This is a genomic window from Streptomyces sp. NPDC048419, from assembly GCF_043200415.1.
In the GTDB taxonomy this organism is placed as follows: Bacteria; Actinomycetota; Actinomycetes; order Streptomycetales; family Streptomycetaceae; genus Streptomyces.
The window spans coordinates 151089-208759 of sequence record NZ_JBICXT010000016.1 but is presented as its reverse complement, the minus strand read 5'-3'; the positions used below and the strand labels follow the sequence as shown (position 1 = coordinate 208759).

Annotated in this window: 34 protein-coding genes (2 of these 34 cut by a window edge); 21 read left to right on the top strand and 13 right to left on the bottom strand. The window is 72.6% G+C overall.

Translation table 11 applies throughout. The features are described from left to right. From ACGFYN_RS30245 to ACGFYN_RS30235, 3 genes are all read right to left on the bottom strand, one after another. Nucleotides 1-5669: the 5' portion of an SDR family NAD(P)-dependent oxidoreductase gene (locus ACGFYN_RS30245; RefSeq protein WP_393869064.1), read on the bottom strand. Its footprint begins 1267 nt before the window's first position; 5669 of the gene's 6936 nt are visible here — the first part of the coding sequence; it begins with the start codon at nt 5667-5669; its stop codon lies off the left edge, out of view. Between the two features lie 211 nt (nt 5670-5880). Then, the gene (locus tag ACGFYN_RS30240; RefSeq protein ID WP_393869063.1) at nt 5881-6147 is read right to left on the bottom strand and encodes an acyl carrier protein; all 267 of its coding nucleotides are present in this window, start codon (nt 6145-6147) and stop codon (nt 5881-5883) included. Between the two features lie 532 nt (nt 6148-6679). Next, nucleotides 6680-8224, bottom strand: coding sequence for an MFS transporter (locus ACGFYN_RS30235; protein WP_393869062.1), 1545 nt, complete (start codon nt 8222-8224; stop codon nt 6680-6682). Nucleotides 8225-8457: 233 nt separating this feature from the next. Here ACGFYN_RS30235 and ACGFYN_RS30230 point away from each other — a divergent pair, with 233 nt between their 5' ends. Continuing rightward, the gene (locus ACGFYN_RS30230) at nt 8458-9156 is read left to right on the top strand and encodes a TetR/AcrR family transcriptional regulator (protein ID WP_393869061.1); all 699 of its coding nucleotides are present in this window, start codon (nt 8458-8460) and stop codon (nt 9154-9156) included. A 191-nt stretch (nt 9157-9347) separates the two neighbouring features. Here ACGFYN_RS30230 and ACGFYN_RS30225 read toward each other — a convergent pair whose 3' ends face one another. Continuing rightward, complete coding sequence (locus tag ACGFYN_RS30225) at nt 9348-14549, bottom strand: SDR family NAD(P)-dependent oxidoreductase (RefSeq protein ID WP_393869060.1); 5202 nt, start codon at nt 14547-14549, stop codon at nt 9348-9350. A gap of 121 nt (nt 14550-14670) precedes the next feature. Next, nucleotides 14671-15981 (bottom strand): phenylacetate--CoA ligase family protein, encoded by a 1311-nt coding sequence (locus ACGFYN_RS30220; RefSeq protein ID WP_393869059.1) that lies wholly within the window; start codon nt 15979-15981, stop codon nt 14671-14673. Between the two features lie 653 nt (nt 15982-16634). Here ACGFYN_RS30220 and ACGFYN_RS30215 point away from each other — a divergent pair. The 14 genes from ACGFYN_RS30215 to ACGFYN_RS30150 all read left to right on the top strand — a co-directional run bounded on the left by ACGFYN_RS30215 (nt 16635) and on the right by ACGFYN_RS30150 (nt 38004). Beyond that, on the top strand, nt 16635-17714 hold the full coding sequence (locus ACGFYN_RS30215) for a ketoacyl-ACP synthase III family protein (RefSeq protein WP_393869058.1): 1080 nt from the start codon (nt 16635-16637) through the stop codon (nt 17712-17714). Nucleotides 17715-17725: 11 nt separating this feature from the next. Continuing rightward, nucleotides 17726-19345: a (2,3-dihydroxybenzoyl)adenylate synthase gene (locus ACGFYN_RS30210; RefSeq protein ID WP_393869057.1), complete on the top strand. Its 1620-nt coding sequence runs from the start codon at nt 17726-17728 to the stop codon at nt 19343-19345. Nucleotide 19346: 1 nt separating this feature from the next. After that, complete coding sequence (locus ACGFYN_RS30205; protein ID WP_393869056.1) at nt 19347-19610, top strand: phosphopantetheine-binding protein; 264 nt, start codon at nt 19347-19349, stop codon at nt 19608-19610. Continuing rightward, nucleotides 19610-21094 (top strand): amidohydrolase family protein, encoded by a 1485-nt coding sequence (locus ACGFYN_RS30200; RefSeq protein ID WP_393869055.1) that lies wholly within the window; start codon nt 19610-19612, stop codon nt 21092-21094. The genes ACGFYN_RS30205 and ACGFYN_RS30200 overlap by 1 nt, the downstream gene beginning before the upstream one ends. Further along, nucleotides 21091-21909, top strand: coding sequence for a 2,3-dihydro-2,3-dihydroxybenzoate dehydrogenase (locus ACGFYN_RS30195; protein WP_393869054.1), 819 nt, complete (start codon nt 21091-21093; stop codon nt 21907-21909). The genes ACGFYN_RS30200 and ACGFYN_RS30195 overlap by 4 nt, the downstream gene beginning before the upstream one ends. Nucleotides 21910-22191: 282 nt before the next feature. Then, complete coding sequence (locus ACGFYN_RS30190) at nt 22192-22860, top strand: isochorismatase family protein (RefSeq protein WP_393869053.1); 669 nt, start codon at nt 22192-22194, stop codon at nt 22858-22860. Next, nucleotides 22857-24737, top strand: coding sequence for an anthranilate synthase family protein (locus ACGFYN_RS30185; RefSeq protein WP_393869052.1), 1881 nt, complete (start codon nt 22857-22859; stop codon nt 24735-24737). The genes ACGFYN_RS30190 and ACGFYN_RS30185 overlap by 4 nt, the downstream gene beginning before the upstream one ends. Beyond that, the gene (locus tag ACGFYN_RS30180) at nt 24734-26113 is read left to right on the top strand and encodes a 3-deoxy-7-phosphoheptulonate synthase class II (protein WP_393869051.1); all 1380 of its coding nucleotides are present in this window, start codon (nt 24734-24736) and stop codon (nt 26111-26113) included. Before ACGFYN_RS30185 ends, ACGFYN_RS30180 begins: the two co-directional genes overlap by 4 nt. After that, nucleotides 26110-26838, top strand: coding sequence for a 4'-phosphopantetheinyl transferase family protein (locus tag ACGFYN_RS30175; RefSeq protein WP_393869050.1), 729 nt, complete (start codon nt 26110-26112; stop codon nt 26836-26838). The genes ACGFYN_RS30180 and ACGFYN_RS30175 overlap by 4 nt, the downstream gene beginning before the upstream one ends. Nucleotides 26839-26866: 28 nt before the next feature. Continuing rightward, a complete protein-coding gene (locus ACGFYN_RS30170) occupies nt 26867-28360 on the top strand; it encodes an acyltransferase domain-containing protein (protein WP_393869049.1) in 1494 nt (497 codons plus the stop codon). Further along, entirely contained in the window at nt 28357-31422 is a 3066-nt protein-coding gene (locus ACGFYN_RS30165) for an SDR family oxidoreductase (RefSeq protein WP_393869048.1), read from the top strand. The genes ACGFYN_RS30170 and ACGFYN_RS30165 overlap by 4 nt, the downstream gene beginning before the upstream one ends. Beyond that, on the top strand, nt 31419-34184 hold the full coding sequence (locus ACGFYN_RS30160) for an SDR family NAD(P)-dependent oxidoreductase (protein ID WP_393869047.1): 2766 nt from the start codon (nt 31419-31421) through the stop codon (nt 34182-34184). The genes ACGFYN_RS30165 and ACGFYN_RS30160 overlap by 4 nt, the downstream gene beginning before the upstream one ends. Further along, nucleotides 34181-35605: a cytochrome P450 gene (locus ACGFYN_RS30155; protein WP_393869046.1), complete on the top strand. Its 1425-nt coding sequence runs from the start codon at nt 34181-34183 to the stop codon at nt 35603-35605. Before ACGFYN_RS30160 ends, ACGFYN_RS30155 begins: the two co-directional genes overlap by 4 nt. Beyond that, complete coding sequence (locus ACGFYN_RS30150; RefSeq protein WP_393869045.1) at nt 35602-38004, top strand: SDR family NAD(P)-dependent oxidoreductase; 2403 nt, start codon at nt 35602-35604, stop codon at nt 38002-38004. The genes ACGFYN_RS30155 and ACGFYN_RS30150 overlap by 4 nt, the downstream gene beginning before the upstream one ends. Nucleotides 38005-38120: 116 nt before the next feature. Here ACGFYN_RS30150 and ACGFYN_RS30145 read toward each other — a convergent pair whose 3' ends face one another. Further along, on the bottom strand, nt 38121-38717 hold the full coding sequence (locus tag ACGFYN_RS30145) for a TetR/AcrR family transcriptional regulator (protein WP_393869044.1): 597 nt from the start codon (nt 38715-38717) through the stop codon (nt 38121-38123). Between the two features lie 263 nt (nt 38718-38980). On the opposite strand from ACGFYN_RS30145, the gene ACGFYN_RS30140 reads away from it, so the two are divergent. From ACGFYN_RS30140 to ACGFYN_RS30125, 4 genes are all read left to right on the top strand, one after another. Then, a complete protein-coding gene (locus ACGFYN_RS30140; RefSeq protein WP_393869043.1) occupies nt 38981-41149 on the top strand; it encodes an MMPL family transporter in 2169 nt (722 codons plus the stop codon). 180 nt (nt 41150-41329) lie between these two features. Next, nucleotides 41330-43114, top strand: a complete 1785-nt coding sequence (locus ACGFYN_RS30135; protein WP_393869042.1) for an ABC transporter ATP-binding protein — start codon at nt 41330-41332, stop codon at nt 43112-43114. Beyond that, nucleotides 43114-44850, top strand: coding sequence for an ABC transporter ATP-binding protein (locus ACGFYN_RS30130; protein ID WP_393869041.1), 1737 nt, complete (start codon nt 43114-43116; stop codon nt 44848-44850). The genes ACGFYN_RS30135 and ACGFYN_RS30130 overlap by 1 nt, the downstream gene beginning before the upstream one ends. Nucleotides 44851-45431: 581 nt before the next feature. Continuing rightward, nucleotides 45432-48131 (top strand): LuxR C-terminal-related transcriptional regulator, encoded by a 2700-nt coding sequence (locus tag ACGFYN_RS30125; protein WP_393869040.1) that lies wholly within the window; start codon nt 45432-45434, stop codon nt 48129-48131. Nucleotides 48132-48206: 75 nt separating this feature from the next. On the opposite strand, the gene ACGFYN_RS30120 is transcribed toward ACGFYN_RS30125, so the two are convergent. The 4 genes from ACGFYN_RS30120 to ACGFYN_RS30105 form a co-directional block, all read right to left on the bottom strand. After that, nucleotides 48207-49391, bottom strand: coding sequence for a thioester reductase domain-containing protein (locus ACGFYN_RS30120; protein ID WP_393869039.1), 1185 nt, complete (start codon nt 49389-49391; stop codon nt 48207-48209). Nucleotides 49392-49460: 69 nt separating this feature from the next. Next, complete coding sequence (locus ACGFYN_RS30115) at nt 49461-50711, bottom strand: aspartate aminotransferase family protein (RefSeq protein WP_393869038.1); 1251 nt, start codon at nt 50709-50711, stop codon at nt 49461-49463. 20 nt (nt 50712-50731) lie between these two features. Beyond that, nucleotides 50732-51151, bottom strand: a complete 420-nt coding sequence (locus ACGFYN_RS30110) for a type II toxin-antitoxin system RatA family toxin (protein WP_393869037.1) — start codon at nt 51149-51151, stop codon at nt 50732-50734. A 52-nt stretch (nt 51152-51203) separates the two neighbouring features. Continuing rightward, on the bottom strand, nt 51204-52175 hold the full coding sequence (locus tag ACGFYN_RS30105) for a BTAD domain-containing putative transcriptional regulator (protein WP_393869036.1): 972 nt from the start codon (nt 52173-52175) through the stop codon (nt 51204-51206). A 248-nt stretch (nt 52176-52423) separates the two neighbouring features. Here ACGFYN_RS30105 and solA point away from each other — a divergent pair, with 248 nt between their 5' ends. Continuing rightward, nucleotides 52424-53584 (top strand): N-methyl-L-tryptophan oxidase, encoded by a 1161-nt coding sequence (gene solA, locus ACGFYN_RS30100; RefSeq protein ID WP_393869035.1) that lies wholly within the window; start codon nt 52424-52426, stop codon nt 53582-53584. 69 nt (nt 53585-53653) lie between these two features. Then, complete coding sequence (locus tag ACGFYN_RS30095) at nt 53654-54718, top strand: DUF2332 domain-containing protein (protein WP_393869034.1); 1065 nt, start codon at nt 53654-53656, stop codon at nt 54716-54718. Between the two features lie 357 nt (nt 54719-55075). On the opposite strand, the gene ACGFYN_RS30090 is transcribed toward ACGFYN_RS30095, so the two are convergent. From ACGFYN_RS30090 to ACGFYN_RS30080, 3 genes are all read right to left on the bottom strand, one after another. Then, nucleotides 55076-56662, bottom strand: coding sequence for a carboxylesterase/lipase family protein (locus tag ACGFYN_RS30090; protein ID WP_393869033.1), 1587 nt, complete (start codon nt 56660-56662; stop codon nt 55076-55078). A gap of 20 nt (nt 56663-56682) precedes the next feature. Beyond that, nucleotides 56683-57321, bottom strand: coding sequence for a GPP34 family phosphoprotein (locus ACGFYN_RS30085; RefSeq protein ID WP_393869032.1), 639 nt, complete (start codon nt 57319-57321; stop codon nt 56683-56685). A gap of 117 nt (nt 57322-57438) precedes the next feature. Then, nucleotides 57439-57671: the 3' end of a response regulator gene (locus ACGFYN_RS30080; protein WP_393869031.1), read on the bottom strand. It continues 427 nt past the right edge of the window; 233 of the gene's 660 nt are visible here — the last part of the coding sequence; its start codon lies beyond the right edge, outside the window; the stop codon is at nt 57439-57441.

Sequence of the window (57671 nt, the reverse complement as noted above, 5' to 3'; positions counted from 1 at the left end):
ACACCGGCGCCGTGCACCAGGCCGGTGACGCGCTCCTTGTACGGGGCGAGCGCGGCGGCCGTGGCGGCGGGGTCGGTGATGTCCACGGCGAGGTACTCGACGGTGCTGCCGGCGGCGGCGACCTCGGTGAGCGTGGCCCGGATCTCGCGGGCGCCGGTCACCGCGCGGAAGAGCTGCTCGACCCGCTTCGGGGTGGGCTTCTCGCCGGACGCCTTCAACCGGGCGGCGGCCGCGGCCTTCAGACCGGAGTCCTCGACGCCCTGCGCCCAGGCCGGCTCGTCCTCCAGCGGGGTGCGGCCGAGCAGGAGCAGGCCGGCCCTGTGGCGCCTGGCGAGTTCGGTGACGCAGTCGGCGGTGATGCCGCGTCCGCCTCCCGTGACGACGATCAGGTCCTCGGAGGTGAGGGCCGGGACGTCTCCCGTCGCCGGGTGCAGCGGCTGCTCGGCGAGGCCGAGTCCGAGGCGGCGGGTGCCGTCGTGGCCGGCCTGCGTGGCGTCGGTGGCCGCGTCCTGCGCCTCGGCCAGCACCAGGGCGGCGCCGGTCTCGGCGGTGAGCTCGGGGGCCAGGTCGACGGATCGGCAGAACAGCCGCGGCGCCTCCACGGCCAGCGTCTTGACCAGGCCCGCCACGCCCGCGGCCGGCGTCAGGTGCTCGGCGACGCCGGTGAGGCCGAAGGCGCCGTCGAGGCGGGTGACGGTGACGAAGGCGGCGCGGCCCGCGTCGGCCGCGGTGTTCAGCGCCTCGACCGCGTGCTTGGCCACCAGCAGCGTGTGCGCGAGGCGGCGCGTGCCCGCGGTGAAGTCGTCCTGGTGGGCGGCGGAGAGGTCGAGGACCAGGCTGATCCGGTCGGCGAGGACGAGTTCCATCTGCTCGGCGAGCTCGGTCACGCCCCAGCCGGACAGCGCGTGGTCCTTGACGCCGCTGATGCGCTGCGCGACACCGGGCAGCCGCAGCACGTGCACCCGCGTGCCGGTCTCGGTCAGCTGGGCCGCGAGCGCGGTCGCCAGTTCCGAGCCGTCGTCGACGATCAGCGTGCCGGAGCCGTTCGGGTAGGCGTCCACCAGCCGGTCGGGCGTGGGCAGTTCGACGAGCGCGGCCTGCGCGCGGCCGATGCCGCCACCGGGCTGCTCGTCCGGGCTCGGCGCGTCGGCCGCGACGGTGGCGGGGGTCGTGGTCTGCGTGCCGGTGGCGGCCGAGGTGCCGGCCATGAAGTCGACGATGTGGCGCAGGGTGCGTAGTTCGGCGAGCTGCTCGGGACCGGCGGCGGTGCCGGAGCCGAACTTCTCCTGCATCACACCCATGATCTCGACCCGCTTGATCGAGTCGATACCCAGATCCGCCTCGACATCCATGTCCAGATCGAGCATGTCCGCCGGGTAACCGGTCTTCGCTCCTACGACCTCCAGCAGAGCCGCCTCAACGCTCGCGGCGTCGACTGCGGGAGCGGCAGTCCCCGCGGGGGCGGCGGAAACGGCTGTGGGAGCCGAGGAGTTGGCCATGAAGCCGACGATGTCGCGCAACGTACGCAGTTCGGCCAGCTGCTCCGGACCGGCGGCGGTGCCACCACCGAACCGCTCCTGCATCACACCCATGATCTCGACCCGCTTGATCGAGTCGATACCCAGATCCGCCTCGACATCCATGTCCAGATCGAGCATGTCCGCCGGGTAGCCCGTCTTCGCTCCTACGACCTCCAGCAGAGCCGCCTCAACGCTCGCGGCGTCGACTGCGGGAGCGGCAGTCGCCGCGGGGGCGGCGGAAACGGACGTAGGGGCCGAGGAGTTGGCCATGAAGCCGACGATGTCGCGCAACGTGCGCAGCTCGGCCAGCTGCTCCGGACCGGCGGCGGCGCCGCCACCGAACCGCTCCTGCATCACACCCATGATCTCGACCCGCTTGATCGAGTCGATACCCAGATCCGCCTCGACGTCCATGTCGAGTTCGAGCATGTCCGTCGGATAACCGGTCTTGGCGCCGACGACCTCCAGCAGGGCCGCCTCCACACCGGCCGCGTCCACGCCGGGCGTGGTCGGCTCGGCGGCCGGTGCGGGCGGCTGTGCGGCGGTGGTCGGGGCGGTGATGGTCACCGGCTGCGGGGCGGGAGCCGGGGCCGGTGCGGTGGCCAGGGCCTGCGGGGCGGGGGCGAGGGCCGGGGCCAGGGCGGCCGGAGCCGCGGCGGGCAGGGCCGGCTGAGCCTCTGTGCGGGGCGCGGGCTGCACGGGAGCGGGGGCGGGCGCCGCGGTCGGGACCGCCGTGCCCAGCTCCAGGCCGGCGAGGTCGCGCAGGACCTCGTTGGCGCGCAGGTGGCTGCGTCCGATGTCCAGCCCGTGCTCCTTCACGGCGTTGACGCCGGGCAGGATCTGGCCCAGGTGGCCCTGCTCGGCGGCGCGTTCCAGCAGACCGGTCAGTCGCTGGGCGCTCTGGAGCTGGCTGTTCATGTAGTCGTCGTGCAGGGCGAGATGGTCGGCCACGAGATCGGCCAGGCGGTCACTGTCCACGTGAGGGGTCTCCATGACGGTGGAAGCAGGAGCGGGGGTCGGGTCGGCCGGGGCCGCCACCGGGCCGGGCTCGTGTACGGCCACGGCGGTGGACGACGACTGGGCGACGGGCGCCGTCGCGGGCTTCGAACTCGCGGCGGGGCGGGCTCCGTTGGAGATCGCCACCCGGGCGCTCGCCGGGGCGGGAGCCGATGCGGCGACGGTGCGCGGGGCGGCAGCGGGAGCAGGTGCCGGCTCGGGCGCGGGCGGGGGCGCGGGCGCGGCAGCCCCGCCGCCCGTCCCGGCCGAAGTCGCCGTCGGCGCCGACCCGTTGGTGCCGGGCAGGGTCGGTACGGCGATCGTGTAACCGTTGTCGATCGCGTCCCGGTACTTCGCCTTCCGCTCGGGAGAGACGTAGTTGATGCCGTTGAGGAGGATCGCCATGCCCTTGGCGGGCACCTCCTCCGCCACGGGCTCGACGTAGCGGTCGCCGGTGGCCAGTGGCAGTCCCTGGACGGCCAGTTGGGCCACGGCCTGCTTCAGGGCGACGTCCGCGTCGCGACCGGGGCCGGCGTCCAGGGAGATCGCCGTGTGCTCGCGGTCACCGAGGATGCGCCGGACGAGCTGGGTGAGCACGCTCCTGGGACCGAACTCCACGAACACCCGGTGCCCGGCCGCGTACATGTCCTCCACGCGCGTGGCGAAGTCGACGGGGTTGATGAGCTGTTCGGCGAGGACCGTGCGGTTGGCGGCGATGTCGTCGCCGTACGCGGCGCCCCTGGTGTTGGCGTAGACCGTGCCGGTGGGCGCGCTCACCTCGTGGCGCTCCACGTCGGCGCGGAAGGCGTCCAGGGCGTGGCCGACGAAGGAGGTGTGGAAGGCGGCGGAGACCGGCAGCCGCTTGGCGCGCAGTCCGGCCGCGGTGGCGTCGGCGACCAGGCGCTCGATCTCCTCGGTGGGACCGCCGACGACGATCTGGTCCGGGGCGTTGCGGTTGCAGACGACCAGGTCGGTGCGCTGCGCAAGCAGTTCGGCGACGCGCTCCTCGGTGGCGGGGACCGCGGCCATGGCGCCGGCGTCGAAGCCGGGGTCCTGCGGCGGCGCCATCGCCTTGCCGCGGGCCCGTGCGAGCGCGTGGAAGGCGTCGTCGGTGAGGGCGCCGGCGGCCCACAGGGCGGTGAGCTCGCCGAAGCTGTGGCCGAGGAAGCCCTCGGCGCGGAAGCCGAGTTCGGTCAGGTACGTGAACTGGCCGGCCGACAGCGCGCCGATGGCGGGCTGGGCGTAGGCGGTGGCGCGCAGCGCAGTCTCCTGCCCGGCGCGCTCCGCGTCGTCGAACACGGGCGGCGGGAAGGCGATGCGGGACAGCGGCTCGACGCCGTCGAAGTGACCGTTGGCGGCGTCGAAGGCGGCGCGCAGCGGAGGCAGCGCCATGACGGCGGAGCGGCCGGGGTTGACGTACTGGCTGCCCTGCCCGGCGAACAGCGCGGCGACCTTGCCGGAGGCCGCGGCGGTGCGGCGGAAGTACACGCCCTTGGGGTGCGCCCAGTCGTCGGCGTCGGGGCGGGCGCGCAGTTCGCCGAGGGCGAGGGTGCGCAGGTCGTCCAGCTCCTGCGCACTGCGCGCGACGAAGGCGATGCGCGCGTGGCCGGCGGGAGCCGGACCGCCGGTCGCGGGCGTGCCCGCGGCGAGGGCCGCGGTGAGCTGCGCGGTGTCGGGCGCGTGCCACAGGTGCACGGTCGCCACGGGGTGGGTGACGCGCAGGTCGTCACCGTCGCCGTACTCCTCCAGCACCACGTGGAAGTTGGTGCCGCCGAAGCCGAACGAGGACAGTGCGGCACGGCGCTTGGGCCGCTCCGGGGTGCGGATCCATGGCCGGGTCTCGGAGTTGACGTAGACGGGACCGCCCGTGAAGTCGATGGCGGGATTGGGCTCGTCCACGTTGATGGTGGGCGGGAGCACCTTGTGGTGCAGTGCGAGCGACAGCTTGATCATGCCGGCCGCGCCGGCTGCCGCCTTGGTGTGCCCGATCTGCGACTTGATGCTGCCCAGGGCGGCGAAGCGGTGCTCGTCGCTCGCGTCGGAGACCACGGCGGACAGGGCGCTGAGTTCGGTGGCGTCCCCGACGGCGGTGCCGGTGCCGTGCGCCTCGAACAGCTCGATGCTCGCCGGGGAGCAGTCGGCGTCCTCGTACGCGCGGCGCAGGGCGACCATCTGGCCCTCCTTGCGCGGGGCGTAGATGGACTTGAAGCGGCCGTCGCTGGAGGTGCCGATGCCGCGCAGCACGGCGTAGATCTTGTTGCCGTCGCGTTCGGCGTCCGAGAGGCGGCGCAGCGCGAGCATGCCGATGCCCTCGCCGATCAGGGTGCCGTCGGCGTCCTTGTCGAAGGGGCGGATGTGCCCGGACTTCGACAGCGCCGGCGTCTTGCTGAAGCACAGGTACATGAAGATCGTGTTCTCGGCGTCGCAGCCGCCGACCAGCATGGTGTCGGCGCGCCGCTCGACCAGCTCGCTGACCGCGGCGCGGACGGCGCCGAGGGAGCTGGCGCAGGCGGCGTCGATGGTCATGTTGATGCCGCCGAGGTCGAACCGGTTGGCGACGCGGCCAGCGACGACGTTGCCGAGCATGCCGGGGAAGGAGTTCTCCTCCCAAGGGGCGTACGCCAGGCGGAACTTGTTGACGATCTCCTCGGCGTCCCGCTGCGACAGACCGCAGCTCTGGACGACTTCCTTGAGCACGCCGCTCTGCAGTCGCGCGGTGAGCGGCTGGGTGAGCTGGTTGGCTCCGGTGATGCCGAGGACGACACCGGTGCGCGCCTTGTCGTACCAGGCCTGGTCGGCGCCGGCGTCCTTGAGCAGGTCGCGGGTGACGACGAGGCTGAGGAGCTGGAGGACGTCGGTGACCTCCAGGGTGTTGGGCGGCAGCCCGAACTCCAGCGGGTTGAACGGGGTGTCGGGGATGAAGCCGCCGCGCTTGGCGTACGTCTTGTCCGGCACGGTGGGGTCCGGGTCGTAGTGCTCGTCGACGTCCCAGTGGCCGGCGGGCACGTCGTCGATGCAGTCGGCGGCCGAGACGACGTTCGACCAGAACTCCCGCAGATTGCTGGACTTGGGGAAGAGCGCGGAGAGGCCGACGATGGCGATGGGATCCCGGGCGAGCCGACGGTCGAGGTCGGATTCCTGCGAAGAGTTCACGGCGAATCTCTCTGGATCTGGAGCGAACAGGGAGGTCGTGGGCGGCGGCCGGGCGGACCGGGCGAGCGGCCCGCGTCCGGCGGTGGCCGGTGCGGCTGGGGGGCCGGGGGCGGGCCGGCGGCGGTCCTGACGGGTGCGCTCTCGGGGAGGCGCCTGGTGGCGGGCCCCGGGTGGGCGGTGGGGGGATGAACCGGCCCGGTGCCCCCCGGGGTCACGCCGCGGCGGCGCGCTGCTCGGACTCCTCGGCGATGTGCGCGGCGAGGGCCTCGATGGTCGGGTGGTACCAGAGGGCGGTGGTACCGAGCTCGAAGCCCAGCCACTTCTCCATCTCGCCCGCGATGATCAGGGCGGCGGTGCTGTCGAGGTCGAGCTCGTCGAAGTACTGGTCCGGCGGGACCTCGGACGGGTCGACGCCCAGACGCGTCGCAATCTCGTCGATCAGCCACTTCTGGGCCTCGTCGGCCGTGATCTTCACCATTTCCGATCCTCTCCGAACGGCTTGTCGCACGTTTTCCGGGGGTTGGGTGGATTCCAGGAGCACGCCACGCAGCAAGAGGTACGGGGTGCTTGAGCAAGGGGAGCCACAACGGGCCGGGCGGAGCAATTGGTCCGCGTGCGTGAACCTACGGGGATGGCCGTCGACCGGCAACCGGCAAGGTGCTCTGCAAACCCTTTCGGTCTCTGCGGAAAGGGGCGCGTCGGCGGGACGACGCTCATGATACGCGCCCTGAACAGGGGCTTCTCAGCCGGGTAGTTCGGATCCTGAAGCGGTGTCAGGCTGCGGCAAAGATGTCAGCGCCCGTGTCAGCTCTCGCCGCGGCAATATGTTTTCCGTAGGCGCCGTGTATGACAGAAGCATTGCGCTGGCCGGGGCGCGCGTAAAGGTGCCGGACACCAAAAGGAGGGACTCGTCACCCGGAAGTCGACTCCTCGGCGGAAGGTTAATTCCGAGGAGTTCGGTTCCGGGGTCGAGTCCCTCCGTCAGGTCACGCGGAAGGCCGGTTCCACGGCTATATCGCGGGAATTCCGCCCTCCGTCGTCTTGGTGAGGTCCGGGGTGGCGGGCGCGGGGTCCGTCGCCGTCTGCGTTCCGCGTACGACGAGCAGGACGAGGATGCCCGCGACGACGGCCACCAGGCCGCCGGCGAGGAACACCCGGTCGAGGCCTGCGGCGTAGGCGTCCTCGATCACGCGCTGGGCGGCGGCCCGGGACTCCGCCGGGACGGAGGCGAGGACGGCCGTGGACTGTCCGCCGGTGACGAGGTCGGCCAGGGTGTCGGTGTGGGTGAAGCGGCCGCCGTCGGCCAGCTTGTCCGCGATGACGCCGGACAGGATGGTGCCGACGGCCGGGATGCCGAGGGCGAAGCCGAGTTGGCGGAAGGTGTTGGCGGCGCCGCCGGCCATGCCCATGCGGTCGGGCGGGGCCGCGGCGAGTGCGGCGGAGGCGAGGACCGGTGAGGCGATGCCGACGCCGGCGCCGGCCACCAGGAAGCCGGCCAGCAGGGCCGTCCAGCCGGAGGTGCCGGTCACGGACATCTCCAGGAACGAGCCGGTGCCGATCAGCAGCAGGCCGCCGCCGATGGGGTACTGCGGCGGGACGTTGGCGAGGAAGCGGCCGGCGAGCCCCGCGGCGAGGAAGGACATACCGCTGAACGGCATCAGGATCAGTCCGGCCTTGACCGGGCTCAACCCGAGCACCGACTGCGCCCACACGGAGACGAACACCAGGTTGGCGAAGGCGGCGGCGCTGAACACGACGGCCCCGGCCATCAGGGTGGCGAAGGAGGGCGTACGCATCAGGCGCAGGTCCAGCATCGGATCGCGCCGGCCGCGCTCGACGAGGACGAACAGCACCAGGGAGAGGGCCGATCCGCCGAACAGCGCCAGGGTGCCGCTGTCGCCCCAGCCGTCCTCGCCCGCGTGCAGCAGGCCGAAGATGAGCAGGGTGGCGACGAGGGTGAAGCCGATCGTGCCGGGCAGGTCGAGACGGCGGTCGGTGCGGGTGGCCGAGGCGGCCAGGTACCGGGTGCCGATGTAGAGGGCGACGGCGGCGACGGGCAGGTTGACCAGGAAGATCCAGCGCCAGTTCAGGTGCTCGGTGAGCAGGCCGCCCAGGATCGGGCCGGCGGCCGCGGCGGCGCCGTTGACCGCGCCCCACATGCCGAACGCCACACCGCGGTCGCGGCCCTGGTAATTGCTCGCCAGGAGTGCGGTGTTGGTGGCGAACATGGCGGCCGCGCCGAGGCCCTGCACACCGCGTGCGGCGATCAGCATCTGGCTGTCGGTGGCCAGGCCGCAGGCGAGGGAGGACAGGGCGAAGACGGCAAGACCGGCGAGGTAGACGCGCCGTGCGCCGAGCAGGTCCGACAGCGAGCCGATCGCCATCAGCAGGGCGGCGAGGACGAGGACGTAGATGTCCACGACCCATTGCAGGGCCGAGAACGAGGCGTCGAGCGAGTCGGTCATCTGGGGCAGTGCGACGCTCACGATGGTCACGTCGATGAGCAGCATGAAGGTGCCCAGGCACACGGCCAGCAGCGGCATCCATTTGCGCATGGCGTGGAGCCTCTCGGGGTGGTTCGGTGCAGGCGGGGAAGGTGGCCGCACCGGGCGGAAGGGGCGGCGGGAAAGGGTTTTCCCGCGGAGGTCCGACGACCTCTGTTAGTCACTGTCTAAGAGACTACATCATGCTGTTAGACAGTGGCTAATAAGTTAGAGTTGATCGTGCCTTGCGAGCCGCCGGGCATCACGCGCTGCAGCAACAGCGCCTCAGTGTGAGGTCGTTCGCCATGCCTGACTCAGCACCCCGCCGCCGGTCACGGGCCGCCGCGGGCAAGCCGCCGATCACGGCGGACAAGATCATCGACGCCGCGGTCGAGGTGACCGGGGAACTGGGACTCGACGGCCTGTCCATCCGGCAGATCTCCACCAGACTGGACGTCTGGCCGGGTGTGATCGCGTACCACGTCGGAGATCGCGAGGCCGTGGTCATGGGCGTGCTCGACCGTGTGATCGCCCGGATCCCGATCCCCGGCGACGACGTGCCGTGGCGCGACTGGTTCCGCGCCGTGATGTCCGAGGGGCGCACCATTTTGCGTCAATACCCGGGCGTGGCCCGGCGGTTGTGCGCCGTGGGGCCGAACGTCCCCTCGGCCCTGCCCACCATCGACACCGGTATCCGGGTGCTGATGAAGGCCGGGTTCGGCGAGCACGCGCCCGAGGCCTACCGCTATCTGTTCAACAGCGCGTTCACGCTGGTCGCGGTGGAGGACGACCGGGGTCAGTTCCCCACCGCGCGGGCCGACATGGGGCGCGCGATGGCCGCCTTCGCCGGGGACGAGTCGCAGCCGGGACTCTCGGCGGCGGGCACCACCGCCCGCGCGCGGAGCACCGATCCCGAGGCGATCGCGACTCAGGAGACGGAGTTCTTCCTGTTCACCGTCGAACGCTCCCTGGACGGCGCGGAGGCCATGCTGACGGCCGGCTGAAACAACCTGACAACGGCCTGCGGGGCCGCCCGGACGATGGTGTCCGGGCGGCCCCGCTGCCGTTCCCGGGGGTGGCGTGCCGCCCCCTGACGCGCGGCGGCCGCCGTCCTCGCCCGGACCGGCCGCAACCGGTCGACGGTGACGAGGACGGCGGCCTGGTGCGCCGTGCTCCGTGAAGCCTCCAACAGGCCCTAAGCCGTGGGCTGCTCCTGTTCCCGCGCGGCGTGGTCGTCGCTCAGTGCGGCGGTCAGATAGCCGGCGATCTCGCCCACCGTGGGGTAGTTCCACAGGAGCGTGGCCGGCAGCGCGACGCCCAGGTCGCGTTCGAGGGCGACGCGCACGGCCGTGGCGAGCAGCGAGTCGACGCCCGCCTCGGTCAGCGGCCGGTGCAGTCCTACGGCGGCGGGCTGGACGCCGAGCACGGCGGCGACCCGGGCGCGGACCTCGTCCAGCAGGTAGGCGGCCAGCTCGTCGCCGGACAGTCCGACCCAGTCAGGCACCTCGGCCGGCTCGCCCGCGTCGCCGCGGGCGAGTTCGGCCAGCAGCGCGGGCCGCGGGCCGGTGTGCCCGTGCCGCAGGCCGAGCACGGCCACCAGTGCGCTCACCGGGTGCGCGACCGTCTGGTCGAAGGCGCGCAGCGCCTGCTCCGGGGCGATGTCGGTGGTGCCGCGGGCGGCGAGTTCCACGTCGGTCGCCTCCGCCGCGGTCGCCATGCCCAGACCGCGCCAGCTCGTCCAGGCCAGCGAGACACTCTCCTGGTGCCCGGTGGTGCGCCGGTGCGCGGCGAGCACGTCGAGGAAGGTGTTGGCGGCGGCGTAGGCGCCCTGACCGGGCAGACCGAGCAGCGGTCCCGCGGAGGAGAACAGCACGAAGAAGTCCGTCGATCCCGGCGGGAACAGCTCGTGCAGCACCAGCGCGCCGTCCACCTTGGGCCGCATCACCGCACGCAGGTCGTCCTCGGCCAGACGGTGCATCAGCGCGCTGTGCACGGTGCCGGCGGCGTGCACCACGCCCCGCACGGGCGGCAGGTCGAGCGCGTCGAGCGCGGCCCATGTCGCGACCGGATCGGTGATGTCGGCCGCGACGGTGCGCACGGTGACGCCGGCCGCCTCCAGGCGCCGTAGCGCCTCGACTCGGGCATCGTCGTGAGGCCACTGCGCGCGCGGCGGGACGGGCGTGCGGCCCAGCAGCACGATGCGGCGGGCGCCGCGTTCGGCCAGATGCCCGGCGAGCTCCAGGCCGAGTACGCCGAGGCCGCCGGTGATCAGGTAGGTGCCGTCGGGACGGCAGGTGAACGGCTCGCCGTCCAGGGCGAGTTCGGCCGGCACCAGGCGCGGCACGCGGACGCCGTCCTCGGTGACGGAGACCACCGGTTCGGCGGGCCTGAGGTGCAGCAGGTTGAGCAGCAGCCGGGCGCTGCGCTCGCCGAGCGGGCCCGTCCCGAGGTCGACGACCCCGCCCCAGAACTCGGGGTGCTCACTCGCGGCGACGCGGCCCATGCCCCACAGCGGCGCCTGCGCGAGCGCGCCCGTGGAGACCGCCTCTCGTACGCCGCCGGTCAGGCACCACAGCTGCGGCCTGCGGCCGGGCAGCGCGGCGATCTCGGCGACCAGCCGGGCGAACTCGGTTGCCACGTCGGCCGGTTGGGACCCGTCCACGCCGTCCGGCAGACCGGGGGCGAACAGGACGTGCTCGGCGTCGGCGAGGGACGTGCGGTCGACGCTCACGGTCGCACCGTGCGCCGCGGCCTCGGGCACCAGGGAGCGGGCCAGCTCGGTCGGTCCGAGCACCAGCACCGTATGGCCGGTCAGCGTGGTCTGCGCCTCGGCGTCCACCGGGAAGTCCTGCCAGGCGACCTCGAAGCGCCCGGCGCCGAGGTCGTCGTCCGCCAGCTCGCCGTCCAGCTCCCCGTAGTGCAGCCCGCGCAGGGAGAGCAGCGAGCCGGCGTCGTCGCCCTCGCCGCGGATGTCGACGTGCACGGTGGTGGCCCGGTCGGTGTCCAGCCGTACGGCGATGGCCGCCCGGCGCGGCGGCGCACCGGCCCGGGTGACCTGGTCTATGTGCGCGGGCATGCGCAGCATGGCGGGCCCGGGGAAGATCACCGAGGCCATGGACAGCGCGGCGTCCAGGATCGCCGCCCAGCTGCGGTCCAGCGGGGCACTCGCGACGGCGGTCAACGCACCTTCTCCACAACGGAGTTCGTCGATGGTCCAGGGGTACCCCATGTCCGCGACACCGAGTTCGGCGAGCCGGTCGATGACGTATCCGCCGTCGAGCTCCTCGGACGCCTCCACGGCCACGGGTTCGACCGCCTCCCCGGCGCCGACGGCGGCCAGGGTGTGCGTGGCCCATGCCGTGTCCGGCGCACCGAGGCGGCGCGAGACGAGCCGTAGCGCGGTGCCCTCGCGCACGATCTGCACCTCGCGTGTCTCCGTCTGCGGCACGACGACCGGCTGGCGCAGCCTCACGTCGTTCAGTTCGTCGGTGTGGCCCGCCGTGAGGAAGGTGTTGAGCAGCACCGCCGCCGGCACGATCTCCGTGCCGAGGACGGGGTGCCGGCGCGGGTAGGGGCGGGTGCGGAATTCGAGGGTGGTCTGCCAGACCCGGGTGTGGGAGCCGTGCACGGCCGTCTCGGTGCCGAGCAGAGTGTCGACCGGCGGTTCCGTGCCGGTGCGGGCCTCGACCCAGTGCCGGTCGTGCTGCCATGCGGTCGTGGGCAGGTCGGTGCGGCGGCCCGCGGGCTGGAGCACCGTCCAGTCGACCGGCACGCCGTGGCAGTGCAGCCGGGCCAACGAGGTGAGCAGCGTGGGCAGTTCGGGCTGGCGGCGGCGCAGGCTGGGGGTGACGAGGGCGCCGGGTACATGGGCGACGACCTCGTTGACCGAGTGGCCGACCACCGGGTGCGCGGAGATCTCCAGGAACAGCCGGTGGCCGTCCTCGACGGCGGCTTCGACGGCCTGGTGGAAGCGGACCGGGTTGCGCAGGTTGGCCGCCCAGTAGCTCGCGTCCTGACGGCGGCCGCAGCGCGGGTCGTCGACGGCGGTCAGGTACACCGGCACCTGCGGCTCGCGGGGCTGAAGGCCGGCGACGGCGGCGGCGAGGTCGAGTGCCGCCTCGTCCATGTGCGCGCTGTGGAAGGCCACGTCGGAGTCGATACGGCGGACGGTCCAGCCCAGTTCGGCCCACTGCTCGGCGGCCTTGTCGACGGCCGGGATGTCACCGGCGACGACGGTGGACGACGGGGCGGCGGCGATGGCCGCGCACAGGGAGTCGGTGGCGCCGATGCGGTCGCGCACCTCGTCGAACGGCCGGTCCACCATGATCATGGCGCCCTTGCCGGCGACCTTGCGCAGCAGTACCGAGCGGCGGCAGATGAGCCGGGCGCCGTCCTCCTCGCTCAGCACCCCGGCGGTGACCGCGGCGGCGATCTCGCCGACGGAGTGCCCGATGATCGCACCCGGGGTGACGCCGTAGCGGCGCCAGACCGCGGCCAGGCCGATCTGCACGGCGAACAGCATGGACTGGATGACGTCCACCGAGTCCAGTTCGCCGTCGGTGAGGACCTGGCGCGGCGTGATGCCCATCTCCTCGGCGTAGACCGGGCCCAGCCGGTCGATCGCCGCGGCGAACACCGGCTCGGCGTCGAGGAGTTCACGACCCATGCCCGACCACTGCGCGCCGTGCCCGGAGAACACCCACACGGGCCCGTCGACCGGGCCCGAGGGCTCGCCGGTGACGACCTGCGGATGCGGTTCCCCATGGGCCAACGCGGCCAGGCACTCGGCGAGTTCGGCCCGGTCGGCGGCCACGACGGCGGCGCGGGCGCCGAGGTGGGCACGGCGGTGCGCGAGGGTGTGTCCGACGTCGGCGAGCGCGTGGGCGTCGAGGGTGTCGGCGAGGCGGCGGGCCTGGCCGACGATGCCGAAGCCGGTGGCCGAGGACAGGGGGTACAAGGTCGGACCGGCGGCGGGCTCCGAACTCTCCGGCGCGGCTCCCGGCTCCGTATGCGCGATGGCGTGGCCCGGTACGGGCGCCTGCTCCAGCACCACGTGCGCGATGGTGCCGCCGTACCCGTAGCTCGCCACACCCGCCAGGCGCGGGCGGTCGGACTCGGGCCAGGCGGTCGGCTCGGTGACCAGGCGCAGCCCGGACGTCTCCCAGGGGATGTCCCGGCGCGGGCCGTCGACGGACAGGGTGGGCGGGATGACGCCGTGCTCCATGGCCAGCGCGGTCTTGATGAGGCCGGCGATGCCGGCGGCGGCCTCGCAGTGGCCGATGTTGGTCTTCACGGAGCCGATGAGGCACGGCTGCCGGCCCTGGTCCCGGTTGCCGACGACCTCCGCGAGGGCCGCCGCCTCGATGGGGTCGCCGACGCGGGTACCGGTGCCGTGCGCCTCGACGTAGTCGACCTCGTGCGGGGCGATGCCGGCGGCCTCGTAGGCCTTGCGCAGCAGGTGCGCCTGCGCGGTGGGGCTGGGCGCCATGATGCCTTCGGTACGGCCGTCCTGGTGGACGGCGCTGCCGCGGATCAGGGCGAGGACGCGGTCGCCGTCGCGCCGGGCGTCGGACAGGCGCTTGAGTACGACGACGCCGCAGCCCTCGCCGCGGCCGTAGCCGTTGGCGGCCTCGTCGAAGGCCTTGGAGCGGCCGTCGGCCGAGATCGCGCCCGCCGTGTCGAGAACGGCCGTCAGGCCGGGACCCGCCATGAGCATCACGCCGCCGGCGAGCGCCACCGGCACCTCGTCGCTGCGCAGGCTCGCGCACGCCTGGTGCACCGCCACCAGCGAGGAGGAACAGGCGGTGTCGACGGCGAGGGAGGGGCCGCGCAGGTCGAGCGTGTAGGAGACCCGGTTGGGCACGCCGCACAGGGAGGAGCCGATGCCGGTCCAGGCCTCGACGCCGGGCAGGTCCTCCAGCAGGCGGCGGCCGTAGTCGTCGGTGCCGACGCCGATGAACACGCCGGTGTCGCTGCCGGCCAGGGAGGTGGGCGGGATGCCGGCGTGCTCCAGGGCCTCCCAGGCGACCTCCAGCGCGATGCGCTGCTGCGGGTCGAGCTGGCGCGCCTCGGTCGCGGAGATGCCGAAGAAGGCGGCGTCGAAGCCGGAGATGTCGTCGAGGAACGAGCCGCGCGCGGTGACGCGGGTCAGGACGGCCGCGTTCTCCCGGGACTGCGCGCGCTGCGGCGCCCACCGGTCCTCCGGTATCGGCCCGGACGCGTCCCGCGCGTCCATCAGCAGCTCCCACAGCGCCTGCGGGCTGTCGGCGCCACCGGCGAAGCGGCAGCCGACACCGACGACCGCGATCGGCTCGGACGGGCCTGCGGACGCGCTGGAGGACGGAGCCGACGGCGCGCTGGAGGACGGGCTCGGGGACAGGGGGGACTGCTCACTCATGGAGTCACCGCTCACGGTTCGATGCCGATCTCGGGGGACGACGTGGGGAGTTGCCTCGCGCACGGCGTGCGGCGCGAGAAGGAAGGGTCGGGTCCTGGTGCCGAGGCGTGCGCGGCGGGCGTCAGAAGTACATGACCGCCTTGTCCCAGTCCTCACCCTCGGCGAACAGGTAGCGGGCCTTGAGGATGTCGCGCCGGGCGGTCAGTGCCTCGGTCGGGACGAGGGTGCCCTGGGGCAGGCCGGTGATCCGGTGCGGGACGCCCAGTTCGCGGTCGAGGGCGGCGCCGAGTTCCTTGGCGGCCCGCTCGCGCACGGGCTCCGGCGCCTCGAACTCCAGGCGCAGCACGTCGGAGTGGGCCATGGCCCGCCAGAACATCACCTCGTACTCGGCCGGGAGGCTGAACACCAGCTCTTCCAGGCGCTGTTGGGTCACGGTGGCGGAGCCCACGGTGTGCTCGGCGCCGGCCCGGCCGAGCACCGTGACGGTGGGCAGCAGCCAGCCGCAGGAGCACGCGCCGGCGGACACCTCGACCTCGTCGGCGAGGTTGTAGCGCAGCAGCGGCATCGCGTCGCGGTACAGCGGGGTGACCACCATCTGTCCGCGGCCCTCGTCCGACAGCGTGCCGGTCGCCGGGTCGTAGACCTCGAAGACGGCGCGGTCGGCCCACAGGTGCATGCGGCCCTCGGGGCACTGTCCCGCGATGGTGCCGGTCTCCGTCGAGCCGTACTCCTCGACGATCGGGATGCCGCCCCAGATCTCGCTCAGCCGCTGCCGGCGGACCTCGGTCAGCGGTTCGGCGGCGGTGAACATGGCACGCAGGGCGGGGAAGTCCTGCTCGGGGCGCAGACCGGCCGCCTTGGCGGCGGCCGCCAGCATGGTGATCTCGGTCGGGTTGCACCAAGTGAGCGTCACGTCCAGGGACTTCAGGACGCGCACCATGCGGGAGAGCGGGGTGGCGAGCGAGCGGGCGTCGCCGGGGACGATCGTCGCGCCGCGCAACCGGCCCGCGGCCTGCGCGAGATGACCGGTGATGACCAGGCCGTAGGGCGTGCGGACGAGGAAGGTGTCGGAGGGGTTGATGCCGGTCCACTTGCGGGCGTACCGCTCGGCGAGGTCGGTCCAGTCCTCCTCCGTGTAGTAGGAGGCGGTGGGCTCGCCGGCGGTACCGCTGGACTCGTGGTAGGTGGCGAGCTGCTCGCGCTCGACGGCGAGCATCCCGAACGGGTACTGGTCCCGCAAATCCTGCTTGGTGGTCAGCGCGATGCCGGCGAAGTCGTCCGCGCCGCGCGGCGGGGTGACGCCCTCGTAGCGGGCCGCGTAGAAGGGCGACCGCAGCGCCTGCGCGAGGACCCGCGGCAGCTGGGAGCGTTGCAGTTCGGCCAATTCGGCGGGGGTCGACCAGTCACCGGGTTCCGGACGCGACCGCGACATCGGTATCTCCCTCATGTGTGCCCTGGGTCCTGTCTGATGGATCAGCCCGGGACGGCGGGGTGGTTGGCGCGCACCCCGCTCACCGGCGTTCGCCCGGTGCTGACTTGGGATCCCGAGCGGCTCCGGGAAGACAGGCCCCGGCCGTACGGGGAATGTCGGCGCGGCGGCTGCGCGAGCAGTAGCACATCAATTCGGCCAGGACGGCGGCGCGAGTAGTCGCCACTCAATTCGGCCACCCACGGCGGGCCTTCACCGGGCCTCCACAGGCGCTCCACCGCGCCGTGCCCGGCACGTCGGGGGTGGGCGGCCCGCAGGGCTTGAGTGCCGCCCACTCATGAGACCGGCCGCCCCCGCTGCTGTGCTTACGGCCGACGCACCAACCGTCCGCCGCATCCCCACATCCCCGCACCACCCGTCCCCGGCACCGACGCACCCCCTCGGCCCAGGGCCGCCCGGCCACACGGGCCGACGCGGACCCAGAGCACTTCCCCGCACGTCCGTGCCGCCCCGAGAACCTCGCACGCCTGCGCCGCCCCGCTTTCCCCCTACGTCCGTGCCGCCACGAATTCCGCACGTCCGTCCCGCCACGAACTTGCGTACGTCAGTGCCGCCACGAATTCCCCGCATACGAAGGACACGAAGGAGTCGGCTCGATGAGGACTGCGAACCTGTATCTCGCCGGGATCGGCAGCCATGTGCCGCCGCTGTTCCCTGCCGAGCGCGCGGTCGCCGAGGGACTGTACGACGAGGAGGCGCGGCAGGCCTCCGGCATGCGGTCGGCCGCCGTGAGCGAGTCGACGCCGGCCCCGCAGCTGGCGATCGACGCGGCGCGGGCCGCGCTGGCCGGCTCCGGGCACGGCCCGGACGACATCGGCATCCTGCTGCACAGCTACACACACCACCAGGGCCCCGACGGCTGGTCGGCGGTGCACTACATCCTCAACAACACCGTCGACAAGCCGGTGCCCGCCGTCGAGATCAAGCAGGGCTGCCTGGGCATGCTGGCCTCGCTGGAGGTCGCCGCCAACCGGCTGACGGCCAACCCGACGCACGAGGCCGCGCTCATCACCACGGGGGACAACTACTCCACCCCCGGCGTCGAACGCTGGCGCGCCTCGGGCCTGTTCGTGCTCGCCGACGCGGGCGCGTCCGTGGTGCTCTCGCGCCGCTCCGGCTTCGCCGAACTGCTGGCCCTGGACTCGCTGTCCGATTCCTCGATGGAGATCCTGCACCGCGCCGGCGAGGAGCTGTTCCCGCCCGGTGTCACGCGCGGCCGCGGGCTGAACTTCGCCGAGCGCGCCGAGAAGGTGCGCGAGCAGTGGGCGGCGGGCCAGGCCCCGCCCATCAAGAACTTCGGCGACCGGGTCGCGGAGATCGCCGAACGCACCCTGAAGCAGGCCGACGTGACGTGGGACCAGATCGTCAAGGTGTGCCACGTCGGATTCGGCCGGCCCGCCCTGGAGGCGATGTTCCTGCTGCCGCTCGACGTCCCCGAGCACCAGACCGTGTGGGAGTACGTCAGCACCATCGGGCACACCGGCGCCGCCGACCTCTTCCTGGGCCTGGAGCACGTCTGGCGCACCGGCCAGGTGCAGCCCGGCGACCACGTGCTGCTGATCGGTGCGAGCACCGGCATGGAGGCCGGCGCCGCCGTCGTCCGCATCACCGAGCCGGCGCCCGCCACCGCGTCGACTCCCCGTTCCGCTCCCGAGTCCGCTCCCAAGTCCGAGTAGGAACAGACGACATGCTCGAGGGATTCACCCCCTGGCCCGAGGACGTCGCGCGCCGCTACCGCGACCAGGGCCTCTGGCGCGGCGAGACGCTCGGCACGGTGCTGCGCCAGGCCGCGCGGCGGTACGGCGACAAGCCCGCCCTGATCCACGGTGAGCGGCGGATCAGCTACGCCGAACTCGACCGCTGGACGGACCGGTTGGCGGCCGGCTTCGCCGCCAACGGGCTGCGCGCCGGCGACCGCGTCGTGGTGCAGCTGCCCAACGTGCCGGACTTCGTGGCGATCGCCTTCGCCCTGATGCGGCTCGGCGTGAAGCTCGTCTTCTCGCTGCCGGCGCACCGGGCCACCGAGATCACCCATCTGGTACGGCTGAGCGGCGCGGTCGGCTACCTGGTGCCGGAGTCGCACCGCGGCTTCGACCACGTGGAGATGGCCCGGCGGGTCCAGGCCGAGACCGGGACACTCACCTCCCTGTTCGTGCTGGGCGCGAAGACCGACGGCTTCGTGTCGGTCGAGGAACTGGAGGCGGCCGACCCCGACCCGCGGCCGCTGCCCGAACCCGGTGCGGCGGACGTGGCGTTCTTCCTGCTGTCCGGCGGCACGACGGCCCTGCCCAAGCTGATCCCGCGCACCCACGACGACTACGTCTACATGGCGCATCGCGCGGCCCAGGTCTGCGAGTTGACCGGGGACGACGTGTATCTCGCCGTCCTGCCCATCGAGTTCAACTTCGCCTTCGGCTGCCCCGGCCTGATCGGCACGTTCCTCACCGGCGGCACCGCGGTGCTGGCCGACACCCCCAACCCCCTGGACTGCTTCCCGCTGATCGAGCGGCACCGGGCCACCGTCACCGCCATGGTGCCCTCGATCATGGCGCTGTGGCTGGAGGCGGCCGAGTGGGCCGAGGACGACCTGGTCAGTCTGCGCCTGGTGCAGGTCGGCGGGGCGCGCATGACCCGCGAGTTCACCTCCCGGATCCGGCCCACGCTGGGCGCGGAGCTCCAGCAGGTGTTCGGCATGGCGGAGGGTCTGCTGACCTTCAGCCGGCCGGGCGACCCGGAGGAGTCGCGGCTCACGACCCAGGGCAAGCCGGTCTCCAGCGCCGACGAACTGCTGATCGTCGACGAGGAGGGCCGGCCGCTGCCTCCGGGCCGGATCGGCGAGCTGGTCACCCGCGGCCCGTACACACTGCGCGGCTACTACCGGACGCCGGAGCACAACCGCCGCGCGTTCACCGCCGACGGCTTCTACCGCAGCGGCGACCTGGCCCGGCTCACCGAGGAAGGTGACCTGGTCATCGAGGGCCGTATCAAGGAGACCATCATCCGCGGCGGCGACAAGATCGCCGCGGGTGAGGTCGAGGACCTGCTGCTCGCCCATCCCGCGATCGCCGCCGTGGCCGTGATCGGCGTACCCGACGAGTTCCTGGGCGAGCGGATCTGCGCCTATCTCGTCGCCGACGGCGCGGAGGTCTCCCTCGCCGACCTCAAACAGGCGGTGCACGCGCAGGGCGTGGCCGACTACAAGCTGCCCGACCTCGTGCGCTACGTGCCCGAGCTCCCCCTGACCCCTCTCGGCAAAGTCGACAAGAAGGCGCTGGCCGCACACGCCGCGTCCGAGCAGGAAGGCTGACGTGGACACCTCTCCGTTCCCGACCGAACTCGAGCTGCGCTCGATCGTCGCGCCCGTGCTGGGCATCGAGCCCGGCCGGATCGAGCCGGCCGCCAACCTGGTGCTGCTCGGGCTGAGTTCGCTGGAGATCATGCGGCTGGTCAGCCGCTGGCGCAAGGCGGGCATCCCGGTGCAGTTCGACGCCCTGGTGGCCGCGCCGACGCTGTCCGGCTGGGCCGCCCACTTCGCGTCGCTGGCCGCTCCGAGCGACCCGGGGGCGGCGTGATGGCCGCCACCCTGATCACCGGCGGCACCGTCTACACCGCCGACGCGCAGGAGTCCGTGCACGAGCGCGGCGCCGTCCTGATCGTGGAGGACAAGGTCGCCGCCGTGGGTCCGGCCGCCCAGGTCGAGCAGACCGCGGCCGCCCTGCCCGCGCCCGTACGGTCGCGGCTGCGCACCGTCGACGCGAGCCGGATGATGGTGCTGCCCGGCTTCGTCAACGCCCACTGGCACGAGATGTTCGCGATGGGCTTCACCATGCGCGGCGCGCTCCGCCCGGCCTCCGACCGCGCCGACCAGGCCGCCTTCATGGCCGGCGGCGGCGACATGCACCAGATCTCCCAGACCTTCGACCGCTTCGACCCCCTCATCGAGGCGATGACGCCGGACGAGGCGCAGGCCATCGCCGAGTACTCGATGTGGATCCAGCTGCGCGGCGGGGTGACCACCCTCGGCGACATGGGCTCCCTCAACCGGCCCCTGTCGATGGTCGCCGCCGCCCGCCGCCTGGGCCTCCGGTTCTCCGCGAGCACGTGGGCGAGCGACGCCGTCTGCCCGCCGGACGGCTCCCGCCACCTGCGCACCCGCGACACCGACACGGTGCTGGCCGGCTTCGAGTCGCTGCTCGGTGCGGTCGCCTCGGACACCACCGGGCGCATCCGGTGCCGCCCGAACATCTCCTACGTCACCAACATGACCGATGAACTGGCGCGCGGCATGGCCGACTTGGTCGTACGGCACGACCTGCCGTTCGCCACCCACGTGGGCGCGCTGCGCAACGAGGTCGAGGCGATGCGCACCTACTACAGCGAGAGCGGGCTGCGCCGCCTGGAGGAGGCCGGCCTGGTAGACGGCCGGCTGATGGCCGGGCACGCCGCCTTCCTGGACGAGCACGAGCAGAAGCTGATGCTCTCCGCCCGCGCGCACATCAGCCACTCCCCCGGCAAGTACGGGCCCTCCGGCGAGTCCTCGCTGACCGAGACCGGGGTGGTGCCGGCACTGCGCCGGGCCGGCCTCGACGTGTCGCTGTCGACCGACGCGGCCGCCCTGCCGGGCGCCGGGATGGCCGAGACGATGCGCGCCGCCTGGCAGATGTACAACGAGATGAGCGCCGACCCGACCGACGTACTGCCCACCGACGCGCTCGCCATGTCCACGCGCATCGCGGCCAAGGGCCTGCGCTGGGACGACTCCGTCGGCAGCCTGGAGCCCGGCAAACAGGCCGACCTGCTGCTGGTGCGCACCGACGACTGGCGCTACCTGCTCAATCCTCGGCCGCTGGAGAGCTTCCTGTGGCTGGCCGGCTCCGCGGACGTCGACACGGTGGTCGTAGGCGGCCGCACCCTGGTCACCGGCGGCCGGGGCGTCGAGGTCGACGAGGCGGCCCTGCGCGACCGCTACCTGGAGGCGCTGCGCGGGTTCACCACGCGCGCCCTGCGCGTGCCCGCCGAGGCGGTCGACGCCGTCCTGGGAAGGGTGGCCCGATGAACGCCTCTCCTACGACCGCGCCCACGACGGCCGTTGGGCCCGGCACCGAGTGGTCGGGAGCCGCCGTGGTCACGGGCGCGGCCGGCGGTATCGGCGCCGCGATCGCCACGGCCCTGGCTGCCGCCGGCGTCCCCGTCGCCCTGCTGGACCGCGAACCCGTGCCGCTGTGGGAACTGGCGGACCAGCTCGGCGGATCGGGCGCGGGCGTGCTGGCACTCCCCGTGGACGTCACCGACAGCGTCGACGTGGACACCGCCGTCGCCAAGGTCGAGGCCGAACTCGGCCCGATCGCCTACCTCGTCAACGGCGCCGGCATCCTGCGCAGCGGCCCGGCGCCGGAGCTCAGCGACGACGAGTGGGACGCCACGCTCGCGGTCAACGCGGGCGGAGTGTTCCGCGTCAGCCGGGCCGTGGCCCGCCGGATGATCCCCCGCGGACGAGGCTCCATCGTCACCATCGCCTCCAACGCGGCCCTCACGCCCCGGACTTCGATGGCCGCCTACGCCGCCTCCAAGGCCGCCTCGCTGATGTTCACCAAGTGCCTCGGCCTGGAGCTGGCCGAGCACGGCATCCGCTGCAACACCGTCGCACCGGGGTCGACCAGGACCTCGATGCTGACCGCGCTGCAGGGCGACGCCGCCGAGCGGGCGTCGATCGACGGTGTTCCGGCGGCCTACCGGGTCGGCATCCCGCTGGGCCGGATCGCCGAACCCGCCCATATCGCCGACGCCGTCCTGTTCCTGCTCTCCGAGCGCTCCGACCACATCACCCTTCAGGACCTCACCGTGGACGGCGGCGCGGCACTGGGCGCCTGACCACACATCCCCGAAAGCCGCACACCCCGCCGGCCGCACATCCCTTCAGGCCGCACATCCCGTAGGCCGCGAACCGGCCGCCCACCCCGCCTCGAGCAACTCCCCTCCAGACCGGCCCCCTTCACCGGGCCGCCCGCCCGGGACCCCTCCTCCCGTTCCGGGCGCGGAGGGCGCCCGGGACCGACTCCCCCACGGTCCCGGGCGCCCTCACTGGCACGCGGTCGGTGTTCCCGGCACCGGGGACCGCTGCGGGCCGTCATCCGACCAGGAAAGGAACCCGACGTGGCGATCGCACCGATCGACCCGTATCCGATGCCCCGGCCCGCCGAGCTGCCCGCCAACACCGTGTCCTGGAGCATCGACCCCGACCGGGCGGCGCTGCTGGTGCACGACATGCAGCACTACTTCCTCGCCCCCTTCCAGCACGGCGCCCAGCCGCACGCCGACCTGCTGGCCCACGTCCAGGTGCTGCGCGAGCGCTGCGCCGGCGTCGGCGTGCCCGTCCTCTACACGGCGCAGCCCGGCGACATGACGTCCCAACAGCGCGGCCTGCTCGCGGACTTCTGGGGCCCGGGCATGTCCGCGGCCCCCGAGGAACAGGGCATCCCCGACGCCGTCGCGCCCGCCGCCGAGGACACCGTCCTGACCAAGTGGCGGGCCAGCGCCTTCCACCACACCCCACTGCTGGAACTCCTCCGCGAGCAGGGCCGCGACCAGCTGATCATCTGCGGGGTCTACGCCCACGTCGGCATCCTGCTGACCGCCTGCGACGCCTTCGCGCACGGCGTCCAGCCCTTCGTGGTCGCCGACGCGGTCGCCGACTTCACGCCGGCCTACCACCGCACGGCACTGGAGTACGCGGCCTCCCGCTGCGCCTCGGTCCTGCCGACCACCGCGGTCCTCCAGGCCCTTTCGGCGTCGGCCGCCGCCGCCCTGGGAGCGCGGTCATGACGTCGCTGGAGGAACTGGCCGCGGGCGGGCGGTCGTTCGCGCTGCTGCACCGTCCCGAGAGCGGTGTCGCGGGCCATGTCGACCTGCTGCTGGGCGAGTTCGGCGAGTTCGCGGGCACCGAACAGCTGCCGGTGCCCGACTTCGGGGAGGCGGACACCCACGAGGTGCTCGCCGTGCTGCCGTACCGGGTGATCGGCGAACGCGGCTACGACCACCACGACGACGGTGAGCCGATGCTCGCGATGCCGGTGCGGGAACAGGCGTCACTGCCCGTCGACGACGTGCTCGACACCGTTCTGTCCTGGCCCGTCACCACCGACGAGGGCCGCTTCGACCTCGACGACGCCGAGTACGGGGAACTGGTGCGCCGCGTGCTGGCCGAGGAGATCGGGCACGGCTCCGGCGCCAACTTCGTCCTCAAGCGCACCTTCGTCACCGAGATCCCCGGCTGGTCGGCCCGTACGGCCCTGGCCTTCTGGGGCCGGCTGCTGCGCGGCGAGCCCGGCGCCTACTGGACCTTCGTGATCCACACCGGCGACCGCACCTTCGTCGGGGCGAGCCCGGAGCGCCATGTCAGCCTCGACGACGGCGTCGCCGTGATGACGCCCATCAGCGGCACCTACCGCTATCCGGCTGCCGGGCCTAGCGTCCCGTCCGTGCTGGACTTCCTCGCCGACGGCAAGGAGACCAACGAGCTGTACATGGTGCTCGACGAGGAACTGAAGATGATGAGCCGCGTGTGCGACGACGCGCACGTGACCGGGCCGCATCTGAAGGAGATGGCCCACCTCGCACACACCGAGTACCGCATCGCCGGCCACAGCGGCCGCGACGTGCGCGAGATCCTGCGCGAGACGCTGCTCGCCCCGACGGTGACCGGCAGCCCGGTGCAGAGCGCCTGCCAGGTCATCGCCAAGTTCGAGCCCAGCGGCCGCGGTTACTACGCCGGTGTCGCCGCACTGATCGGCCGGGACGAGCACGGCCGGCGCCGCATGGACTCCGCGATCATGATCAGGACGGCGGACGTCGACCGGGCCGGCCGGGTCCGCATCGCCGTCGGCGCGACGCTCGTGCGCGACTCCGACCCCGCCCAGGAGGCCGCCGAGACGCGGGCGAAGGCGGCGGGTCTGCTGGACGCCCTGGACCGCGTCGCCGAGCGGCGCCGGCCGGCCGGGCTGGACGCCGACCCGCAGGTGCGGGCGGCGCTCGCCGCGCGCAACGCGCCGCTGTCGCAGTTCTGGCTCGCCCCCGCCCCGGCGCGGCCGGCCACCCGCGACAAGGTGCTGATCATCGACGCGGAGGACACGTTCACCGCGATGGGCGCACTGCAACTGCGCAGCCTCGGCTACGACGTGACGATCCGCCGCTACGACGAGCCGTACCGGCTGACCGGCTACGACCTGGTCCTGCTCGGCCCGGGACCCGGCGACCCGTGTGCAGCCGGCCACCCCAAGATCGCGCATCTGCGGGCGGTCACCGGCAGCCTGCTCAACCTGCGCATCCCGTTCGTGTCGGTGTGCCTGAGTCACCAAGTGCTGTGCGCACTGCTGGGGTTGGAGGTGCGCCGGCTGGACTCCCCCAACCAGGGAGTGCGGCGCACGGTCGACCTGTTCGGCGCCGCAGAGCCGGTCTACTTCTACAACACCTTCGCCGCCTACAGCGACGCCGCCCTGCTCGGCAGCCCCCTGGCCCGGGACCTGGTCGAGGTCGCCCGCGACCCGGCCACCGGCGAGGTGCACGGGCTGCGCGGCCCCGGCTTCACCTCCGTGCAGTTCCACCCCGAGTCGGTGATGACGCTGCACGGCGCCTCCATCCTGGACCAGCTGGTCGCCGGCGCTCTGACGCCGGCGCCTCACCGAGCGGAGCTGACGGCGTGACCCCCCTGCTCGAACTGCCCGGCGTGCACGCGGTGCACACCGCCTGGCGCACGCTCCCGGCCGGCCAGCAGCCCGCCTGGCCGGACGCGGCCGCGCTGGACGCCGCGGTCGCCACCCTGTCGGCGAGCCTGCCGTTGGTGATGCCCCGCGAGTGCGACACGCTCAAGAGCCGGCTGGCCGCGGTGGCGCGCGGCGAGGCGTTCCTGGTCCAGGGCGGCGACTGCGCCGAGGCCCTGGACGCCGTCAACGCCACCTCCATCAGCCGCACGGCCGGCACCCTGCAGCAACTGGCCACCGTCTTCGGCTACGCGATGTCGCTGCCCGTGGTGACGGTCGCACGCATGGCGGGACAGTACGCCAAGCCCCGCTCCAAGGACACCGAGACCCGCGACGGCGTGGAACTGCCGGTGTACCGGGGCGACGCGGTCAACGGGCACGCCTTCACACCGGCCGACCGCGCCCCCGACCCGCACCGCCTCGTCCGCGCCTACCACACCTCCGCCGCCACCCTGAATCTCGTACGGGCCTACGGCGCGGGCGAGCACGCGCGGCCCGAGCATGTGCTGTCGGCCCTCAAGCAGTTCACCGTCACCTCCCCGGCCTGCGAGCGGCACGAGGCACTGACCGAGGAGATCGAACGGGTCGGCGGCTTCACCAACACCGGCGACGGCTGGCACACCCCCGGCGAACTGTTCATGTCGCACGAGGGCCTGCTGCTGGACTACGAGTCGGCGCTCGCCCGTGTCGACGCGGCCACCGGACAGGCGTACGCGACCTCCGGGCACCTGCTGTGGATCGGCGAGCGCACCCGTCAACTCAATGGCGCGCACCTGGAGTTCTTTTCCCGGATCGCCAATCCGATCGCCGTCAAGATCGGCCCGAGCACCAGTGTCGACGAGGTACTAGCCCTGATCGAGCGGCTCTCACCCGACGGCGAGCCGGGCCGGCTGACGCTGGTGGCGCGGATGGGCGCCGGCAAGGTGCGCGAGGTGCTGCCCACCCTGGTCGAGAAGGTCACGGCCGAGGGGCTGCCGGTGGCCTGGGTGTGCGACCCCATGCACGGCAACACGATCAGCGCGCCGAGCGGCCACAAGACGCGCCGTTTCGACGACGTCCTGACGGAACTGGCGGGGTTCTTCGAGGTGTTGCGCGTCCTGGGCGCCCACCCGGGCGGCGTGCACCTGGAGCTGACCGGCGACGACGTCACCGAGTGCGTCGGCGGCGGCGCCGGCGTCGACTACGCCGACCTGCCCCGGCGCTACCACTCGCTGTGCGACCCCCGGCTGAACCGCGACCAGTCGCTCGACCTGGCTTTCCGCCTCGCCGAACTCCTCGAGGGCGTGGCCACCCCGGGCGTCGGGGAGGCCTGGCGATGACGGAGGTGTGGCTGCTGCCCGAGCCGGCGGCAGCCGCCTTCGTGGAGCGCATGGGCGGCGAGCAGCTTCTCGGCGAGGACGAACGCGCCCGCATGGCACGGATGTTGATGCCGCGGCGGCGTCGCCAGTTCCTGGCCGGGCGGCTGCTGTGCCGGCACGCGCTGAGCGTGCGCACCGGCCATCCCCCGGACGGCTGGCGGTTCCCGGTGAACGAGTTCGGGCGGCCCGAACCCGAACCCGGCTGGTACGGCGTGCGGTTCAACGTCTCGCACACCGACGGCCTCATCGTGTGCGCCGTGACCGACGGCGCCGCGTGCGGTGTGGACGTGGAGGGCCCGCTGGCGGAGGAGTCGGCCGCGCACGTCGCCCGCTTCTACTCCCCCGCCGAGCGCGCCGAACTGGCCGCCCTGCCGCCGGCCGAACGCGCCGAACGCACCAGGGAGTTGTGGGTGCTGAAGGAGGCGTACCTCAAGGGCCTGGGCATCGGCGGGCGGCGCGACTTCGACGGCTTCGCCTTCACTCCGCGCAGCGCCGCCCGTATCACCGTGCACGACCCGCAGCAGCCGTACGGCGGCGGTCCCGGCTGGTGGTTCGAGCTGCTGCGGACCGCCTCCGGGCACACTCTCGCCCTCGCCGTCGAGGGCGACCGGGCCGGGGCCGTGCACCTGGTGGACCTGACCGATCCGACCAGCCTGAACGAGCAGATCGCCGTATCGGGCGTCTGACGACCACGGGAGACCTCCCATGAACCCCATGAACCCCATCGACCGAGACCTGGATCTGACCGTCGCGCTCTTCCCCGGGCAGGGCGCCTACCGCGCCGGCGCGCTCGCGGCACTGTGGGAGCGCGGCGCGGACGCCGTGCGGGGCACCTTCGAGGTGGTGGACGAGGTCGCCAAGGAGCGCCTCGGCCAGGAGGTGTCCTCGGTACTGTTCCAGCCCTCCCCGCCCAGCCCCGCCACGCTCCTCCAACAGGCGCCCGACACCCTCCAGTTGGGGATCTTCGCCACGTCGGTGGCCACGCACCGCCTGATGACCGGCAGCGGCGCGCGCCCCTCGCTCCACATGGGCCACAGCCTGGGCGAGGTGGCCGCACTGACCTGCGCGGGCGCCTACGACCTGGCCGACGCCACCGCCGTGCTGTGCGAGCGGATCTCCGTCGTACGCGCCCACGACCGCCGTGGCGGCTCGCTGCTCGCCCTGCGCTGCAACCGGTCGCGCGCCGAGCGGCTCGTCGCCCTGATCGACCACGCCGGCCTCGTGCTCGCGGTCGACAACGCCACCGACCAGACCGTCCTGTCCGGCCCCGCCGACGCCATCGGCACCGCCGAGGCGATCGCCCGCCAGCTCGGCATCACCGCCACGCCCCTGCGCTCCCCGCACCCCTTCCACAACCCGCTGCTGGCGGGCGCACGGCGCGAACTGGCCGCCCGTCTCGGCGCGTTCGAGCGTCGCGATCTCGCCGTGCCGGTGTACTCGCCGATCCTCGGCCGCTTCTACCGCGACGGCGACGACCTCGCCGACCTGCTCGCCCTGCACCTGGTCACCCCGGTCGGCTTCCGCGCAGCCCTCACAGCCCTGCACACCGCCGGTGCCGGAACCTTCGTCGAGATCGGCGCCGGACGGGTGCTGACGAGCCTGGCCGAGGCCGCACTGCCGGGCGTGCACACCGTGGCGCCGCTCGCGGGCCGGGACGACGAGGCGGGGCTCGCGGCGGGTGCGGACGCGCTGCGCGATCCGTGGAGCCGGCTCACCGTCGTCCGTCCGGTGACGGCCCCCGCGATCGTGACCGATCCGGACATGGCGGTCCCCGTCACGACCGGACCGGTCACCATCACCCCGTTCACCATCGCCCCGGAAGCCGCCGATCCGGTCGCGGTGACCGTCACGGAGCCCGGCGACGGCCAGGCCGCTGTGGCCCCGGCCCGCGTCGGCGAGGTCGCCACGAGCGTCACGTCCGCGCCGGCCGACCGGGATGAACTCGCCGGTCACGTACGGACGTTGTACGCCGAGGCGATGGAGTACCCCCACGAGGTCTTCACCGACGACGTGCTGCTGGAGGCGGACCTCGGGGTCGACTCCGTGAAGCAGACCGAGCTGCTGAGCCGGCTCGGCGACCGCTTCGGCCTCGGAGCACCCCCGAGCGGCCTGCGCGTGGCGGACTACGACACCTTCGGCAAGGTCGTCGACTTCGTGGCCACCGGCGTCGCGGGCGGCGCCTTCGCCGAGGGGCCGGCCGTCCGATGAGCGCCCGTCCGCCCATATCCCACGGGGAGTTCGCAGGACGTATCGCGCTGGTCACCGGCGGCGCCGGAAGCGTCGGCAGCGTCATCGTGGAGCGACTCGCCGAACAGGGCGCCACCGTCCTGCTCAACTGCTTCCACTCCTACGACGCCGCCAAGGACCTGGCCCGCACGCTCACCGAACGGGACCTGGACGTGCGGGTCGTCAGGGCCTCGGTCGCCAGGCCCGCGCAGGTCGAGAGGATGTTCGCCGAGATCGGCGAGGAGCACGGCCGCCTGGACATCCTTGTCAACAACGCCGCCGCGGGCTCCTTCGTCCCGTTCGAGGAGATCACCGAGGAGCTGCTCGACCGTACCTACGCCACGAACGTCAAGGGCCCGCTGTGGTGCACCCGTTACGCGCGCCCCCTGCTCGCGAAGGCCGCCGGCCAGGGCGGCGCCGTGGTCAACCTCTCCTCCCTGGGCTCGATCACCGCCCCGGCCAACTACCTCCCGGTGGGCGTCTCCAAGGCCGCACTGGAGTCGCTGACCCGCTACCTCGCCGCCGAACTCGCCGAAGACCGCATCCGCGTGAACGCGGCGTCCTGCGGGCTGATCGACAACCCCGTCGGCCAGATGTTCCCGGCCTTCGACGACGTCAGCGCCAACACCGTCGCGGCCACCCCGCTCGCCCGCCTCGGCAGCCCCGAGGACCTCGCCGAGGTCGTCGTCTTCCTCGCCTCGGAGCGCTCGGGCTGGGTCACCGGCCAGACGCTGCTGGCGGACGGCGGCCTGACGCTGCTGCGGTCGGCGATGTCGCCGAGTCGCGGGACGCAGCCGCCGGTGGCGCGGGAGACGCAGGAAGCGCAGGTGCAGAAAACGCCCGAGGAGGCGACCGCACCGACAGCGCAGGCCCCCGACACGGAGACGGTGGACGACGAGGACGACCCCATCGCCATCGTCGGCATGGGCCTCGCCATCCCCGGCGCCTCCTCCTCGGAGGAGTTCTGGCGGCTGCTGCTGGAAGGCGACGAACTCTTCGTCGAGGCGCCCGCCGACCGCTGGGACATCGCCCGCTTCCACGACGAGGACCGCGCCGCGCCCGACAAGACGTACCAGCGCCGTTCGGGCTTCATCACCTCGTTCCGGCCGCACGATCGGCTGGAGGCGGAAGGTGCGGCCACCACCGCTCTCGACCACACCACCCTGTGGCTGCGGCACAGCCTGCACCAGGCGCTGGAGGGCGTGGGGCGCGACTCCGCCGACCGCTTCTCCTTCTGCGTCGGCTACACCCCCGACGGCAGCCAGCACCTGGAGGAGGCCTTCGTCCTGCGCGCCGCGCTGGACACGCTGGCCGAGGACGGCGACGACGCGGTCGAGGGGCCGCTGGGCCAGGCGCTGCGCGGCCGCTTCCACCGCGGCGACGACCCGTCGGCCGGGTATCTGCCGCACCGGGTCGGCGAGGACGCGATGGCCGGCATCCTGCCGCCCGAGACGCGGCTGCACATGGTCGACACCGCGTGCTCCTCCTCCCTCTACGCGATGGACCTCGGGGTGCGCGACCTGCTGTCCGGACAGAGTGATGTCGCCGTCTGCGGAGGTTCGTTCGCGCTGGCGCCGAGCGGTTCGGTGCTGTTCGCCAAGCTCAACGGGCTGTCGGCGGGCGGCGCGGTGCGTGCGCTGGACGCCGGTGCGGACGGCGCGCTGTTCTCCGACGGCGCCGGACTCGTCGTACTGAAGCGGCTGTCGCGGGCCCGTGCGGACGGTGACCGGGTCCTCGGGCTGCTGTCGGCGATCGGGCTGTCGGCCGACGGTCGGGGCAAGGCGATCTACGCTCCGGCGCCCGCCGGTCAGGAACTCGCCGTCGAACGCGCCCTGGACCGCAGCGGATTGGCGGCACAGGACGTGGACTGGATCGTCGCGCACGCCACCGGCACTCCGGCCGGCGACGAGGCCGAGTTCACCGGCCTGCACGCCCGCTACGCCGGGGACCGGCCGACGTACGTCACCTCCAACAAGTCCCTTGTCGGTCACAGTGGTTGGGCCGCCGGAGTGGTCTCCGTCATCCATGCCCTGCTGGCGCTGCGGCACGACACGATTCCCGCGCAGTACCGCTTCGAGCGGCTGCCCGAGGCCATGTCGGCGCTCTCGGGGGCGCTGCGCGTGCCGCAGGAGCCGGTGCCGTGGCCCGCGCACCCGGACCGCGCACGTCGCGTGGCCGTCTCGGGCTTCGGCTTCGGCGGCACCAACGCCCATCTGATCCTCACCGAGGACCATGCCTCCGCGGCACGCTCCGGCAGCCCCATCGCCCTGCCCGCTCCTGTCGAGGACGATCTCGTGGTCGTCGGCTGGTCGTCCCGGCTGCCCGGCGACCTGGATGCCGACGCGGTCACCGCCTGGGCCGGGGGCGAAGGCCCCTCTCCCGAGCCGTCGTTCGGGACCGTCTACCCCGTGCCGCCGTTCCAGGAGCTGCGGATGCCGCCCCCTACGGCCCGCACCACGGACCGTACGCAGTTGATGCTGGTCCGCTGCATGCAGCAACTGGACGACTCCATAAGGGACTTCTGCCTGGACCGGCGGCTGACGGCAGGCGTGGTGGTCGGGCACACCGGCGCCACCCGCAACGCGCTGCTGTACAAGACCCGCGCCTATCTCGACGAGATCGGCCACGCGGTCGCGGGCGCCGAGGAACCCGCCGTCACGGCGAAGTTCCTCCAGCGGCTGGAGGAGCGGGCCACCGGCCTGATCGCGGCGCCCACCGAGGACTCCTTCCCGGGTGAGATGCCGAACGTCATCGCCGCCCGGCTGTGCAACTACTTCGATCTGCGGGGGCTGAGTCTCACGGTCGACGCCGGTGAGGCCTCGCTGCTGGAGGCGTTCGACGTGGCCGGGCTCTATCTCGGCTTCGAGGAGATCGACGTGGCGCTGGTCGCCGGGGTCAACGGCGCCGCGCTGCCCGGCTGGAACGACGCGGACGGCCGCTCCGCAGCCGAGGGCGCGTTCCTGTTCGTGGTGACGCGCCGCTCCGTCGCCGAGGAGGCCGGCCTTCCCGTGCTGGCCGTCATGGAAAGGAGCGCGGCCGCATGAGCGCCGCCCGACAGGACACCACCCTCCTGGGCGCCGAGGGCGCCCGCGAACTGATCGCCTTCCTGACCGGAGCGGGCGGGGCTGCCGATACGGCCGTGCTGGAACGGCCGGTGCGCCGGGGCGGCCCCGTGCACCGCTTGACGTTGCGCCGACCTGCCACGGACAAGCCCGATACGCACAAGGCCGATATGCACAAGCGCGATACGCACAAGGCCGAAACAGCGCCCCCGGTTCGACCCGAGCCCCACGTCCTCGACCGCCACGTGCTGCGGCTGGCCCCGGCTCCCGCCCCGGGCCGCCCGGACGGCCCCGCGCCCGACCTCTTCCCGGCCGGCACCGCCCTGTTGACCAACACCGGAGACCACGTCCGCGGGGTGGAGCCGCTCCCCCTGGACGACTCGCTCGAGGACACCATCGCGCGGGCCGGGCCACGCCACATCCGTGTCGTAGTCGATCTGCACGCCGAGCAGGCAGCCCCTTCCGAAGCTCTGCTCGACCTGCACGACGCCATGTTCCGCACCGCCAAGGCCTGCGTCGAACGCGCACAACGGCCGCAGTCGTTCGCCGTGTTGGTGCTCGGCGGAGTCGACTCCGCACGCATTCCGCACGCATGCGCGGGCCTGTTCACCGGTTTCGCAAAGAGCCTGGCGCTGGAGTGGCCGGACACCGAGGTCGTGGCCGTGGTCCACGAGGCACGCGACCTCGTCACGGCCGAACCGGACGCGGCCCGCGAGACGGTGACCGAGCAGTTCCTGCCGGTCGTCTACCACGCGGGCGGCACGCGGCTGTTGTGGCAGGCCGCCGCCGAACCGGGCGAGCATGTCGAGGCTCGGCCGACTGCCCGTGGTTACACGGTGGTCGCTGCCGGCGGCGCCCGCGGCATCGGCGCCGAGCTGCTGCTGGCCCTCGCCCGCCGGGACCGGCCGCGGCTGCACCTGATCGGTTCGACCGACCCCGAAGGCGACGCGGCCGGTGCGCAGTCGGAGCGCAAGGACTTCATCCGCGCCCGGACCACGGGACCGGAGCGGATGACCGTCCGCGAGGCGAACATGGCCTACGACCGGCTGGGTTCGGCCCGCGAGGTGCGCGCCACGCTCACCGCGCTGCGGGAGCTGTGCGGCGCGGACCGGGTGAGCTACCACCACTGCGATCTGCGCGACGCGGACGACGTGCACGCCACCGTCCGCCGGATCACGGACGCGGAGGGCACCGTCGACCTGCTGCTCAACATCGCCGGCACGAACAGGGCGGCGTCGGTGGAGCAGAAGCGGCTGAAGGACTTCCGCACGGTCCGCGATCTGAAGGTGCGTTCCTACGCCCATCTCAAGGCGGCGTTCGGCAGCCGTCAGCCGCGCCTGTGGTGCAACTTCGGCTCCTTCGTCGGCTTCACGGGCCAGACGGGGGAGACCGACTACGGTGCCGCGAACGACTACTTCAACACCGCCGCACTGCACCACTCCGCCCACGAGACACGGGAGTTCACGCTCGGCTGGACACTGTGGCGCGACGTCGGCCTGGGCGCGACGCCGCTGATGCGGACATTCCTCGCCAAGAGCGCCCAGTTCACCGCCATGCCCACAGCCGAGGGCGTCGATCACTTCCTGCACGAGCTGGACCAGGCCGTCCACGGGCGGCACACGCCCGTGACGGTGTTCTTCGGGGACGCCGAACGCGCCGCCATCGAGGCGGCCGCGCCGGGCTACCTGGACTTCTGCCGCAAGGGGCCAGGGTCGCGGGCGAGTTCGTCCGGTCCCGTCGCGCCCCGGCTGCCCGAGTTCTACGTCGACGACATCGTGGACCACGCCCCCGGCCGGCTGACCGTCGTACGCCGCTTCGGGCTCGACCGCGACGCCTATCTGCGTGAGCACGTCGTCGACGGTCACCCCACGCTGCCCGGCACGTTCGTCCCCGAACTCGCCGCGGAGGCCGCCATGCACCTCGTGCCCGGCCGGGTGCCGGTGGTCGTCGAGGAGGTACGCCTGGAGTCGTTCCTGCGCGTCTACAAGGCCGACCGCGACGAGGTCAAGAAGATCAGGGCCCGGGTGGTGTCCGACGGGGCGCAGGAGTCGGTCGTCGCCGTCGAGGTGACCGGTGACGTCGTCGCGCCGGACGGACGGCTGCTGGTGAAGGACCGCCGTCACTTCACCGCTCGGGTCAGGCTGCGCGACGAGCCGGTTGCAGCGCCGCGCTGGGAGCACTGGGACGACCACGGCGCCGAGCCGCTGGCCGACCCCTACCACGTGCCCAATCCCGCTGTACTGCTCAGCGGCGTCTACGTCTCCACGGCCGGCACCCGCACCCATCCGTCCGGCCGGCGCGCCCACTACGCACCCGACCGGCCCGGCATCGACCGCTGGTTCTCCGGCCTCGTCGTGCCGTCCGTCCTGCTGGACGGTCTGGCCCGGGTGTGCGTCCTGGACCGTGCCGAACTGCCGGGTCACGGCGGCGACTGGACCCCGCTCGCCGTACCGCGCACGATCCGCCGCATCGACTTGTACGGCGGCCACACGGACGCCTCGCTCGCGGCCGCCGGGACCCGTGTGGAGCTGTATTCGCTGCCCGCGCGCCTCGACCTCGAAAGCGACGCGCCCAACCGGGCCGTGGCGGTGACCGCGGCCGGTGACGTGGTGCTCCAGATCAAGGACATGACCGGCGTGGTGCTCGGCCACATCCACCAGACCACCGGCGCCTACCGCGAGCGTCCGCGCGGCGCCGCATCCGCCCGTAGGGCGACGGCGCAGGCCCAGGAGGCGACATCGTGACGCGTAGCACACCGCAGGGCAGCGACATCGCCGTCGACGGCGGCCCCCGCTGCCCGGCCACCGGAGCTCTGGCGGGCGATGCCCCGCCGCCGGAGCCTGACGGTCCGACCGGCCTCCCGCTGGCCTGGCCCGTCGTCGGCTCCACCATCCTGTACGCCGCCGACCCACCGGGCTTCGCCGTGCGCGCCCAGCAGGCCCACGGCAGCGTCGTGAAGCTGCCGATGATCCCGCACAACCCCACCGTGCAGGTGACCGACCCGGCGGCTGTCCGGCAGATCCTCCAGGGCAACGCGGACAACTACTGCCGCGGCGCCTACTACGAGGCCTTCCGGCTGTTCATGGGCCACGGCCTGCTCACCCTCGACGACGCCGACTGGCGCGAGCACCGCAAGGTCGTGAATCCCGCCTTCACGCCGAACGCGATCGCCGCGCGGTCGACCGAAACGGACGCGGCCCTGGCCGACTTGACGGACCGCTGGGCCGAACATGCCCGTACGGGGCGCCCGTTCGACCTGTATACCGAGTCGATGAAGCTCACCTGCAGGGTCATCGGCCACGCCCTGGTGGGCCGCGATCTCTCCCGGGACGGCGGCGAGTTCGCCGGCGCGCTCGGCATCGCGCTCGAAGCCATCTTCAAGGAGGTCGGCTCCCTGGACAAGCTGGCCCCCGCCTTCGTCCCCACCCCCTACCGGCGCCGCGTACGGCGGGCCCGGCGCACCCTGGAGCGGGTCATCGCCCAGGCCGCCTGGGACGCCGACCAGGGCTCGGGCGGCGAGGTCGCCGCGCTCATCCGCGCCTCCGACCTGCCCGAGGACGCCTTCTGGTCCGACCTGGTCACCCTCATGCTCGCCGGTGTGGAGACGACCGCGCTGGCCCTGGCATGGACGCTGTACGAGACCGCCCGCCACCCGGAGGTCCGCGACCGTCTGGAGGAGGAGGCCGACCGGGTGTGCGGTGTGCGCCCGCCCACCGCGAAGGATCTCGACGCGCTGCCGTACACGGGACGTGCCGTCGACGAGGCCCTGCGCATGCACCCGCCGGTGTGGCAGTTCCCCCGGCAGACGATCGCCGACGACGTCCTGGCGGGCCGGCGCATCCCCGCGGGCACACCGGTCCTCATCTCGGTCTACGCCGCCCACCGCAACCCCGAACAGTGGGCGGACCCGGACGCGTTCGACCCGGACCGGTTCACGCCGAAGGCCTCCGCCGAGCGTGACCGTTCCGCGTACGTTCCCTTCGGCGGCGGACGCCGGCAGTGCATCGGCAAGCGGATGGGGCTGGGGCTGCTGCACCAGGCGGTGGCCACGGTGCACGGCCGCTTCCACCTCACCCTGGTCGGCGGCGCACCCCGCAACGGCGCGTTCATCACCCTCTTCCCCAAGCGGGGCATCCGGGTGACGGTGAAGGAGCGCCGACGATGACTGCCGTACAGGACACGTCCGTTCGGGACTGGCCGGCGCTGCGGCCGCACCTGTCCTCCTTCGATCCCGATGCCTTCGTCCGCCCGGTGACGCGGTTCGTCTGGGAGCCGGTCGAGGCGCCGCGCCCGGCTCCGGCCACGGACACGCCGCTGTCCGGGCGGAGTCTGCTGCTGGTGGGCGAGGCGCGGGATCTGATCGACGCGGTCGGCGCGGCCCTGGAGCGTCGCGGCGCCCGCGTGGTGACCCGCACGCCCGGCAGCCGACTGCCTGCCGACGGGTGGGACGGCATCGTCGACCTCAACATGGTCGGCCACGCCTACGAGTTGGGCGACACGACGTGGCGCCAGGCCCTCGCCGGCACCACCGAGGCCGTACGCCGCGCATACGCGCGCTGGGCCGCCGAACACCGCTACGGTCACCACATGTACGTGGCCGTCACCCACCTCGGCGGGCTGGGCGGCCACGGCGACGGCATGGTCCCGCAGCCGCTCGGCGGCATCTGGTCGGGACTGGCCAAGTGCCTGCCGCGCGAACTGCCCGCCGCCGGGATCGTCGTGGTGGACGTCGACCGGGCCGAGCCCGAGGTGATCGCCGAGGCGGTCGCCCACGAGTACGTCCGCCCCGAGGACTTCGAGGTCTGCTACCGCGCAGGCCGGCGCCATGTGCTCGCCGGACGCCCCGCCCCGGCCCCGCCGCCCGGCGGGGCGGCGGCACCCGGTCCGGGCGACACCGTCCTTGTCACGGGCGGCGCCCGAGGCGTCGGCTTCGCGGCGGCCCGTGCCTTCGCGGAGACCTTCGGCTGCCGTGTCGTGGTCACCGGCCGGGGTGAGCGCCCGCGAGCGGAGGGTGAAATCACGCTGGACGACGAGGAGTTCGCCCGCCGGCGCCGAGACCGGCTCGCCACCGCCCGGACACCCGCACGGCTGGCCGAGGTACGCCGCGAGGTGCGTCGGGCCGAGGACGACCGCACCGTGCACCGCAACCTCGCCGGCGCCGCGGCCGACGGGCTGCGCATCGACTACCTGCGCTGCGACTGCACGGACCCCGGCCAGGTCGAGCGTGTCTTCGCCGCGCTGGGTGCGGGCCCGACCCACGTCGTGCACAACGCCGGCATCGACGAGCCGGCCCGCTTCGACCGCAAGTCGGCCGACGACGTCGTCCGCACCGTCGACGTCAAGGTCACCGGCTTCACCAACCTGGTCGCCGCCGTCCTCGCGCGACCCGAACGCCGGGCGCGGCTGCGGCTGTTGAGCAACGTCGGCTCACTGGCCGGCCGCATGGGCGGCATGGTGGGGCAGATCGACTACGCGGCGGGCAACGAGGCGCTGGCACGGCTGGGCTTCTGGGCGCGGGACAACCTCGGCCTGCCCGTGCAGACCCTGTGCTGGCCGACCTGGGAACGCCTGGGCGTCATCGCCAACTACGCGGCCGCCGTACGCTACGTCTCCACTCTCGACCCCGCCGAGGGCGCCCGGCTGTGGGCCGCCGAACTGGCCTCCGGCCACACCGGCGAGGCGGTCTTCCTCGGCCGCATCGGCGCCGTCCTCTCCCCCGGCCAGCTACGCGGCTTCGGCACCCTCACCGGCCACCCCGACCTGCCCCGGCTGCACGCACTGGACCACTACCTCGGCCAGGTCGAGGAGTACGACATCTTCCGCACGCTGCGCACGTCCCTGACCCTGCCCGCGCGCCACCACCCCTGCCTCGCCGAGTTCCACGTCGGCACGGACCTCGCCGTCCCCGTCAGCGTCGTCCTCGAATACGCGGTGGCCGTGGGCGACTGGATCGTCCCCGAGGGCTGGCCCCTGCTGCACCTTCGGGAGCTGCGCGCCCTCCAAGTCCGGCTGGCCGGGCTACGGTTCACCGGCAACACCCTCACCCTGCACCGAGAGGCCCGAGGGCTGTGGCGCGAGGGCGAGTGGTGCGTGGACGTCACCGTCCACGACGCCACGGGACAGGACGTGGCGTCACTGACGTTGGTCTACGGCGAGCAACCGGCAACGGATCTCCCGGACGCCGTCTCCGCCGGCCGCACGGCGGCACGCGCAGGGCAGCGCCCCGAAGGCCAACTCGCCTGGTCGGGCGTGGTCTTCCCCGACGCCCCCGGTTTCCCCGAGTCCGAGGCCACACTCCCCGCCGTCCACCCTGATGACCTCTGGACCGTCCCCTTCCCGCCCGCCCCCACCATCGACCCCGCAGCCGTCGAGGCCCTCGTCCGCACAGCCGACCGCCACTCCCCCAGAACCACCCCAGGCACCCTGACCGCCCGCCGCCTCCTCGCGGCACCCGGCGCCCAGCGCGTCCAACACCTGTGCCGGGACGACGACTCGGGCCGCTGGACAGGCACCCGCGAGGGCGTCACGGTCCTCCTCGTGGAGGGTGTGGCGATCACGGACTGAGCCCGCGGTCACCCGTCCCCCTGGCCCCTCACCTGTCATGCGCCAACAGGCCCGGAGTCTCCTTCCGGGTCTGTTTCGCACTCGCAAACACTCCGCCGCACATGCTCCGCCGACTCTCAGTCGACGCGCCACCCCGTCACCACAGCCCGCAGCATCCGCTCGTACGAGTCGGCGATCGCCAGCCCCGGCGGCTCGTTGCCGGACAGCTCCAGGGACACGAGTCCATGGGCCGTCGCCCAGCACGCCAACGCCACGACCTCGGGCGCGAGTTCGACCGTGAACTGACCGTCGCGCTGCCCTCGGCGCACCGCGTCGACGAGCGGCTGGTACATCTCCAGCATCTCGCGCTGACCCTCCTCGGCGGGCTCGAACTGGGCCAGGCTGTCCGAGAAGAGGATCGCGTAAAGGTGCGGATTCGCGAGTGCGTAGTCACGGTAGGCGATGCCGAGGCGGATCACGTCGTACGCCGGATCGTCCGTGGGGTGGACGGTTCCCAGCCGTACGACGAAGAGCCGTGCGGCCTCCTCGTAGAGGCTCGCGAGGAGTGCGCCCTTGTTGCCGAACAGCGAGTAGACGGCCGTCGTGGAGGTCTTCGCCTCAGCTGCGAGCTGCCTCAGGCTCAGTGCGGCGGCGCCCCGGTCGAAGACCGTGGCGGCCGCGCGGTTGATGAGCCGCAACCGGAGCGCTTCGTCATGTGTTTTGAGCCTGGCCATCCCCCAACAGTATGACAACGGCGTTGTGAAAGGGCCCTCACATCGCGTCAGGCTGATGTCAGATCACGCCGGCCCCACGAGCACAACCCCTTTGAAAGAATTTTTTCGACGCAAAGTCGCAGGTCATGCGGGGTAACCGCGAGTTCGTCGAGTTAGACAGTGTGCAATAGACCTGGAGCGAGCAATCAAAACGCTGTTACGGTTGCCGCGGCGTCGACCTCTGGCCGGCGTGCGGCGCTCGCCAACTACTCCTAGGGAGAACCATGTTCGAGGCGCTGGGGCGATTCCTGTTCCGCAGGCGCAAACCGCTCCTGGTCCTGACACTGCTGTTCGCCGTGCTGTCCGGTCTCTACGGCGTCGGCGTCTTCGGCGACATGAAGCCCGGCGGGTTCGAGAACCCGGGGTCCGACAGTCGCAAGGCGGCGCAGCTGGCTGAGCGGGCCTTCCCGCAGCGGTCGCCCGATGCCGTGATCGTCTACCGGGACACGTCGCGCACGGTCGACGACCCGGCCTTCCAGAAGTCGGTCACCGACACCGTGCAGGCCCTGCCGAAGTCGTCGGTCACCGGATACTCCACCTTCTGGATGACCAAGATGCCGGCGCAGGTGAGTCACGACCGGCACGCCACCTACGTGGCGATCAACCTCCGGGGCGGCGACGACAACGCCAAGGAGAATTCGTACAAGGCCATAGCGGACAAGCTCGACGCGCCGGGGCTGACGACGGAGCGCGGCGGTCCGGTGCCGACCGGGCACCAGGCCAGTGACGAGATCGGCAAGGACCTCGGCGCGGCCGAGGGCCTGTCCTTCCCGGTGCTGTTCATCTTCCTGGTGGTGGTCTTCGGCGGGCTGGCCGCGGCCGGCCTTCCGCTGCTCGTCGGCGGTCTGTCCATCGTCGGCTCGATGGCGGTGCTGCGAGTCATCGCGCAGTTCACGGACGTGTCGGTGTTCGCCATGAGCCTGGTGTCGATCCTGGGTCTGGCGGTGGCCATCGACTACGGCCTGCTGATCGTGAGCCGTTACCGCGAGGAGCTGGAGCGCGGCCACAGCGGCGAGGAGGCGGTGGCGCGCACGGTCGCCACCGCCGGCCGCACGGTCATGGTCTCCGGCATCACGGTCGCGGTCGCGCTGGCCGGCATGACGTTCTTCCCCTTCGGGTTCCTGAAGTCGATGTCCTACGGCGGTGTGGCCGCCGTCGTGCTGTCGGTGTTCTTCTCGATCATCGCGCTGCCGGCGATGCTGGGGCTGCTCGGTTCGAAGGTCAACGCCCTCTCGCTGCGCCGGAACAAGGCGCCGCGACCGGAGGGCCAGGGCGCCTGGTACAAGCTCGCCCAGGGCCTGATGCGCCGCCCGGCGCTGGTGACGCTGGGCACGCTGGCGGTGCTGCTCGCGCTCGCCACGCCGTTCCGCAACGTCGAGTTCGGCATCAGCGACGCGCGTCAGCTGCCCAACAGCGCCGAGGGCCGGCAGGTGCAGAACGCCCTGGACAAGGACTTCGACAGCGACGCCGTCAAGTCCATCGACTCGCTGCTGGTGCTGAAGTCGGACGCCACGTCGCGGGAGCAGGGCGCCGCGCTGCAGGCGTACGCCGAGCGGCTGGGTCACACCGAGGGCGCGACCGGCGCGAAGATCAGCGGCGCGACCGGTACGACGGCCCGCGTCTCGGTCACCTTCGACGGTCCCGAGGTCTCCGGTCCGGCGCGTGACCTGGTCAACCGGCTGAAGGACGTGCCGCCCCCGGCGGGCGCGAAGGCCTACTTCGGCGGTCAGACCGCCGTGTTCGACGACACGCTGGACGCGCTCGGCACAACGCTGCCATGGATGCTGCTGTACATGGCGATCGCCACGTACCTCCTGCTGTTCCTGTCCTTCGGGTCGGTGCTGCTGCCGCTGAAGGCGATCCTGATGAACCTGCTGTCGCTGTCGACGACCTTCGGTGTCCTGGTGTGGATCTTCCAGGAGGGCCACCTGGAGGGGCTGATCGGCTTCGACTCGACGGGCAACATCGAGCCCAACATGCCGATCATGCTGTTCGCGCTGATCTTCGGACTGTCCATGGACTACGAGGTGTTCCTGGTCTCGCGGATCCGCGAGCAGTACGACACGCTCGGCGACAGTACGGCCGCGGTGGCCACCGGACTGCAGAAGATCGGCCGTCTGATCGCGAGTGCCGCGCTGCTGATGTGCGTGCCGCTCGCGGCCATGGCCACCAGCGGTGTGCTGATGATGAAGCTGTTCGGCGTCGGCATGGTGTTCGCGATCCTGGCCGACGTCGCCATCGTGCGCATCCTGCTGGTGCCCGCCGTGCTGAAGCTGATGGGCCGCTCCGCCTGGTGGGCCCCGGGCCCACTGGCCCGCTTCTACGGCAAGTTCGGCATCAAGGAGTCCGACGAGGCTCCGGAGGCGAAGGAGCCGGTCCCCGTGGCCGGTTGATCCCGCCGCGGTCGCCGCGCCGAAGTGCCGTGTGAGGCACGGCACTTCGGCGCCCACAGTTGACACGCTCTTCATTCACACTCCCTTTTGGCCCTTGACGTACCTCAAGGGTGAGTGGGTACTGTCGCCCTTGTTAGACACCGTCTAATGCCCGTCCAACCGAAGCGCTTGGAGGCCCGCATGTCCGCGGGAAAGACCGCACTTGGCGCGATTCTCACTCCGATCAGGGGAAAGCTGCGCTGGGCGATCGCGGCCCAGGCGGTGTCGGCGGCCGTCGGCGTGGTGCCGTTCATCGCAGTCGCCGAACTCGGCCGGGTCCTGCTGGGCGACGGCGAGGACCGCACGTCCCGTGCCTGGACGGTCACCGCGATCGGCGCGGGCGCGCTGCTGATCAGGCTGATCGTGGCGCTGGTGGCGGGCGGGATCTCCCATCTCGCCGACAACGCCCTGCAGTTCCACATCCGCCGCTCGCTCGTGGACCGTCTGGGCCGGGTGCCGCTGGGCTGGTTCTCGTCCCGCAACTCCGGCCAGGTCAAGCAGGCCGTGCAGGACGACGTCGACGCGATGCACCACCTCATCGCCCACTCGATGCTCGACATCACCACCGCGACCGTCGTGCCCGCCACGTCCCTGGCGTATCTGTTCTGGGTCGACTGGCGAATGACGCTGATCGTGATCTCGCCGCTGCTGATCGGCCTGACCCTCTACAGCGCGACGATGGCCGGCCTCGCCAAGAACCTGCCCCACTACGAGCAGGCGATGGGCCGCATCAATTCCAGTGCGGTGGAGTTCGTACAAGGCATCGCCGTCGTCAAGACCTTCGGCCAGAGCCGCCGCGCGCACCGCGAGTTCGCCGAGGCCGCCGACGACTTCTCCGCGTTCTTCCTCACCTGGGTGCGCTCCACCCGCTTCTCCAAGGCGGCCGCCGAGATCGTCCTGTCGCCGATCGCGGTCCTGGTCACCACCCTGGCCGCAGGCGCGCTGTTCGTGACGCGAGGCCGGCTCGACGCGGTCGACCTGCTGCCGTTCGCCCTGCTCGGCATCGGCCTGACGGCCCCGATCCTGTCCTTGTTCTACGCGGGTTACGAAATGCGCATCGCCCGCGGCGCGGCCGAGCGCGTGGCCGGCATCCTCGACACCGACGAACTGCCCGTGCCCGCCGCCCCGCAGAGCCCGGCGGACGACCGGATCGTCTACCGCGGCGTGCGCTTCTCCTACGACGGCGAGCAGGAGGCCGTGGCCGGCGTAGACCTGGAACTGGCGCCCGGCACGGTCACCGCGCTGGTCGGCCCGTCCGGCTCCGGCAAGAGCACGCTGGCCGCGCTGCTGCCCCGCTTCTTCGACGTCACCGGCGGCGCCATCAGCATCGGCGGCGTCGACACCCGCGACATGGCGCTCGAAGACCTCTACGGCCGGGTCGCGTTCGTCTTCCAGGACGTACGGCTGGCGCAGGACACGGTGGCGAACAACATCCGCATGGCCCGGCCGGACGCCTCCCTGGACGAGGTCCGCGCCGCGGCCCGTGCGGCGTGCGTCGACGATGTGATCGAGCAACTGCCGCGCGGCTACGACTCGGTGATCGGGCAGGACGCGCGGCTGTCCGGGGGCCAGGCGCAGCGGGTGTCCATCGCGCGGGCGCTGCTCGCCGACACTCCGGTGATCGTCCTGGACGAGGCCGCCGCGTACGCCGACCCGCACTCCGAGGCCGCCGTGCAGGACGCGCTGTCACAGCTGACCCGGGGCCGGATCGTGCTGATGATCGCCCACCGGCTGTCCACCGTCGTCGGCGCCGACCAGATCGTGGTGCTGGACGAGGGCCGGATCGTCGAACGGGGCCGGCACGCCGACCTGCTCGCGGCAAACGGCCGCTACGCCCGCATGTGGCACGCCCATGAACGCACGCCCCAGTGGCAGCCGCACGGCCCCGCGCCCGTCGAGGCCGGCACGGCAGGAGGAGTCCTCTGATGATCCGTCAACTCATCGAAGTGGTGGGCCCCGAGCACGCCCGGCCGATCCGCCGGATGCGAGTGGCCCTGGTGGTGGGCGCGGTACTGCAGGGCGTCGCCTTCGCCCTGCTGGTGCCGGTGCTGGAGGCACTGTTCGGCAAGCACCCGGACGACGTGTGGCCGTGGCTGTGGGCACTGCTCGGGGTGTCCGCGCTGTACTGCGCGGCGTACTTCTGGAGTCTGCTGATCGGGTTCGAGGCCGGTGCCGCGCTGGCCCGGATCCTGCGGCACCGCATCGGCGACCGGGTGGCCGAGCTGCCGCTGGGCTGGTTCGCGCCGGAGCGCGTGGGTCAGCTGGGCCAGCTCGCGACGAAGAGCGTCATGGACATCATGGGTGTACCGGCGCATCTGCTGCGGCCCCTGGTGACGAGCTTCGTGACCCCGGCGACGGTGGTCGCGCTGATGTACCTCTTCGACTGGCGGCTGGCGCTCGCGGCCACGCTCACCATCCCGGTGATCGCCGGTGTCTACCGGTGGAGCACCGCGCTCACCCGGCAGGCCGACGCCGCCCGTACCGAGGCCCGGACCGTGACCGGCGGCCGGGTCGTGGAGTTCGCCCAACTCCAGCCCGTGCTCCGCGTGTTCGGGCGTGGCGAGGTCCGTGGGGGTGCCCGGCTGGACGACGCGCTGCGCACCCAGACCGAGGCGTCCCGGCGGGTGCTGGTCACCGGGGTGCCGGGTCTGGTCGGCTTCGCGCTGGTGATCCAGGCGGCGTTCACCGCGGTCCTGCTGACCGGCACCTACCTGGCGCTGGACGGCACCCTGGACGCGGCCAAGCTGCTGGCGCTGCTGGTGCTGGCGGTGCGCTTCACCGAGCCGATCTCGGAGACCGCGGTGCTCGGTTCGGCCCTGAACACGGCGCGCGCCGCCCTGGACCAGGTGGCCGACCTGCTGGCGCAGCCCACCCTGCCGGAGCCGGCCGCCCCGCGCGTGCCCGCGGCCAACGACGTGGAGTTCGACCACGTCGGCTTCGGCTACGACGGCAAGCAGGTGCTCTCCGACGTCTCCTTCACAATGGCCGAGGGCACGATGACCGCGCTGGTCGGCCCGTCCGGTTCCGGCAAGACCACGGTGAGCAAGCTGATCCCGCGGTTCTGGGACGTGGACGGCGGCGCGGTGCGCGTCGGCGGAACGGACGTCAAGGACATCGACCCCGAGGTCCTCATGTCCCGAATCTCCGTGGTGTTCCAGGACGTCTACCTCTTCGAGGGCACCGTCCTGGACAACATCCGGGTCGGACGGCCCACGGCCACCGACGCCGAGGTGCGCGAGGCGGCGCGGCTGGCCCGGGTCGAGGAGATCGTGCACCGGCTGCCGGAGGGCTGGGACGCGCGGGTCGGCGAGGGCGGCGCGCTGCTGTCCGGCGGCGAGCGCCAGCGCGTCTCGATCGCCCGGGCGATCCTCAAGGACGCCCCGATCGTGCTGCTCGACGAGGCGACCGCCTCGCTGGACCCGGAGAACGAGCAGGCGGTGCAGGAGGCGTTGAGCGCCCTGACCGCCGGCCGCACCCTGCTGGTCATCGCCCACCGGCTGCAGACGGTCGCAGCCGCCGACCAGATCCTGTTCCTGGACGAGGGCCGCATCGCCGAGCGCGGCACGCACGACGAGCTCCTCGCCACGGACGGCCGGTATGCGTCCTTCTGGGCCCAGCGCAGCCGGGCCCGGGAGTGGGCGCTGGCCGGGCAGCATTCCTGACCATTGTCCAATCGACAGCGGGAATGCGGTCGCCCCGGACCATCCGGGAGACCCCTCAACACTGTTCGAAACATGAACAAGTCACACCGGGAACGGGAAGTGAATCCCGCCAGTCCCCGGCGATATCCGGGCGGGGTGGCGATGTCAGGATTGCCCGCTTCCCGCCTCTGATTACCTGCTGGCATTCTTCCGAAATCCCTGGCGCGACCAGGTGGTTCAACTGTTCAACTCTGCGTTGCAAGATTCCCACTACGCCAGCCATCCACCGGTCTATACTCGCCAAAGCCCGAGGAAAACCGGACTCGAACACCTTGGAGCTGACGGCATACAGACCGGCTTCGATCTTGGAAAGCTGAAATCCATTCACCTTCAACTACCGAGTGAGTAGAGCATTCAAAAGTCCAACGTTGAAGCATGTCGGCGGCTCCAGAAACACATCGCAAGATGGCCGAATTAGAATTCCACCGCGGGGGCGGGTACAGATGTCAACGAGCGATACCTTCGACTGGCCGATAACAGCCCGGGAGACCGAGCTGCATACCCTTGGTAACGCCGTCGAGAAACGCGGCGGAGCACTACTCGTGGGAGCGCCGGGGGTCGGCAAGAGCGTCCTGCTGTCCGCCGCCCTGCGCCAGGCGGGCGAGGAGGGCCGGACCGTGTTGTGCGTCGGCGGCGCCAGTTGGCGCAGCGGCCCGCACACGCGGGGATTCGGCTCGCTGACCGAGTGCCTGGAGGCCGTACAGCTCTCCTCGGCGGACGGCAGGAGCGACGAGCGGCCCCTCATCGGGATCGACGACGTCCACCTGCTCGACACCGCCTCCAGCGTCCGCCTGCACCGGCTGGTCGCGGCGGGATGCCTGACCCTGGTGGCCACGGCCCGGCAGGACGCCCCGACCCCGGCCGGCGTGGACCAGCTGTGGGTGGAGCGCCTCGTCGAGCACGTCGAGGTGACACCCTTCGACCGCGGGGCGCTGGACAGCGTGTTGCGGGCCCGGCTGGGCGGCCACACCGACACCACCACGCTGGAACGCCTCTGGGTCGCCACCCACGGCAACGCCCTGATGCTGCGTGAACTCGTCGAACACGCCCTGGAGGACGGCTCGTTGAGCTGCGTCGACGGCACCTGGCGCTGGCCCGGCCTGACCGACGCGCCCGGCAGGAGGCTGTCCGACGTCATAAGGCTGGGGCTGCGCGACCTCGACCACGACGAGCACGAGCTGGTCCACATGCTCGCCGTCGCCGAACCGCTGGAGTCCGAGATCGTCGCCGCGGCCGGGCTGTCCAAGGCCGCCGAATCGCTTCATCTGCGCCGCATCGTCAGCGTCGAGCGCAGCCGCTCCCGCGTCCGGCTGCGCCTGGCCGTGCCGCTCAGCCGCGTGGTGGTGGCCTCCCGCATGTCCGACCTCACCGCCGCCCGGCTGCGCAGCGAGGTCGCCGACGGCCTCGAACGCATGGGGGCACGCCGGGAGGAGGACGTCCTGCGCATCGTCTGGCTGCGCATGGACGCGGGCCTGGTGCCCGAGCGGGAGCAGCTGCTCGCCGCCGCCCCCATCGCGCTGCGCCGCCGGGAGTTCCCGCTCGCGGAACGCATGTGCCTGCTCGCCCTGGAGGAGCCGGCGCCCTACCTGGACTCGCCGGTGCTGCCCGGCCCCGTCCCCGACTCCGCCGACTACGCGAAGACACTGCGCCGCCTCGTCACGCGGGTGGCCCGCACCCCCGAGCACGCCCAGCAGCGCGTGCGGGCGGCCCTGCTGCTCGGCCGGGTGCTCGTCGGCAGGAACCGGCCGCACGAGGCGGAGACAGTCCTGGCGGCCGCCCTGGAGTCCGGCGTGACGGTTCCCCTCGCCGAGCACATCGCCGCCGTGCACACGCGCGTGACCAACATGGCCTGGAGCCTGCGACGCATCGAGGAGGCCGGCCGGCTCCTCGACCGTACGATCGCGGCCGTCGGCGCGGACCGCGCCGGAGTCCTCCACGGCACCCGCGTGATGGTCGCCGTGACGCTGGACCGGCTCCACGAGGCGGTCGCCCTCGGCGACCAGGCGCTCGCCATGGACTCCTCCGATGTCGGCCTCGCCCAGGCGGTGGTGCCCACGGTGGCCTTCGCCCTCGCCGAACTCGGCGACCCCGCGAGCGGGCTGGAACTTCTCGACCGCTACCAGGACGCCTCCGACGACTGGGACGCCGACGCCCTGCTGCTGGCCAACTCCGTCTCCGCGCGCTGCTCCTCCCTGCTCGGCAACCTCAAGAGCGCGGCCACGGCCCTGGACGCGGTGCACCGCTACGACCCCGGGCACGGCCGCCCCGTCCTGCTGCAGGCGCTGCTCGACCGCTGCCGGCTGCTGCGCCTGCTGGGCCAGCCCCAGCAGGCCGTGGCCCTGCTGCGCGGCGCGATCGCCTCCGAGGCGGCCCACTCCTACCCGGTCGACGGCGTCTGGCCGCTGGCCCAACTGGCCGGTGCGCTCGCCGAGTCGGGCAACCACGCCGAAGCCCTGCGCACCCTCGTCGAGGTCAGGTCTATGCGCGGAGATGTCGCCGCCTCCCCCATCACCGAGGACGAGATCGACTACGAGAACGCCCTGCTCATCGCCCACACCGGCGACCATTCCGCCGCCGCGGCGCAGGCCGTGACGCTCGCCGAGCGGGCGGCGGCGGCCGGCCGTACCGTCCGCGCGGCCACCGCGCTGCTGCTGGCCGCCCGCCTCACCGAGGGTGCCGCGGTGCGCTACCCGCACCAGGCCCTGCTGCGCTCGGCCCGCGCCACGGGCGGTCTGATCGCCGTGTTCGCCGACTACTGCGAGGCCCTCGCCGACAGCGACGGCGTCGCGCTGACGGCCGCCTCCGCCCGGCTGGCCGAGATGGGCGCGCTGCCGCTGGCGGGCGAGGCCGCGGCCCACGCGGCGCGGGCGTTCCGCGCCTCGGGCCAGTTCGGCAAGAGCCGCAAGGCCCTTGCCACCAGCCAGGAACTGCTGCGCGGCTGCGGCAGCATGCTGCCGCCGTGGCTGGAGCAGGACGGGCGCCAGGAGCGCGACTCCGCCTCCCTCACCCCCCGCGAGCAGGAGGTCGCCGCACTCGCCGCGGCCGGGATGTCCAACCGCGACATAGCGGACCGGCTGGTGGTCTCCGTGCGCACCGTCGAGAACCACCTGCACCGCATCTACCACAAGCTCGGCATCACCGCCCGCAACGAACTCCAGCGCGGCCTGGACAAGTTGCTGCGCCGCTCACGGGAGAGCGAGCGCATGCCCGCACTGCGGCTCCTGGGTGCGACGGGCACGTAACACCTCGCCCCCGGTGAGACGACGGTGCCCCGCGAGGAAGGTTCCTCGCGGGGCACCGGCCTGTGAGCGCCTTGCCTACGCGTCTTGCGCCTGGGGGGCCGGCAGGATGCCGTGCCGCACGAAGTAGGCGACGTAGGCGCCGAACACCGCCTCGTCGATCGCGGGGCAGTCGACGCCGGTGCCCTTGAGCAGGTCGCGGGTGAGGTCGTCGGCGAACTCGGCGACCTCCACCTTGTCCGACTCCGCCAGGATGCTCAGCAGCGGGGCCATGGAGTTGGTGAGGTCGGCGGCGATGGCCTTCATCCACTTCAGGATGCTGACCTCCTGCACCTCGTAGCCGGCGCCGCGCATCAGCTTCAGGATCCGCTCGGAGTCCAGCGTGCCGGGCGAGACCTGGTGGTAGATGCCACCGATGCCCTCCGGGTGCCGGGAGGCGGTGACGATGACGGCGCTGACGTAGTCCACCGGCACCATGTTCATCTCCAGGCGGAACCGCCGGGGATACAGGCCGAGTTGGAGGGAGCCCTTGATGAACCGCCACACGAAGTCGTTCGGCTGGCAGGCCCCGGACTGCGAGTCGCCCCACACCTGGCCCGGGCGGTGGATCGTCACCGGCACCCCGCGCCGGGATGCCTCCAGCACCAGTTGCTCGGCGACCCACTTGCTCTTGGTGTAGCCCAGCGACAGGTCCTCGGGCGGCCCGGTCGGGTCGAGTTCACCGCGCGGCGTGCGGTCGGTACCGGCGTAGAAGACACCCGTGGTCGAGACGTGGTGCAGCGGGGCTCCGGCGGCGCAGGCCAGCCGCAGGATCTCGTGCGTGGCCTCCACCGTCGCCTTGCGCAGCCACTTGTAGATGGTCAGGAAGTTCACCTTGGCCGCCGAGTGGTAGACGGCGCCGATCCGTCCGGTGAGATCGGTGTACGTCTCCTGCGCCAGGCCCAGCCGGGGCCGGGTGATGTCCCCGGTGTGGACGCGTACCCGGTCCATGTCGAGGCCGTCGAGGAGTTCGTAGGTACGCAGGTTGTCCTCCAGGCGGGCCCGGGCGGCGGCCTCGTCCGCACCGCGGACCAGGCAGTGCACCACGAGGCCCTGCCGCAGCAGGTCCCTGAGCAGGAACGCCCCGAGGAAGCCGGTGGCACCGGTGAGGAACACCTCGGACACCGTCTGCGGGTCCGGTGCCGAGAAGCCGGAGATGTCGTCGGCCAGGACGACATCGGCGGCGAACTCCTCCGCGACGTCCGTGAGTTTCGTCGAAGTCATGGGTTTTCTACGGTCCTTCCGGTGACGTTCCGTTTCCGGAGTCGCGCCGCCCGGGCCGGCTGCGACGCACTACGCGCCGGCGGCCGCCCCGGCTGTCGCGTCGGTGAGCATGAGCAGCGCCTCTTTGACGTCGGCCTCGGTGGCGACGATCGGCGGGAGCAGGCGAATGGTGGTGGGTCGGCTCAGGCAGGGCGAGACGACCATGCCGCGCTGCGCGAGCCCGGTCAGGACGTCGCCGGCGAGCTCAGGCGAGCGGTAGTCGACGCCCCACAGCAGCCCGCGGCCGCGGGTCTCGACCACGACGTCGGAGAACTGCTCGCGCAGCTCCGCAAGTCCGCGGGCCATCGCGGCCTCGATCCACTCGCCGTCCTCGGCGTGCCGCTCGATCAGGTCGAGGGCCACGGGGATCACCGCGGTGGACAGGGGGTGGCCGCTGAAGGTGGCGGTGTGCACCATCGGGTCGGCCAGCAGCGGGGCGAACAGCCGGTCGTTGCACACCGCGGCCGAGACCGGCATGACGCCGCCGCCGAGCGGCTTGCCGAGCAGCACACAGTCCACGTCGAGCCCGGCCGCCAGCGCCACCGAGCGCGGTCCGCAGCGGCGCAGGCCGACCTGGATCTCGTCGGCGATGACGAACGCGCCCTGCTCGTGGGCGTCACGGCACCACTGTGCGAGCACCGCCTCGTCCAGGATCTGCACCCCGTTCTCGGCCTGCACAGGCTCGAACACCACGGCGGCGACGTCGTGTTCGCGCATCGCCCGCGCGACGGCCTGCGGGTCGTCGGGGCGGATGCGCACGACGCCCTGGAGCAGCGGCTCCAGGCCCGTCTTGAAGCGCGGGTTGTCGGTCAGGGCGAGGGCGCCGAGGGTCTTGCCGTGGAAGGCGCCGTCGACCGCGAGGACGGTGGTGCGGCCGGTGGCCATGCGGGCGAGCTTGACCGACACCTCCACGGCGTCGGCGCCGCCGCAGCCGAAGTAGACCCGGCCGAGGCCGCCGCCGAGGTAGTCGGCCAGGCGCTCGGCGGCCAGCGGGGCCACGGAGGTCTGCACCGAACGGGTCGAGGCGGGCATGCGGTCCAGCTGGGCGCGGACCGCCTCGGTGATCCGCGGGTTGCCGTGGCCGAGCAGGGCGACCGCGTAGGAGCCGAAGTCCAGCAGGCTCCGGCCGTCGGAGAGGATCACCCGGGAGCCCTCGGCGGCGACCTCCACGGCTCCCTGGCCGGTGAACTTGCCGGCCGTCGCGAGCGCGGGCGAGAAGTGGCGCTTCACCCGCCGGAAGGTGGCCTTGGCATCGACGGTGGTCGTGGTCATCACGGACATGTCAGTGTCTCCTCCGGGTCCTATCGGCTGCGCTGGACGATTTCGTGCTGGTAGCTCTCCAGGGCCTTGGCGACGGCCGGGTGGATCATGTCGGCGAGCATGGGCAGCCCGACGTCGAACTCCACCTTCAGTTCCAGCCCGACGCCCTCGGCGTCCTCGACCACCTGCCAGTAGCCCTCGTAGTGGGCGAGGTCGCCGTCGGTCTGACGGAACGTCCAGCGGCGTTCGGCGTGGTCGAGCAGGTCCTCCTGCTGCCACTCCATCTCCGAGCACTTGAGCTCGACGACCCAGTCGGTGGTGCGGCGGTCGCCGTCGCCGCCGGTGATCGTCACCTCGTGGACGCCCTCCATGAAGCCGGCGAACTCCTCGCAGTCCACCAGCACCTTCCACACCGCGTCCGGCGTGCCGGAGCCCAGGGCCGTGTTGTGCAGTACGTGCATGATCAAGTCCTCTTCGACGGGACGTAACAGGGAAAGGAGCGGTGGGGGGTGATCACGCGGAGTCTTTGCGGCGGGCGGGAAACCTCTCCTCCACCAGCGCCGCGAGGCGTTCCATCTCCGAGCGGAGGGCGTGCTGCACCTGGGTGAGCTCCTCCACCCGGACGCGCAGGCGCGCCAGTTCGTGGCCCTGGGTGCCGGGGCCGTCGACCAGGTCGGCGGCGCCGGGCCGCTCCGGGGCGTGTTCCGCACCAGCCTTCTCCACGGCCTCGGTCCGTACGCTGCCCGGTTCGCGCAGTACCCGGACGTTGCCGGTCCGGCCGTGCGGGCCCGGCAGGTCCGCGGCGGGCCGCCTGGCCGTCTCGCGCACCACGCGCGCCTCACCGTGCCGTCCGCAGCGCTCCAGCGCGACGGCCAGCTGGTCCTTGAACCGCAGGTTCAGCGGATGAGCGACGACCAACTCCTCCAGCTGGTTGACGAGTTGATGATGCTGCCCGATGCGCAGCGAGGCCTCGCACAGGTCCCCGAGCGCCACCAGCCGCTCCTCCTCGAGGCGGGCGGCGGCGGCGGAGCAGAGCGGTCCGCGCGAGCCGCCGTCCAGGGCTCGTCCGCGCCACAGGCCGAGCGCCTTGCGCAGCAGCAGCAGAGCGGCATGCGGGTCGGAGTCCACCAGGCGCCGCGCCCGGGTCACCTGGAGCCGGAACTGCACGCTGTCCAGCGTGTCGGGCCGGGCCTGCAGCACATATCCGGAGCCGCGGACGACCAGCCGCGGGGTGTTCGCCCGCGAGGGCTCCAGCTCGATCAACTGCTGCCGCAGCCGGGAGACATGGGCCTGCAGCGCGTTGCCGGCCTTGTCCGGCGCGCTGCTCCCCCACAGCTCGTGGATCAGCTCGTCCGTCGGCACCGGAGTCCCCAGACGCACCAGCAACGCCCCGAACAGCGCCCGCTGTTTGGGACTGGTCAGCTGAACACTCCGCTGCTTGACGTCGTCGTAGATCGCAGGGGGTCCCAGTACCCGGAACTGCATCGAAACCTCCACCAGTCGTCGCGGCCTGCACCACGCCGCACCACGAGGTGATCACGCACGCAAGGCCGCACGCATGAGTACCCGGGTACTCCAAAGCGGGGCCGCACTCCCCCGGCCGACGGCACCTGATGCCGCCGCACGGGTGGCGATCGCCGGGGCGAGCTGAGTGCCGGTTACTCATGCCGGGTGCCGTGCGGGACTGGTCGACTGGCCCAGGCAAGGTGACGAGCGTCAAGGAGCAGGCCGACATGACCCGTTGGGACGCTGAGACCGCGGTGGTGGGGCTCGGAGCATGGGGAGCGGCCGCCCTGTGGCGGCTGGCGTCCCGCGGAGTCGACGTCGTCGGCCTCGACCGCTATACGGTCGGCCACGCGCTGGGCTCCTCCCACGGCGGCTCCCGCATGCTGCGACTCGCCCGCCCCGACCACCCCGGCCTGGTGCCGCTGGCACGCAGGTCGAGGGAGTTGTGGGAGCAACTGGCCGACGAAGGACGGGACATGGCCCCGGGACCGGAGAGCCTGTTCACGGCCGGCGGTGGCTTGGCCATCGGCCCGGAGGACGGGCGGGTCGCGGGCGGCACGCTCCGCGCGGCCCGCGAACACGGAGTCCCGGTAAGGACGTTCACCGCCTCCGCGCTGCGCTTTCGCTACCCGCGCCACACCGGCGTCCCCCGTCGCCACATCGGGGTGTGGGAGCCGTCCGCGGGCGTCGTACGGCCGGAGCCCGCGCTGCGGGCCATGCTGGCCGCGGCGAAGCGGGCGGGCGCCCGCGTCACCACCGACTCCCGCATCACCCGGGTCGAGCCCATCCCGGGCGGCGTCCGGCTGCACACGCCCCACTCATCGTTGACCGCCCGCCAGGTGGTACTCGCCGCCGGGGCATGGCTGCCCGCCCTGCTGCCCGGGCTGCCGCTGCAGACGGTCCGCATGCCGCTGACCTGGTTCCGCGAACTGGAGGCGGACAGCGGCTTCGACGCCGAGAGTTTTCCTTCGTTCAGGCGGGAGCTGGACGACGGCCGCATCCTGTGGGGCAACGGCGCCCAGGACGGCCAGGACGTGAGCCTCGGCCTCTACGACGGCGTGGGCGAGGGCAAGCCCTTCGACCCCGAGGACACCGACCGCTCGGTCACCGCAGAGGACTGGTCGGACCTGGCACGGCTGCTGCCGGCCAAGGTGCCGGGCCTGGAGACGGTCCCGGCCCGGGTGGCGGTGAGCACCCGGACCTACGCCCCGGACGGCCTGTACGTCCTCGGCCGTCCGGACGCCGATCGTCGCGTGGTCGTCGCGGGCGGCGCGGGCGTCCACGGCTTCGCCCAGGCCCCCGGCATCGGCGAGGCGATCGCGGACCTGACGACGAACACGCCCTCACCGATGCCGCTGGCCCACCTGTCGCCGGACCGCTTCAGCTGACGCCTGTGCGGTGGCCGGGAGACTAGACTCGCCGGGTTGCCGGGGCCGACCGCAGGAGGTGCCGTAACCGTGGCGAAGGCCCGCACGCTCGCGCAGGTGTACCGGCGCTTCGGTGAGGTCGATGTCGCCGGGACGTCGCCGTTGTACGAGCGCGTCGCCGTCGCCCTGAGTGAGTCCGAGAAGGCCTTGCTGGCCGTCGAGTCGGCGCCCGCGCGCAAGCGGCATCCCACAGTGATCCTCGCCGCGCTGCACGACGTCGCCCTCGCCGGACGGGCCCCGGCGCTTGCCGCGGCCTATGCGGCCGGGGACTTGGATGCCGCTGCCGGAGCGGCGATCGACACGCTCGTGCGCATGACGGACGAGGTCGTGGCCGTCGCCGTACGCCGCAAACCGCGGGCCGACGAGACCGGGCGCTGCGCCGTGCTGTATCCGGCCGTCGCCGAGGCGGCGCGTCGAGTGGGCGCCGATGCGATCGGGCTGATCGACGTGGGCTGTTCGGCCGGGCTCAATCTCGACGTCGGTCGCGTGGGCATCACTTACGGCAACGGGCAGGTGCTGGGCGATGCGTCGTCTCCGGTGCAGTTCTCGGCTTCGGTCGTGGGCGAACGGCCTCTGCCGGCGCGGGCGATGCCCGAGGTCGTGGCCCGTGTCGGCGTCGATGCCGATCCGGTCGACGTGACCGACGCGGACGCCGCGCGCTGGCTGCGTGCCTGTCTGCCGCCGGACCAGCCGGAACGTGCCGCGCAGTTGGAGGCGGAGTTGGCGTTGGCGGCGACGGCTCCTCCGACGCTGCTGGGGGGTGACGCGGTCGAGGTGCTGCCCGATGCCCTGGCCCGGGTGCCCGAGGGTGCCCTGCCGGTCGTCACCACGACGTGGGCCCTGTCGCGGCTCCCCCTCGAATGCCGTCTGCGCTTCCTGCACCGCCTCGACGAGGCGGCGACCGACCGGGCGGTGGCGTGGGTGTCGGTGGAGGGGGTCGGCGTCGCGCCGGCGGTACCGACGATGGGCGATCGGCACGCTTCCGGGCACAGCATCATCGGTGTGGCCGTGTTCCGGCACTCGGCAGTGCACGCCGAGGCCGTCGGTCGCTGCTGGTCACGCGGGCGATTGCTGGCGTGGCGGGCGGACTCCTAGCGATGCTTCGCGCGGTTCTGGGCGCTGAGCGGCTTCGAGAACCGTAGCCGCGTCAAGATCACGTCAATTCCCCACGTCGACCACGCCGGCGGGGTGTTCGCCGTGGTGGGGCCGGTGATGCTGATCAAGGGCGTCGTTCATCTGCTGTCCTCGGAACGGTCCGAGCGTTCCACCATGTTCCAGCGGGCCTACGGCCTCTCCCCCGCCATCGCCGCCGTCGTCGTCGTGGTCACGGCACTCGCGCCGTCGTGGGCACCCTGGCCGCCCTGTCGTTCGTCACGTCGACCGTCTTCGGCTACGTGGCGGCGGGCATGCTGTGCCGGGCCCCGGCCGGGGTGGCGGCAGCCGGCCTCCTCCTCACCCGGAATCGCTGCCACGCGCCGTCAGGGCGTCCCAGAACCCGCAGTGGTGGCGGGCCAGTGCCGTGCCGGTCGGGACGACGTGGTCCGGTGCCAGGGACTGCACCGTCTGCCGGGACCAGGGCGGTGACGAGGGGCCGTCGGGGTCGGCGGTGCGGGCGAAGGCCGTCCAGTAGTCGATCATCGTGTCGGCCAGGCGGTGCTGTGCTGCGGTCAGGTCGCGGGGGCGGCCGCCGAGGTCGAAGAGGTAGGGCAGTTCACTGGCGTGCGGGGCGCCGAGCGGGAACGGCGGCGTGCCGGACGTGAGTGGCGGGGCGTGTTCGTCGGCGAACTCGTAGCGCCAGACCGGTACTTGAGTGGCGAGCAGGCTGTCCGTGCGCGCGGTCGGGCAGGCGAAGTCGGCGTCGCCGATGACCGCGCCGAAGACCGGGCCGCCGTCGGTCCGGTGCACCGGGTACTCGTGGACCATCGCCTTCGCCTGCCCCGGGTCGGGGAAGAAGGCGGCCGCGACGTCGGGCCAGGTGTCGGGGGTGACGGGGTTGCCGGCCTGGATGATCCCGGCGGCCCAGCCGTTGCCCTCGTCGTGGTTGTTGCCGAGGAGGACGGGGACGTGGTGGAAGCGGCCGGAGGTGATCGCCGGTGCGGGGTCTTCGGGCAGCAACCGGGTCGCGTACGCGGGTTGTTGGTCCGTGCCCTGGGCCTCGAGCAGACGGGAGACGGGCACGCGCCGCAGACAGGCCATCACGTCGCGGGCCGAGCCGCAGCCGAGCTTGGCCGCGAGGTCCGCGCCCGTGGCACGAGCCGTGGACAGCGGGACGGAGGACGGGGCGAAGGGGCGGTCGGCGCGGCCGGTGCACGGACCGCTCTCGATGATCGCCCGGTCGAAGAGGCCCGCGGCAAAGGGTGAGGCGAGTTGGGTGCAGACGCTGTAGCCGCCCGCCGATTCACCGGCCAGCGTCACGTTGTGCGCGTCGCCGCCGAAGGCCCCGATCTCGGCGCGGACCCAGCGCAGCGCCGCCTGCTGGTCGGCCAGGCCGAAGGTGCCGGAGCCGGGCAGACCGCCGTGCGCGAGGAAACCCAGAGCTCCTAGGCGGTAGTTGAGGGTGACGACCACGACATCTCCGCGGGTGGCCATGCGGTGGGCGTCGTAGGAGCTGCCCGCTCCGGTGGTGAAGCCGCCGCCGTGCAGCCACACGACGACCGGCCGCGGGTGTGCCGGTCGTACGCCGTCGGGTGTCGTGACGTTGAGATGGAGGCAGTCCTCGTCGGTGCTGCCGCCGGGCACCTCACCGGCCGGCTGCGGGCAGGCGCTCGCGGGGCGGGTCGCGTCCCGTACCCCGGGCCAGGCGGCCGCGCGGTGAGGCGGTGCCCAGCGGAGCCTGCCGACCGGGGGCGCCGCGTACGGGACGCCCTCGAAGGTGCGGTAGCCGTCGTGGGGGGCGCCCCGCACGAGGCCGTCGTGGGTGCGGACCGTCGTGGCGGCGGCGGGCTTGGCGGGCTGCGCCGGTGGTGCTGCGGACCAGGCCGTCGCGAGGACGGCGGTCAGGGCGCAGCCCAGGGTGGTCAGGACGCGGTGCATGGTCATCGTCTCCCCGTTTCGGTCGGTCAGCTGCCGCCCATGCCGCCCTGCGCGGCGATCATGGTCGTCGGCAGGTCGCGTACCGCCTTCTCCAGGCCGGGCGCGAGAGCGGCGAGAGCTCCCGTGCAGGCGTCGATGCGGGCCCGGTAGGTCTTCTGGTCCTGCCGGGAGACGACCGAGCGGACGGCGCCCGCCGCGGCCAGCGCGAGCAGCGCGGCGTCGGCGGCGGGGATGTCCTGCACGGGGTCTTCGCCGCGCAGCGCCGTGGACACGCGCGCGTGCAGGGCGGTGGGCAGACCACGGTCCGCGAGCGTGACCCGCCGGGAGCCGAAAGGGGTGCGGGGTTCCTTCACGGTGAGGAGTCCGGCCGCGGCGAGCCGGTCCTCCACCTCCGTCAGGGTCCGCTTGCGGTGGGTGCGCACGAGGTGCTTCCAGCCGTGGCCGCCGGCCGCGTCGTGCAGCATGCGGTCCAGGGCGGGGTTGCCGGTCGGCCGGGTGCCGGAGACGGTGACGGTGCCGTCGTTCTCCCGCAGCCGGCCGCGCAGAGCGAGGTCGATCAGGGCCGCGGCCCGGAGCAGCAGCCGGGTCCGGGGACGGTCGTAGGGGCCTTCGGCCGCGTCGTCGTAGGCGAGCAGATACATGAGGCAAGGCAGGTCGTCGATCACACTTCGACGCTACGGCCGGGTGACCCGGCCGCGGATCGGCCATGGGAGCGGTCCGGCACTGGGAGCCCAGGAGGATCGCGGCCCGGCCTCCTCCTTGAGGAGGAGGCGCCCGGGACGTCAGGGGCGGCGCGGCTCCACGAGGCCGTGGTCGTAGGCGGCGACGACGGCCTGGACGCGGTCGCGCAGGGCCAGTTTGCGCAGTACCGCGGTGACGTGGTTCTTGACGGTGGCCTCCGAGAGGCCCAGCCGTTCGGCGATCTCGGCGTTCGACAGGGCCTGGCCGATCAGGGTGAGCACCTCGCGCTCGCGGCCGGAGAGGTCCTTCAGGGAGGGCGGCGGCGCCGGGTCGG

Excerpts from the sequence above, each read along its gene's own strand:
- ACGFYN_RS30135 (WP_393869042.1), top strand. The coding sequence starts at position 41,330 with ATGTCCGCGGGAAAGACCGCACTTGGCGCGATTCTCACTCCGATCAGG.
- ACGFYN_RS30235 (WP_393869062.1), bottom strand. The coding sequence starts at position 8,224 with ATGCGCAAATGGATGCCGCTGCTGGCCGTGTGCCTGGGCACCTTCATG.
- ACGFYN_RS30185 (WP_393869052.1), top strand. The coding sequence starts at position 22,857 with ATGACGTCGCTGGAGGAACTGGCCGCGGGCGGGCGGTCGTTCGCGCTG.
- solA (WP_393869035.1), top strand. The coding sequence starts at position 52,424 with ATGACCCGTTGGGACGCTGAGACCGCGGTGGTGGGGCTCGGAGCATGG.
- ACGFYN_RS30225 (WP_393869060.1), bottom strand. The coding sequence starts at position 14,549 with ATGAGTGAGCAGTCCCCCCTGTCCCCGAGCCCGTCCTCCAGCGCGCCG.
- ACGFYN_RS30110 (WP_393869037.1), bottom strand. The coding sequence starts at position 51,151 with ATGCACGTACTGCACAACACGGCCCTGGGCTCCGGCACGCCGGACGCG.
- ACGFYN_RS30160 (WP_393869047.1), top strand. The coding sequence starts at position 31,419 with ATGAGCGCCGCCCGACAGGACACCACCCTCCTGGGCGCCGAGGGCGCC.
- ACGFYN_RS30145 (WP_393869044.1), bottom strand. The coding sequence starts at position 38,717 with ATGGCCAGGCTCAAAACACATGACGAAGCGCTCCGGTTGCGGCTCATC.
- ACGFYN_RS30140 (WP_393869043.1), top strand. The coding sequence starts at position 38,981 with ATGTTCGAGGCGCTGGGGCGATTCCTGTTCCGCAGGCGCAAACCGCTC.
- ACGFYN_RS30090 (WP_393869033.1), bottom strand. The coding sequence starts at position 56,662 with ATGACCATGCACCGCGTCCTGACCACCCTGGGCTGCGCCCTGACCGCC.
- ACGFYN_RS30220 (WP_393869059.1), bottom strand. The coding sequence starts at position 15,981 with ATGTCGCGGTCGCGTCCGGAACCCGGTGACTGGTCGACCCCCGCCGAA.
- ACGFYN_RS30150 (WP_393869045.1), top strand. The coding sequence starts at position 35,602 with ATGACTGCCGTACAGGACACGTCCGTTCGGGACTGGCCGGCGCTGCGG.
- ACGFYN_RS30170 (WP_393869049.1), top strand. The coding sequence starts at position 26,867 with ATGAACCCCATCGACCGAGACCTGGATCTGACCGTCGCGCTCTTCCCC.
- ACGFYN_RS30215 (WP_393869058.1), top strand. The coding sequence starts at position 16,635 with ATGAGGACTGCGAACCTGTATCTCGCCGGGATCGGCAGCCATGTGCCG.
- ACGFYN_RS30120 (WP_393869039.1), bottom strand. The coding sequence starts at position 49,391 with ATGACTTCGACGAAACTCACGGACGTCGCGGAGGAGTTCGCCGCCGAT.
- ACGFYN_RS30115 (WP_393869038.1), bottom strand. The coding sequence starts at position 50,711 with ATGTCCGTGATGACCACGACCACCGTCGATGCCAAGGCCACCTTCCGG.
- ACGFYN_RS30130 (WP_393869041.1), top strand. The coding sequence starts at position 43,114 with ATGATCCGTCAACTCATCGAAGTGGTGGGCCCCGAGCACGCCCGGCCG.
- ACGFYN_RS30240 (WP_393869063.1), bottom strand. The coding sequence starts at position 6,147 with ATGGTGAAGATCACGGCCGACGAGGCCCAGAAGTGGCTGATCGACGAG.
- ACGFYN_RS30230 (WP_393869061.1), top strand. The coding sequence starts at position 8,458 with ATGCCTGACTCAGCACCCCGCCGCCGGTCACGGGCCGCCGCGGGCAAG.
- ACGFYN_RS30210 (WP_393869057.1), top strand. The coding sequence starts at position 17,726 with ATGCTCGAGGGATTCACCCCCTGGCCCGAGGACGTCGCGCGCCGCTAC.
- ACGFYN_RS30105 (WP_393869036.1), bottom strand. The coding sequence starts at position 52,175 with ATGCAGTTCCGGGTACTGGGACCCCCTGCGATCTACGACGACGTCAAG.
- ACGFYN_RS30195 (WP_393869054.1), top strand. The coding sequence starts at position 21,091 with ATGAACGCCTCTCCTACGACCGCGCCCACGACGGCCGTTGGGCCCGGC.
- ACGFYN_RS30175 (WP_393869050.1), top strand. The coding sequence starts at position 26,110 with ATGACGGAGGTGTGGCTGCTGCCCGAGCCGGCGGCAGCCGCCTTCGTG.
- ACGFYN_RS30200 (WP_393869055.1), top strand. The coding sequence starts at position 19,610 with ATGGCCGCCACCCTGATCACCGGCGGCACCGTCTACACCGCCGACGCG.
- ACGFYN_RS30165 (WP_393869048.1), top strand. The coding sequence starts at position 28,357 with ATGAGCGCCCGTCCGCCCATATCCCACGGGGAGTTCGCAGGACGTATC.